This window comes from Arthrobacter sp. 01T428 (assembly GCF_056398685.1).
Genome location: NZ_JBFTPW010000033.1, coordinates 1 through 44,797 on the forward strand (window position 1 = coordinate 1; position 44,797 = coordinate 44,797).

Below are 44,797 nucleotides of genomic sequence, written 5' to 3' on the forward strand. Positions count from 1 at the left end.
CAACCAGCAGGTATGAAAGCTTAGATGATGGGGCGGAGGAACGACGCTCGTCACACAGGTCCCTCAGATTCTGGAGCTGTCCTCGGGTCGGCTGAAAGCCCGTCATCACAGGACTCCAGCGACGGCGCAACTATTCCGAGTGTAGATAATCCTGGGCTCGCACCCTTTTCGGGCGTCCACTCCGCAAGCTCCGTGGCCGGCTGTTGGGGGATGACGGTCCGTCGCAGAGCTCCTGCCCGTCATCACCTGTTTGTCTACGACGTTTTCTGGTTGCTGTCCTTCGGATTCTAGGCGTCCGCTCCACCCTGTCTAGCCCCTCCTTCGTCGGGGCCTGCGGCGCAGGAATTTCCCTSCGGCGCTCCTTCGTCGCTTATTTCCTCCGGGAATTTCCCACACCTTGCCCAAGGGTAGGCACGGCTCCGTCGGCCGCCGAGCAAGCAAGCTTGCCAGCAACCAAAAAACAACGGGGGAGAGGGGAAGCTGGCCGGTCACCTGATCCGCCCCGCTCACCCGACTTCTCGGCAAAGAAGGAGCAACACCATGAACACCACGCCTACGCTCGAAATGATCGACCCCGCCACGCTGACCGTCGAGGTCAACGTCCGCAAGGACGCCGCCCTGACCGCTGACTTCATCGCCAGCATCAAGGAACACGGTGTGATGGAACCGGTGATCGCCCACCGCAAGGACGACGGCACCGTTCACGTGCTGATGGGCCAGCGCCGTACCCGCGCCGCTGTAGAAGCCGGACGGGACAGCATTCCGGTCATGATCATCGACAGTCCCGAGGAAGCCGAACGCATCGTCACGCAGGTGGTCGAGAACATCCAGCGTACGGAGCTCTCCGACGCTGACGAGGCCGACGCGTACCACCAGCTCTCCCTCATCGGCGTGTCCGCGGCCGCGATCGCCAAGAAAACAGGCCGGACCAAGACCACCGTCGAGGGAGCGTTGAAGGCCAAGGCATCCGAGGCCGGAGCCACCGCCCTGGGCAAGGGATGCACCATCGAGGAAGCTTTGATCCTCGCCGAGTTTGAGTCGGATGAGGAAGCCATCGCTGAGTTGGAGTCGGTCATCATGGATGAACCCGAGCAGTTGTTCCACGTAGCCCAGCAGTTGCGCGACGACCGCGAGCGGGCCGCCGCCCTCGCGGCGCTGATCGCGGGACTGGAAGCCCAAGGCAAGACCATTGTGGAGGACGCCGGGAACTACGCCGACGAGGAGAACCTTTACGTCTCAGCGGCAAACCGGGCAGATGGAGAACCGGCCACCGGGGAGGACGCCAACGCCTACGTGGTCAGCACCGACTACCGGGGCCAGCACAACGCGAAGCCCGTCATCACCGGCTGGAAGGAACTGGGCTTCACTCCGAAGTACGAACGCTACGACGGCGGCACTCAGGCCCAGAAAGGCCCGATGACCGATGAGCAGAAGGCCGAGCGGAAAACCCTGATTGCCAACAACAAGGCCATGGAATCGGCAACGACTGTGCGCCGCGACTGGGTCAAGACCCTGATCGCCCGCAAGACCGCGCCGAAGGGATGGCAGTACTTCACCGTCCACGCGATCACCCACCACCCCGAAACCGCCAGCGGCTACGACGGCAAGGTGGCCGCCGAAATGATCGGAGCCAAGTTCGAAGACAGCGACCGCTGGGCGTGGAACCCGCTCCGGGACCACGTCGCCCAGTCGACAACGCGGCCCGAGTTCTCTCTGATCGCGCTGGTCTGTGCAGGGTACGAGAAGACGATCGCCAAGGACTCGTGGCGGTCCCCGTCCCAGACACACCGTGACTACCTGAACCAGCTGATCACTTGGGGATACACGCCGTCGGAAGTTGAGCAGATCATCCTCGACAGCGCCCAGCCCACCGAGGAAGAAACGGCGGAGTAAGACCGGCTGTGCCGGGCGGAACCCCCACCGCCCGGCACGGCCCCGCCCACTCACCGCGGGGGGACAGGGAACCTCCCAAACTTCGGGCGGTCCGCCGCCCAGGGCGAACCACAGCAGCCACTCACCAGCGGCGGACCGCCATTCAACACGGCCACCCGATCCAGCACCCCCAGCCGCGCAACCAGGAACAACGATGCTCACCGATGAGTTGCGCCCCGCCACCGATCGTCAGCTAAGCTAACCGTAGATTTTCCTTTTGCCGAGGAACAGAAAAGGCCGGCTCAACTGGCGGGTTCTAGCGGTCGTTGCAACACCCAGATTTTTTGGGAGTTGCAACGACCGTGTCGTCTTTAACGGAGAAAACAGGCGGGCGCAGGAAATACACGCCGGAACAGAAGGCTCAGTTCTTTTCGGTGTTGGACCGCTTTGGGAGTGTGAGCGCGGCCGCGGGGGAACTCGGATTCAATCTGATGACGTGCTACCAGTGGGTCCACAAATCCCGGCTCCCTGAGCGGGTCCCACGGGAGCGGCTGCCTGGGCAGAGGAAATACACGCCTGCGCAGAAAGAAGAGTTCTTCCTCGTGTTCGACCGCCTCAAGAGCACGAGGCAGGCTGCAAGAGAACTCGGGCTGAGCCCCGACACGTGCGCCGGCTGGGTGCGCAAAGCCGGACTGAAAAGCCACGGCAAATCGGGGACAGGCCCTCACCCGGGCCGGGACGAGTACTTCCGGCTGCGCAAAACCGGGGCGAGTCGGCGGACAGCTGCCGCAGCGGTCGGGATCCATCTCCGGACCGCCGAAGAGTGGGACCACGGAATCCGGAAATCCAACGGGCGACGCATTTACCCCGACGGCCGGATCGTCGACTACAAACGTGGGGTGACCACCCTGACCCCTCCCGTCGGCACGACCGGAACGATCCGGGTTCCCGTACCGGTATCGGCGCTGGAGAAACCCATCGATCCGCGGTTCCTGACCGTCCAGGAACGGGAGCTGATCCGGGACCTGCACGCGGCGGGTTCCTCAATCAGGGCCATCGCCCATGCGCTTGGCCGTTCGCCCTCGACGATCAGCCGCGAGCTGGACCGCAATTCCGATCCCCGGCTGGGATACCTGCCGCACGGGGCGCACCGGATGGCTGCCGCCCGGCGGGCACGGCCCAAGACGGCCAAGCTCGCTGAAGATGGTCCGTTGCGGCGCTATGTGAAGGACAAACTGCTCCTACGCTGGTCTCCGGAGCAGATCAGCCACACGCTGGTCGAAGAGTTCCCCCACGACCCGGAGATGCGCGTGAGCCCAGAGACGATCTACCAAGCCCTCTACGTTCAAGCCCGCGGTGGACTTAAACGCGAGATACAGGCGGCGCTGCGCACCGGCAGGACCCGCCGCAAGCCGCACCGCACCGGCGAGCAGCGCACCCCGCGGTTCGTGGACCCGATGGTCATGATCTCCGAGCGCCCACCCGAGATCGAGGACCGCGCCGTGCCCGGCCATTGGGAAGGGGATCTCATCACCGGCGCCTACAACCAGTCAGCGATCGGGACCCTGGTCGAACGCACCACCCGTTACGTGATGCTCGTCCATCTCCCTAACGATCACACCGCAGAAACTGTCCGCGACGGCCTCGTCAAGACGATGGCCACCTTGCCGGCGCATCTGCGCGGCTCGCTGACCTGGGACCAGGGCGCTGAAATGGCCGCCCACCGCTCCTTCAGCATGGCCACGGACATGCCTGTCTATTTCTGCGACCCGGCAAGTCCCTGGCAGCGCGGATCGAATGAGAACACCAACGGGCTGCTACGCCAGTACTTCCCCAAAGGCACCGATCTGTCAGTCTTCGGACCTGAAGACCTCGAGCACGTCGCCCAGGAACTCAACGGCCGACCACGCAAAACGCTCGGCTGGAATACTCCAGCCGAGCGTTTACGTGATCTACTACTAACCACCTAACCAACAGGTGTTGCAACGACCCCTAGAAACCAAGACTGAGCCGGCCCTTTCTGTTTAAGCACCATGCGTCCAAAATGGGACGGTGACGGCTAGCTACGCGGCCTCCACGTCACCCGGCTCTGTAACCTCCGGTCCCTGCACCCCGTCCGGTTCCGCAGGTTCCGGACGCTCCGTGACCAGGTCAATCATCCGCTTCACTTCGGCACCGCTCAGGCCAAGCCGGGCCGCGACGGCGGACCTGGCTTCCCCCGCATCCAGCATCGCCTTGACTGTTCCAGCTGCGGCGTGAACGGCGCTCTGCGCGTCAGCTTCAGCCTTCGCCAGGATGGCTTCTGCTTTCATCTTTGCCTCCGTACGCAACAGCTCGGCTTGCTCCTGCTGCTCGAAGAACTCCGCGGCCATCTCAATCAGCCGCTCGTGACGTTCCGTCAGCTCCTTGGCCCTGGCGCGAGCCTTCTCGCGGGCCGCCAACTGCTGTGCAGACTTCCGTGGTGCTGCCATCGGTATGGGTCCCTTCCCCTTGGGTTAGCCGCGCCCCAGACCTAACGGCTAGCGCCGGGTCAGAGTCACGGCCGGCGGCGTGCGCCGCTTCGGTCCTCGCTTACGCTCGGGCTGGTAGTGCCCGTGTTTTCCCCAGGTGGACGGCTCCGAGATAACACACGTCTCTCCGCTGCCCACCTGGGGATAACACGGGCGGGGCGGTTCTACACAATCGAACGGACCGTGGATAACGGAAAAGCGTGTTACCCACCGCCCATTCTCATGTGCAGAACCGCATCAAAAACTTGATGGCCCGATCCTACCGTTTTTCACCCTGTTCCATTGAGCTGCCTCATTCTTCGTCGCGCCACTTCCACAGACCAAAAAACGCCACAATCTGTCACACCTCATGCATCATCGATGAGAGAGGCACCCTGGCGGGTATGCTGGGGCCCGTGATGACCGTGCACAAACTCAGTGCCGGCGACGGATACACGTACTACACACGTGAAGTCGCCTCCGCCGATGAGCTGCGCACGGCAGACCGCCAGCTGGGCGATTACTACACGGTCGACGGCAACCCTCCGGGTCAGTGGGGCGGGGGAGGGGCCGCCCATCTGGGCGTTTCCGGAGAGGTCAACGAAGCGCAGATGGCCGCACTGTACGGCGAAGGAATCCACCCGAACGCCGAAGCAATGCTCGACGCCGACCCGAAAACCGACGTCCGTCTTGGTGCCCGCTACAAACAGTTCTCCCAGAAAGACCACGAACTGCAGGGGCGCATCAACGTCGCGATGGGCGACTACAAGCGCATGAACCATGCCGATCCTGACGCGGACACGCGGCGGAAGATCCGGATGAAGGAAGGCGCCCGGTACTTCCGTGAACTCAACGGCCGCAACGCCAAGGACAAGGAAGAACTGGGCCGGTTCGTCACCGCCCAGACCACGCCCGGCTCCCAGGCAGTGGCCGGTTTCGACCTCGTGTTCGCGCCCGCGAAATCCGCTTCCGTGCTGTGGGCAACAGGGGGTGAGGAAGCCCGCAAAGAGATCGAAGCGGCCCACAACGAGGCCATCGCCGAGACCATGACCTTCCTCGAAAAGGACGCGACGTTCACACGCCGAGGACGCAACGGCGTCCGCCAGGAAGACGTCGACGGAGGACTGATCTACACGAAGTTCCGGCACTACGACTCCCGCACCGGGGATCCACAGCTCCACGATCACATCGTGGTCTCCAACAAGGTCCTGGGGGTGGACGGCAAATGGTCCAGCCTGGACGCCCGTCACCTGTACCAGTTCAACGTCGCCGCATCCGAGAAGTACAACCGGCTGGTCATGGAGAAGATCTGCGCACGCCTGGGCCTCGGCCTGACCGAACGCAAAGTTGCCGGGGACCGGCCGGTGATCGAGATCGCAGGCGTCGACGTCGCCGCCATCGAAGCAACCTCTACCCGCCGCGAAGGCATCAAACCGGTGCTGGATGAACTCAGCCGAGAGTTCATCGACAAGCACGGCTACGCGCCAAACAAGAAGCAGCTGATCGCCCTCGCCCAGCAGGCCACCCTGGACACCAGGCCGTCCAAAAAGGAAGCCCGACAGCTCTCCGTCCTGGTCGAGGAATGGTTACAGGACCTTGGATCCATCCCCGGCGTGAAGGTCGGCCCCCAAGCGCTGGAACACGCCCGCGCGCACCGTCACGACGCCCGCGATGCAGCCGAGCAGGACAAGCCAGCCTGGCTTGTCTCGCACGCTGATGAACTCAACCCGGCCGTGGAAGCGGCCGCGATCATCGAACGCCTGGAACGCGACAGGGGAGTGTGGGGAGAACACCACATCGAGGCCGAGGCGCTGCGCCGGCTCGGTTCCCGCCTGGGCGAATTGCCCATCCCTGATGCCCTGCTGGAGCAGGTCAAGGCCCGTGCGATCGACCAGTACTCGCTGCGCATCACCCCCGAAACCCCGGTCCCGGAACTGAAGGAGCTGCGCCTGGCCAACGGCGCATCCAAGTACGGGCGGGTCAACTCCACGCTCTACACCTCGGCCGGGATCCTGCACAGCGAAGACCGCCTTCTGACCGCCGCGCAGCGCGTCGTCATCCCCGCGGCCACCGTCGAATCCTTCGACGCTGCGCTGGCCAGGCAGGACAAGAAGTTCGATGCCGGCCAGCTGCGCATGGCCCAAGAGTTCGCCACCAGCGACCGGCTGTTGATGGTCGGTGTCGGCCCTGCCGGTGCCGGCAAGACCACCGCGCTCAAGCTCGCAGCGGACACCGTCCGCGCCGCCGGTGGCAGGGTGTTCGGTCTCGCACCGACAGCCGTCGCAGCCGCCGTGATGGGTGTCGAACTGGGCGCGACGGCGACGACGATTGACTCCTTCGTGCTCGCCCACAGCAGTGGACGGGCCGATGAGAAGACCACCCCGAAACCCGGGGACGTGATCATCATTGACGAGGCCGGCATGGTCGGCACTCAGCTGTTCGCGGCGGCAGTGACGATCGCGGACCAGCATGGTGCCGTGGTCCGTGCCCTGGGCGATGACCAGCAGCTTTCGGCCGTCGCATCCGGTGGTGCGCTGCGCCTTTTGAAGAACACCGTCGGCGCCGTGTACCTGGAAGACCTGCACCGCTTCCGCAACGCGGACGGGTCCGCGAACGATGCCGAAGCAGCTGCGACCCTGGCGTTGCGCGAACCCCCGGCAACCGGTGTGGATGACCCGTGGGCGTTCTATCGGGAGAACCGCCGCGTCGTCGGCGGTGACGCCGACACCATGACCACCCTGGTGTTCGAGGCGTGGCAGAAAGACACGAACGCGGACAAGCACTCGATCATGATGGCGTTCGACAATGCCACCGTCACCGAGCTGAACGCCCGCGCCCAGGCCTACAAGATCGCCACCGGTGAACTGGACGCGAAGGAGCCGGCCGCGATGCTGCGCGACGGCCTCACCGCCCGCGCCGGGGACATTGTGGTCACCCGGGAGAACAACCGCCGGCTCTCCACCAACCGGGGCAAAGACTTCGTGAAGAACAACGACGTCTGGGACGTCGTGAAGGCCCACAAGGACGGTTCGCTGACGGTCAAACACCACGGCCACCAGGGCACGCTCACCCTCCCGGCCGGGTATGTGCGCGTCCACACCATGCTCGGGTACGCCGCGACGATCCACCGCACCCAGGGCGTCACGTGCGACACCACGCACGCCCTCATTAGCTCCGGCCTGTCCCGGTCCCTGGCCTACGTCGCCGCGTCCCGGGGACGGGAGTCCAACAAGCTCTACGGTGTCGTGGCCGACGGCGAAACCCTCGAGGACGTCCTCACCAATGTGGCCGCGAACCACGATTCCAACCTGACCGCGCACGAACAGATGGACGCCGCCCGCGCCCAGGCCCGCTCCCTGCCGGACATGTCCGCCGCGTACCGGGACATCGACGACCAGGCCAACGAGCGGCGCATGGCCAACCTCGCCGCCCGCGTCCTGGGCGAAGGCGCCGCGGGCCCGTTCACCCAGTCCACCGCCTGGGGGGCCGTGGCCACGCACCTGCGCCAGGCAGAGAACGACGGCTTCAACATCGCCAACCTGCTCACGGACAGCGTCAACGAAGGCGACTTCGACGCCTCCGACGATCCCGGAGCGGTGCTGGCCTGGCGCGTCGAAGACCGCCTCACCCGGTGGCGGCAGCGCGCCCAGGACCCGGGCCGCCGGCCCCTGGAATCCATGAGCGACGAAGCACTGGAACGCCTCGAGCAGCGCGCCGTCCGCGAGTTCATGCGCGCCAAAGCCGAAGCATCCCGGACCCCGGACATGGAACAGCCCGACCGGAAGACGTTGCTGCGCGGCTGGCTGGCCGAACGCAAGGAAACGCCGTGGCAGCGGCGCCTGCACGGGCACCTCAGCGACGAGGACCTAGCAGCCCGGATCAGCGACGCGGCTCAGCAGCTGCGCACCGATACGACGATCAACGACCCGGCCGCCGCGCGCAAGGCCCGCTGGCTTGCCTCCTCCCTGCAGAAGGAACAGGCACTGCGCGATCTGATGAACCCTGAGGTCCGGGCCGATGAAGCCTACGAACGCGGCCCGATCTCCAACCACCGCAGGCAGGAAAACACGCCCCGGGTCCGGGTGGCGGGGCTTGTGCATCGCCGGATCCGCGCCGAAATCGAACTCCGTCGAAATCTCCCACAAGCTGTGGGACATTTGACCCCCGCCGACGGACTGCCGAGCTGGATGGCGCCTGCCGATGTCCTGGACCACCAGGACACCCCGGCACTGTGGCGGAAGGAACTCGCCGCACGGCGTGAGCTCATGGCCCATGAAGCCACCCGACTGGGCGCCCAGCTCGCGGCCGAACCCCCGGCCTGGGCAGCAGCGCTTGGACCGGTACCGTCGGACCCGGACCGGCAGGAACAGTGGCGCCAGCTCGCCGTGGAAATCTCCACTTACCGGGACACCTATCGTGTCCCGGCCAGTGAGACACTGCCTGTCCCGGCCGGCCATCAGGAGAAGGGGACCGGGGCCGAGCTGACCGTCCGGGTCACGGCCATGCACAAATACAGTGCACAGACCGCAAAGGAGCCCCTCGCCTCCGCGGACGCTGCGCTGATAGCCGAAGCCGCCCAGGTCGAAGCCCTGGTGAAGGAAACCCCCACGCCGGCCGAGCATGTCGTGGATCACCTGCAGGCGACACGGGGTGCCGAGGCGCAGCTGAGCCCCGCCCAGGAACGCGCAGAGCGCATCGCCGCCCTGGCGCGCAAGGTCCGCGAGAACCAGGCGAAGGCCGGCCACGGCGCAGGGGAGAGGCCCGAATCGGTCAATGAAGCCCTGGAGGACATCGCGGCCCGACGACGCAGCGAGGAAGCAGACAAGGCCCCGGCCCAGCAGCCGGAAAACTTTGCCGAACGTCTCGCCGCCTCGCGCGCTGCCGGAGCCGGCACGGACAGTTCCTCCGCGGTTGAACGGCTCCGCCGGCAACGCGCCGAGCAGGCCAAGGCGGAAAAGGAACAGCGTCGCCGGGATCAGGACGGTCCCACGGCCGGTGGACCGGACGCCGGACGCCGCGGTCCGCGCCTGTAGGCTGAACTGACCGGCCTGATGGCCAGACAAGGGCCAGCAGGGCAGGGAGAGCATGGGGAATCTTCGCGGTCGGGCAGCACAGGAACGGCTGCAAACCCTTTACGCCCGCACACCCGGTCCCGTCGTGTTCGTCGACGAAAGCCTCCGCCCTCCCGGGAACAGCTATGGTGAGCGGCCCTTCTACACCATGAGCGGCGTCACGATCCCCAAAGACTCCCTGGACATCGTCCGCAAAGAACTCGAACGCATCGTCGGCGCGGACTACTGGCACACCACCGAGGCCTACAACGGCAAACTCGGTCCGGTGGAAGAGCTACGGCCCCGGATCCTGGAACTGAACGAATACCTCGCCCGGGTCGTGGACTTCAGCATTGTCACCGTGCAGACGGAAATCAGTACCGGGGACCACGCCCTGCAGACGGCCCGTGAGGAATGCATCACAACCCTGGCGCGGGCTGCCACCAGCTCCCGCAGGGATGACCCTCCCCGTCTGATGGTGTTCGAACAGCTCAAGGAAGACGCCTATCCCGGCGGCAACGCCAAGGACCATGCAGTATTTTCCCGGCTGAGGAACGCCGGGCTTCTGCACCGCTCGGTCGTCATCGAATCAATCTCGCCCTGGGATGAGAAGCTGCTGTGGGCAGCGGACCTGTCGTCCTGGAGTTTCTACCACCAGCTGGCCAGATCCGAACGGATCTGGTTCAAACCTCTGGAACCGGTGACTACGGTGCTCCATGCCCGGACCGGAATGGCCGTTAAAGGAAGCAACCCCCATCTGCCGCAGCAAGGTCCGGGGGTTCAGCCAACTGTCGGCGCTCAAAGAGGCGGAGGGCCGGCTGTTGCTTCTCAAACAAGACTAGTGCACCAGGGCAAGGAGAGCCAAGCACTCAAAGCCATCCGGGCCGAAGCCGACGGCCAGCGGCCGGCCCTGGACCACTCCGTCGGCCTGGGCGTGGGCACCAACTCGCCCAAGACCATCGACGCGATCAAGGAACGCTTTGACTGGTACCTCAAAGCCCAACGCAGCCAACGCGCCGACCCGGCCGCTTCGGAACCCATCCGGCAACTCCTCCAGCAAGCAGAACAGTCCCTGAAAAAACGCGGGCGCCCACCGGAAACCCCGGGCCAGCGCCCCGGCTTCACCGGCCCTCAACTGTAGCCGCAGGTGAGAGAACGGCGGGCAATTCTTCGGGGAGACCCCACCTTCCCTACGCCGGCGTTCGCTGCTCTAGAACCGCAACTAGCGCCGTGCGAGCCGCGGTTTCGCGGCTGCCGCCGACCGGGACCGGCCTCGGTGTATTTGGCCCGTCGGGTGTACCGGGGATGATCGCGGATGGTCAGGATCGGCGGGTTGGATCGGGATGCGGCGGCACCGGTCCGGGGTCAGGGACCGGCAGTGGACCGGGCGCTGGATTCGGATCAGGGGGCGGAGGAGCCGGGAACGGTGCAGCCGGGTCCGGCGGTGTAGGGGCCGGCCCTGGTTCGGGCGGGAAAGGCTCAGGCTCGTGTTGCGGTGGAAGGGTCATCGGATGCTCCCTTGCGATCGACATGGTGAGGCTGGAGACTTCAGGCTACGCTCTTGGAACTTCGGAAGGCCACGGTCTGGTGTGCTGCCGTTGCGGATCTGAGCCCGGGTTTTCGCTGCTGCATAGGATTGGCCGGAGGCAATTGTGCAAAGCGGATGTGCACAATTGCCCTGGGACACATCATCGAGCTCATTAAGCTCAAACTACACCTACGTCGACCAGCTGACCTGGCCCTTGGGCGAGCTCATCCAGCAACTCCGCAACCGCTCCGCGGCAATACAAATCACCACGGAGGACATCGACCGGCTCACCGAGGACACAAGGGTCATCTATACGATCGACGACGACACCAACGCTGTACCGCCTCCAATGGACCGACTCATCGTCGGCAGAAGCTGAGGACCGGAACGCTTAGGGCCAATTGTCCAAAGAACTTTGGACAATTGAGACAGGGCCCCTCCGAGGATGGTCCGTCCCGTCGGACGTCGACGCTCATACACCCATATGTAGCGCTCAGATCGGAAGCGTCAGGTTAGGGTCAAAGACCTTCTTGAGCCACTGTTCATGAAAAGGACTTCAGACCCTAACCTGACAAGGTTCAGCTGACGATCTGACGTCAGGTTGGGGTGTAGTTCAGCCTGACCGGGAGTAGGCGCGCTTTGAGCAGATCGTGCAGGTAAGGCAAGAAGCGGGGCCGTGAATACGCATGTGGACGTCGAGGGCGCGTCAGAAGTGGCCGCGTTGCACCAGGTTTGCCGGGGCTTCACCTTTTGCCAGAGCCTGCAGCTGCGCTTTTGAGGAGTTCTACGATTCTGGGTTCGAAGGCGGCTGCGTTGCCCCCGATGTGGGGGGTGATGAGGGCATTAGGGCTGTCCATAGTGGGTGGTCCTCGGGGAGCGGTTCGGGGTCCTTAACATCCCGTCCAGGGCACATTGAAGGCGCCCGGAGAGTACTTCTTTGGTCAGCGCAGCAGTGTCGACTACGCCTCTGCCTACGTTGACGATAAGCGCGCCGTTGGGCAAGGCGGCGAGGACTTCTTCACCCAGGAGGTGGTGTGTGTGCTCGTTCAGTGGCAAGACGGCGATGAGGACGTCATGTATCGGTGCCAGCTTAGGCGCGGCCGACGCGTATATTTTTCCGTGCTCATCAGTTCGTTCGCTGCTGCCAACGCGGGTGATGTGGACTTCGAAGGGTTCAAGCCGCCGGGCAATCTCCTGGCCGATGCCGCCGACGCCCACGAGCAATATTCTGCGGTCAGCGAGCGACTTGCGGCGCGCGGGGCGCCAGCGTTTTGTCAATCGGTCCTTGGCGGCTTGGTCGATTCCCCGCAGTTTCGCCAGTACCAGACCAACGGCAAGTTCCGCTGTTGCTGGCAGCACGCACTCCTGATGCCGTTGCGACGGCAACCGCGGGTCCGGCAGCGCTGATGACTCCGTCGTAGCCGGTGGACTGTGTCTGGACGAACTTCAGATTCTCGGCCTGACTGAGGGCGCCCATAACATCAGGGGCGTTCAAGTAGGGAGCACGACGGAATCTATTTGGGACAGGTCGGCTCCGACCGGTTCAGATTCCAGGTCCCAGATAACTGCCCGAAGGCCATCGGGGATCGGTGAGAGGGATTCGAGTAGATCAGTATCGGGGAGGCTGATCGTATGAATTGTTTGCATGAGTTTTCCATCGCTGGTTACAAATGGGGCGGATCAGGATGGTGTGCTTGGCCAATGGGAACGGCCGGCAGGTCCCTGGGCACGGCCGGGCCAGCCCGTGTAGGCCTCGGCCAGGTAGGCCATGCCGTGGCGGGAGGAGACGACCGAATTCAGTTCGCCGAGCTGGCGTGCGCGGGAGAAATCGTCCGCATCGGCAGCGGTGTGCAGCATGGTGGTCATCCAGTAGGAGAACTGCTGCGCCTTCCACACCCGGTCCAGGGCACGGCTGCTGTAGGTCTCCAGCAACAGGTCCGATCCGGAGTTGTAGTGGCTGTCCAGTCCCTCGAAGAGGACCTTGACGTCATTGATGGCCAGGTTGAGGCCTTTGGCGCCCGTGGGCGGCACGGTGTGGGCGGCGTCGCCGGCAAGGAAGAGGTTGCCGTGGCGCATGGGGGTGTGGACGAAGCTCCGGAACGGCAGCACCATCTTCTCGATGACCGGGCCTTCCTTGAGCTCAAAGCCGTTGCCGTTCACCCGGTTGCGGAACTCGGCCCAGATCCTGTCATCGTCCCACTCGGCCACGTTTTCCTTGGGGTCGCACTGGAAGTACATCCGCTGGACCGTCTCGGTGCGCTGGCTGATGAGGGCGAAGCCGTTGGCAGAGTTGGCGTAGATCAGCTCATCCGAACTGCGCGGGGCTTCGGCCAGGATGCCGAACCAGGCGAAGGGGTACTCGTGGAAGTACCACTTGCGGTGGGCCTCGGGGATCTGGAACCGGCAGTGGCTTCGGGAGCCGTCGGCACCCACCAGGAAGTCGGCCTGGATCTCGAACTCCACGCCGTCGGCATCGGTGAACCAGACCTTCGGCTTGCCCTCAAGATCATGGACCGACGTGTCCGTGACACTGTAGCGGACGTCGCCGCCGTCGTCCTTCCTGCGTGCGGCGAGGTCCAGGAACACGTCCGTCTGCGGGTAGAGCCAGACGGATTCCCCCACGAGGTCCTTGAAGTCGATGCGGTGGCTTTCACCGTTGAAGCGCAGTTCGATGCCGTCATGGCGGTCCCCGTCACGCAGCACCCGGTCCGAGACTCCGCTGTCCACCAGCAGGTTGACGGTCCCGTGTTCCAGGATCCCGGCGCGCACCGTGTGCGAGATTTCCTCGTGGCTGCGGACCTCCACCACCGTGGACTCGATGCCTGCCTTTGCCAGCAGGTGGGAGAGCATCAGGCCTCCCGGGCCGGCGCCCATGATGGCTACTTGAGTGGAAATAATTTTGCGTGCCATGACGGTCTCGCTTCGTTGCGGGGCCAATAAAAGGCCGGAGTGGTCTGGTTTTCAGTGTTCGCTAGGGAGAGTGATCGCCCTTATATGTATTCCGTTGAACGGAATTACCGCGAGCGGAAGCTGGTCGTGGAGTTGTTCATGGTTTGACGTTGTGCCGGGAGTTGGCCTCCTGCAAGTCGGTATGAGTTGAGCAGGAGTTTCCTAAGCTCCCGTTCATCAATCTGGTCCAGCCGTACCAGCACCAGTTGCTGTGATGCGCGCGATTTCCCTCTGTTGGTGTGGTTCAGCCGTTCCATCTGTTCCACTGCCGGGACTCCGACAGGTGACCTTCTTTGAGCAGGAACCCAGGGTTGGGGCTTTTGCAGGGCGGTGCGCTATGCGGAGAACTGCTGGCGCAGGTCCCTCTTCCTAATTTTGCCGCTTGCGGTCCGGGGCATGTCATCGACGAAGACGACTGCCTTGGGGATCTTGTAGCGTGCGAGCTTGCCTTCAAGGTGGGAACGCAGTTCTTCCTGGGTCAGGGTCGAGCCTGCGTGGAGGGTGATGATCGCTTTAGGCACTTCACCCCATTTTTCATCTGGAACGCCTATCACAGCCACCGAGGCTACGGTGTCCAGTTCCAGGATCGCCGCTTCAACTTCGGCAGGGTAGATGTTTTCACCGCCGGAGATGATCATGTCTTTGAGACGGTCGGATACGAAGAGAAACCCCTCGTCATCGGTGTAGCCCATGTCACCTGTTCGGAACCAGCCGCCCTCGGCATAGGAGTCTCGTGTTTCCTGTGCCCGGTTCCAGTACTGGCTAATGACGTTGGGACCGGCGATCTGGATTTCACCGACTTCCCCCGGAGCCATGGGTGCGCCGAGAGGGTCGGCGATGCGCATGTCGGTGAAGAAGTGCGGCAGGCCGGCAGAGCCGATCTTCTCGCTCGAACGTTCGACGGGCAGCATGGTGACTCCGGGGGAGGCTTCGGTCATGCCGTAGCAGCTTGTGAAGCCGATGCCCTTGGCCTCGTAGGCCTCGATGACCCGGGTGGGAATGGCTGAGCCGCCACAAGTCAATTTTTCGAGTGAGCTGATATCGCTGCTGGCCCAGGCCGGGTGTTCACAGAGCATCTGGAACGTCGTGGGCACCCCGTTGAGAGTGGTGACCTTATGTTCCTGGATCAGAGTCAGTGCGCGCCCCGGATCGAATTTGGCTTCGAGCACCACGGTTCCGCCTTTCAGGAGCATGGGCAGAAGACCCATGTCCAGGGAGGCGGCATGGAAGAGCGGGGAGATCATTAGGGCGACGTCGTTGCGGTTCAAGTCCACATCGACCAGGGTGTTCATGCAGTTCCAGGTGACGTTGCCGTGAGTGAGCAGCGCACCCTTGGGAAATCCTGTCGTTCCGGAGGTGTAGAGGATCATGGCCGGATCCGACAGGTTAATGCTTTCGTCGATGAAGTTGGAGGGCGACTGCTTCAATACCATGTCGTATTCCTCGACGCCGGCTGCCTCCGCTCCCGAATCGCCGCCGATGACGATCCGCCGGTTCACGGCAGCGCCTGTGGCGGCCGCCGCTGCAAGGGTCTCCAACTCGCTGGCATTGACCAAGACACGTGCGCCGCTGTCTTCAAGTTGGAATTTGAGTTCCGGGGCGGCGAGCCGGGTGTTGAGTGGGACGAAGATAGCACCGAGCAGGCCGCAGGCAAAGAACGTTTCTATGAACGAGGGGTCGTTTTCACCGAGGTAGGCGACGCGGTCGCTGCGCCGGACACCCCGCAGCCGGAGCGCATTAGCGAGCTTGTCTGCGCGCCCAGTCAATTCGGCATAGGAGACGTTACGGTCACCGGCGATCAGGGCCGGTTTGGTACCGCTCTTTAGCATGCGCCGGTGCAGCCATGAGCCGACTCCGAAGTTATGCAAGGTTCCTCCTTGTACCTTTCTGCAATGAAGGTACCGTCCTTTGGTGCAAAGGGGTGATGACAGGTCAGCGGCCGGCGCGCAAGGGCCCTCGGCTGCCTGTGATTACTTGTAGAAGCGGGCGAGGAATTCGGCCACGACGGCGGGCCGTTCCTGGCCTTCAATCTCGATGGTGGCGTTGACCTTGATCTGTGCGCCGCCCTTAACCTCGGTGACCTCCGCGATCTCGCCCTTCATGCGGACCTTGGAGCCGACCTTAACCGGGGAGGTGAAGCGGACCTTATCCAGCCCGTAGTTGACCTTGGTGGTCACTCCGTCGACGTCGAACAGCTCGCCCCAGAACGGGATGATCAGGGAGAGGGTGAGGAAGCCGTGGGCAATGGGTGCACCGAAGGGCCCGTCCTTGGCCCGTTCAGGATCCACGTGGATCCACTGGTGGTCATCGGTCGCGTCAGCGAACAGGTTGACCTGCTGCTGGGTGATTTCGCGGTAATCGGTGACGCCGAGATCTCGACCGGAGAGTGTCAGCAGGGTGTCGAAGTCTACAACTGTGGATGGCATGGGTTTCCTTGACTTGGATTGTGAGCTGGGGATGGCTGAGGGTGCCCGGACGGTTTTAGAAGCGGAGCAGGACTTTCCCGGAAATTTTGGCGTCTTTGGCGACGGTGAACGCTTCCACGGCTTGTTCGAACGGGTACTCGTGGGTGATAGCGGGTTCGACGTGTAGGCTGCCGTCGGCAAGGGCTGCGATGACCTCGTCAATTTCATTGTTGAAACGGAACGAGCCAACAAGTTCGAGTTCGCGCGTAATGGCCAGGGAGATGGGAACCGGCTGGTCCCCGGACGGGAGCAGGCCAAGCATGATGACCCGGCCGCCGCGCACTGTGCCGCGCAACGCTGAGGCCAGCCCTTTGGGGCTTCCGGAGGATTCGATGGTCACGTCGGCTTCCACGGCCGCTACGGCTTCCGCGTCCCGGGCGTTGATCGTGTGGGTGGCTCCGAGTTGCCGGGCTATGTCCAGAGGCTTTTCGTGAAGGTCCACGGCAATGATTTCGGCTGCGCCGGCCCGTTTCAGGACGGCGATGGTGAGAGCGCCGATGGGGCCGCTGCCGATGACCAGAGCCTTGGCACCCTTGATGTCGCCTGCCCGGCTGACCGCGTGCCAGGCGACGCTTGCCGGCTCGATGAGCGCGGCGGTACGCAGGGGCATCGTCGCGGGAAGCGCCCGGAGCATCCGGGTCGGCAGTACTGCGTATTCGGTGAAGGCGCCGTCCTGGTGCGGCCGGGTGGCTGCGCTTCCGAGGTAGGTGCAGGCTGGGGAGAGGTTGGGCCGGTCAGCCGGAAACCGTGCACCGTTTCCGCCTGGAGTGGCAGGATGCACGGCGATGGCTGTGCCGGGTTCAGGGCCGCTGCCGTCAGGGGCGGCGACGGCGACGGTCCCGACGACTTCATGGCCCAGGACCATGGGGTCGCGAAGAATTGATTCGCCGGCTGCCCCGTGGGTCCAGTAGTGCAGGTCGGAGCCGCAGATGCCGCCGTAGGCGATCCGGATGATTGCCTCGTCGGGGCGTGGCTGGTCCACGGGGCGCTGTTCGACACGGAGGTCTCCGGCGGAGTGGGCGACGACGGCGCGGGTGCCACCGGGGATTGGGGTCACGAGGGGGTGTCCTTCGGGTTGGTTAGACGACGACGGACATTCCGCCGTCGATGAAGACGGTTTGGCCGTTGACGTAGTTGGAAGCGTCGGAGGCCAGCCATACGGCGGGGCCGATGAGGTCGTCAGGGGTTCCCCAGCGGGCTGAGGGGGTCCGGCCGAGCACCCATGAGTTAAAGGCTTCGTCATCGACCAGAGGCTGGGTCATCTGGGTGTGGATGTAGCCCGGGGCGATCGCGTTGATCTGGATTCCGCTGGCGGCCCATTCGGCGGTCATGGCACGGGTGAGATTCCGCAGGCCACCCTTGGACGCGGTGTAGGCACCGATCGTGGGGCGCGCAAGTTCGGATTGGATCGAGCAGATGTTGATGATTTTGCCCTGCCCGCGGGCGGTCATGTACCGGGCGGCCTCCCTGCCGACCAGGAAGGCGCTGGTGAGGTTGGTCGCCAGCACCAGGTCCCAGTCCTCCGGGGCGAGGTCCAACAGCGGCACACGCCGCTGGATCCCGGCATTGTTCACCAGGATCGACACCGGTCCGTGGTTGGACTCGATATCCTGGATCGCCGCTTCGACCTGGGCGGCGTCGGTGACGTCAAAGGCGGATGCCAGCACCTTTCCCGGGCACAACTCCTGCTCCAGTGTTTCCCTGGCGGCTTCCAGCCGGGCCTTGTCGATGCCGTTGAGGATGACGGTCGCCCCGGCGCGGCCGAGGCCGGCGGCGATGGCGTTGCCGATGCCCCGGCTGCTGCCGGTGATGAGCGCAATCCGCCCGGTCAGATCAAAGAGCGTCACGTCGCTGCCCTGGTTCTAGTGGCCCGGTGCGACCGGAACGGCTTCGCCGGATGCTTCCAGTTCCGTGCGCCTGCGGGCGGCGGTTTCAGGATCCAGCCAGCAGATGTACTCGATGAAGTAGCCGTCAGGGTCGGCGACGTAGATCTGCTCGACGTCGTCGGCGCGGATGCGGGGGCCACCGACGGGCGTCACGCTGTGGCGGCGCAGGTTTTCCCGCACGTCATCGAGTGAGTCGACTTTCAGTGCGAAGTGAACGCTGTATCCGGTGCGGACTTCCTCGGCGGACCAGTCCGGGGACAGCGCCGCGGTCCGGCCGTGTTCGGTTTCGACCACGACATGGACTTCGGCGGTGCCGAGCCGGAAGTACGCTCCGGGGAACACGAAGTCGGCCGGGCGGGGAACTTCCTCCATGCCGATGACCTCGGTGTAGAACTTCCGGGTTTTTTCGAGGTCGCTGACGTAAAGGGCGACGTGGTGCAGTGAAACAGCTGTGCCGGTCGGGGATGTCATGCGGTGGATCTCCATCGATCGTTGGATGGTTGGACGTTGTGAACTTTGAAATAAGGTTTGCACCGTTGTTGACGGGCAGCGGGCGAGCTGTGCGCCTTCTCTTACGGGTTATCCCCGCCTGAGGGTGAAGCCGCGGTCAATGACCAGGAGGTTGCCGTGGACGTAACTGGAGGGTGTTTCCCATTCACTGCTCTCAACTTCCTGGTCGACATGGTGGGGGCGCGGATGCCGGGCCAGACACGGGAGGGCCTTCATCAGACTCATCTGCACAAAAGTCCGCGGTGATTAGCGCGTACGGACCGCCGGCCAGTTCAAACACCAGCAAGCGCTGCCCGCTTCCAGGGCCGTCCGCTCCGGCAGGTCGTGGAATGACGACAGGCGCACAGGAATTGACCACGGCTTGCATCAACTGCCGAACCCGCAGCCGTTTTCCCGGACTTCCCTGTCCCCTGTAATTCACAACTCCATGAGAGAACAAATTGTTTAGATTGTCAATGGGTTTCTAATGAGGAAGCTAATGGTTGACTTTTTCAATGATCTGCCCTCTCATGGAGGGTGGTTACAGAACCAATCCATGGAGAAAGCAAGGGAGCGGGCCATGAGCTTGAACGGGAAAGTAGCAATCGTCACCGGCAGCGGACAGGGCCTTGGCCTTGCCTATGCGCGGGAGCTCGCGCGCCAGGGAGCGTCGGTCGTAGTCAACGATGTGAACGCCGAAACCGCCGCAGCGGCTGTCAGTCAGATCCGGGAAGACGGCGGACAGGCCGTCGCCGTCGTGGCACCGGTGGGTACCACAGAGGCAGCGAAAGCCCTGGTGGCCGGCGCAGTGGAGGCGTTTGGACGGCTCGACATCCTGGTAACCAACGCGGGCATTCTGCGGGACAAGAGCCTGCTGAAGATGACAGACGAAGACTTCGACGTTGTCATCAACGTTCACCTCAAGGGCACGTTTACATGCGTCCGCGAGGCATTCTCGTACTTCAAAGAAAACAACATCCCCGGCAGGATCATCACCATCGGTTCGCCCACCGGGCAGCGTGGAACCTTTGGACAAACCAACTATGCCGCGGCCAAGGCAGGCATCGTAGGTATGGTCCGCACGTGGGCGCTGGAGATGAAAAAAGCCGGTGTCACCGTCAACACCGTCGTCCCTGTCGCCGCGACCGCGATGACAAAAACCGTTCCGTACTTCCAGAAAGCGGTAGAGGCCGAGGAGCGGGGCGAGGTTATGCCGGCATTCTTCCGCCACGACCTCGGATTTGGCACGGCCGACGACGTTGCCGGGATCATCGCCTACCTCGCCTCAGACGAATCCGCGTCCATCACTGGACAGGTCATCGGGGTCGGTGGGGACCGGCTGCAGGTCTGGACGCACCCTGAACCGGCGGTTACCGAATACCGCGAGGGCGGCTGGAGCTACGAGGCGCTACGGGAACGTGGAGCCGAGGCCATCGGCGCCCACCAGCAAAGCATCGGCGAAAAGTTCCTTCCCCTGCCGCTGGAGCTGCAGCCCACCGAGACCGCGGGAGCGCGCTGAGGTGTCCCGCTACGAACCCGGCATCGACGTTGAGGCCATCAGCGCGATCGACATGCATGTCCACCTAGAGGTGGACAGCTGCGGCCACGGCTCCCTCCCGGACGCCCTCACCGAGGCCTCCGCGAAGTATTTCAAGGCCGAAGACCGCACCCCGTCCCTGGACCGCATCGCCGAGGTGTACCGCGAACTGAACATGGCCGCCGTCGTCTTCACCGTGGACGCCCGCACCCAGCTCAAGCACGAACCCAACAGCATCCCCGAGCTGATCGCCGGCGCCGCCCGAAACAACGACGTCCTGATCCCCTTCGGCAGCGTGGACCCGCGCACCGGCGAGGACGCCATCGCCGGAGCCAAGCACCAGGCCATCGAGCTCGGCGCCCGGGGCTTCAAATTCCACCCGTCCCTGCAGGGCTTCGACCCCTCCAACGAACAGTTCTACCCGCTCTGGGAAACACTGCAGGAACTGCGCCTCCCCGCGATCTTCCACACCGGCCAGAACGGCATGGGCGCCGGCCTGCCCGGCGGCTACGGCATCAAGCTGGCCTACTCCAACCCGCTGCTCCTGGACGCCGTCGCCGCAGACTTCCCCGGGCTGCAGATCATCATGGCCCACCCCTCGGTGCCGTGGCAGGACGAGGCGAACTCGATCGCCACGCACAAGGCCAACGTCTTCATCGACCTCTCCGGCTGGTCGCCCAAGTACTTCCCCGAGTCCCTGGTCAAGGCCTCCAACTCGTACCTGCAGGACAAGGTCCTTTTCGGCACCGACTTCCCGCTGATCACCCCGCAGAAGTGGCTGGGCGCCTTCGCTGACCTGCACTTGAAGGACGAAGTCCGTCCGAAAATCCTCAAAGGCAACGCCGTCCAGCTGCTCGGACTCAACGGCTGACCAGCCTCAGCCGACGCCCTGTTAACCCACCAGAAAGGTGAACATCGTGGTTTGCCCACCAAGCCCAGACAACGCCCCTTCCCTCACAACACCAGCCCGCCGCCCGGCACAGACGCACCCCGTGGACCGGGCTGCGTTCGATGAGCTGTTCACCACCCTCTCTAACTGGGGCAAGTGGACGGATGCAGGCCGGGGCGCGTACAACAGGGTTCTGCCCGAACACGTCGCCGCGGCGTGCTCCCTGGTGGCCTCCGGCCGGACCGTTGCTACTGCGTTGCCCTGGAACACGGTGCCTGGCCCTGACAACCACAAGCCGGCACTGCACCACATGACCGACCTTGGGGACAAGGAAGCGCCCGAACCGTCGACAAACAAGGACTTCATCGCCGTGGATTACCACGGAAAGGCCGTCAGCCACCTGGACGCCTTGAGCCACATCGCCTACCGCGGTGAACTGTTCAACGGCAATGACGCCTCTCACGTCGTTAACACCAGCGGAGCGCACTTCGGTACGGTCGCCGATCTTGGCCCCTTCATCGGCCGCGGCGTGTTGCTGGACATGCCGGTCGTCAAGGACGTGGATTGGCTGGAACCGGGCGAACCGATCTACCGGGAAGACCTGTTACGTGCCGAAGAAATGCTGGGCGTGAAGATTTCCACCGCCGACGCCGTGCTGGTCCGCACCGGGCACATGAAGCGGCGCGAGGCGCTGGGAGCCTGGGATTCCTCGGATGCCAGCGCCGGCCTGCACACCGAAGCCATGCCCCTTCTCGCCGAGCGCGGCATCAGCCTGCTCGGGTCCGACGGTGACAGCGACGTCAGGCCTTCCCCCACGCCGGGAATCCACTCGCCGATCCACATCCTTGCTATCACCGCCATGGGCGTGCCGTTGCTGGACAACCTGCACCTCGAAGCGCTGTCGGAAGCCTGCCGTGAAGAAGGCCGATACGAATTCCTCTTCACCGTCAACCCGTTGAATATCCCCACAGGCACCGGGTCACCGGTCAACCCGGCCGCCATTTTCTAGGAGAAGCCACCATGCACAGACCAGTTGGAGTGTCCCGCGATTTCCTTGATGCCGATGGCAACAACGTGTGGGGGGACATCGGACTCGATGCCCTCGACGCCGCCGGGATCGAATGGGAATACCTGGAGGAGAACACCGCCGAACTGACGCCGGGACAAATCGAGGGCCGGCCCGGGGTCATCTTCGCAGCCCCTGCCGTCACCAAAAGCACCTTCGCAGGCGTCACCGAGCCGCCCTTGGTGCTGGCACGCTTCGGAGTCGGCTACGACGCCGTGGACCTTCCTGCCTGCACCGCCAACTCGGTCGCGGTCACCATCACCCCCGACGGTGCCCGCCGCCCCGTCGCCACCGCGGCGCTGACCATGATTCTGGCCAGCCTGCACAACCTCAGTGCCAAGGACCGGCTGCTGCGCCGCGGCGAATGGAACCGGCGCACTGAGTGGATGGGCCGCGGATTGACCGGAACCACCGTTGGGCTGATCGGCCTGGGAAACACCTCCACAGACCTCGTCGAACTCCTCAAACCTTTCGGGACCGAGATCCTTGCTTATGACCCCTACTGCCCGCCGGAAAGGGCCGAAGCCATAGGTGTGCAGCTGGCCGGACTCTCGGACGTCGCGGCGGCCTCGGACGTCGTCGTCGTCATGGCGGTCCTCACCGACGAAACCTTTCACCTGATCAACGGTGATTTCCTGGCACAGATGAAGCCGGTCGCGCGTCTGGTGAACGTCTCACGCGGCCCCATCGTCGACGAAGCAGCGCTCATCGAAGCACTCAAGAACAACACCATCGCCGGAGCAGCGCTGGACGTCTTCGAATCCGAACCGCTCAACATGGACAGCGCATTGATCGATATGGACAACGTGATCCTCACGCCACACTCAATTGCCTGGACCGATGAAATGTCCCTGGGTAACGGCGGCAGCGCCGTCCGCGCAATCATCGACGCCCTTGGCTCCAAGGCGCCGCAGTTCATCGTTAACCGCGATGTCCTCACCAAGCCCGAGTTCCAGTCACGGCTGGCGCGCCAGCAGACTAACGTCCGGTCATGACGGCCGATCAAACCGGCAGGGCAAGCCCAATTGGCCTCACTGGCCATGTCGGCGTCATCGGCGTGGGCATCATGGGCGGCCCCATGGCCCGGAATCTCCTGAAGGTAGGCGCGGCAGTGACTGTCCATCACCGGTCCGAGGAACGGGTCCGGGGTCTGTTGAATCAGGGAGCCACATGGGCCGGTTCGCCCCGCGAACTCGCGTCGGAGTGCGAGATCATCGTTCTCATGCTTGGCGACGCCCCGCAGATCCTTGAGGTCCTCAATGGACCCGACGGCATCGCTGCCGGTATCAGCACACCGGCCACGCTGGTCATCTGCTCCTCCATCTCTGCCGGGGACGCACGCCGGATTGCCGCCCGGGCTGAGGAACTGACCGGCGGCCTCCTGCGCACCATCGACGCGCCGGTCAGCGGCGGGGAGGAAGGTGCGATCGCCGGTAACCTGTCCATCATGGTCGGTGGGGATCCGGAGGACTACGCCCGGGCCGCACCCGTTCTGCAGGCCTGCGGCAGGCCCATACTGCTGGGTCCCCTGGGTGCAGGATCGGTAGCCAAAGCCTGCAATCAGCTGATAGTGGCCGCTACAGTGATGGCCATTGGGGAAGCCTCCGTCATTGCGCACCGTTCCGGCATCGACGTCGCCAAGCTCCTGGAGCTGCTCTCAGGAGGTTACGCAGGGAGCCGGATCCTGGAAACCCGGGCCCGGCGCTTCGCGGAGGAGGACTACACACCCTCAGGCATGGCCAAGTTCATGGTGAAGGATCTTGCCGCCGCCCAGGACGCAGCGTCCAGCGCTGCCGTGGACGCCGGACAGCTGCGCTACCTCCAGCAGGCCTTTACGCAGCTCGTCGAGGCCGGTCACGGCGATGAGGATATTTCCGTGACCCGCGCCTATGTCAGCGAGAAGTCCATTGCATGAGAGAATTAAGCATTAAGAATCCGAACGGAATGGACCCTGACGCCGTCGGGGCTTATGGAGGACGTAGATGAGCACCGGTCCCGATAATGCTCCAGCTGCCCGTGAAGCTACGAGACTGTTGAATTCTGATCTCGCCGCAAATGTTGAGTTTCTGGCAGCTCGTGCACGGGCCATGGGATCCGCCAAGGCAAACGCAGCGCTTGCGGAGTTCGGCCTGCGAGTGCGCACCTACTCTGTCCTGTCGCTGGCCTGCCAGGGACTGGAACCCACGCAACGGGAACTGGCGGACTTCCTCAGCCTTGACCCCAGCCAAATTGTTCCGCTCATTGACGAGCTGGAGAACCAAAAGCTCGTGCGGCGCCGGCCAGATCCTCGCGATCGCCGCTTGAAGGTCCTCGTCGCTACGGCCAAGGGAGAAAAGCTCAATGCCGCCGCCGCGTCCGCTGTGGCCAGTGCAACGGCGGAAGCCCTTGACAGCCTGACTGCAGAAGAAAGTGAGACGCTTCGCTCACTGCTTTGGAAGGTGGCTTTCACCAAGGAAGAGCGGGACTCTGCCCGCCAGATCCTGGAAGCCGTGTCCTAAATTTTCCTCGCCCGGTGCTGGCCTTAATAACATTAGTGCCGCCTGCTGACCGAGCAGCAGGCGGCACTAATGTTATTCGCTCTCTCCAGCGCACCATCAGGTGCTTTGTCCACTCAATCAATAAGTGCCAGCGGATTAACCGGGGAGCCTGTACCGCCTCTGATCCGTAGCGGCGCAAGGACGAACGTGAAGGTGTAGATGCGGCGCCGGGCCAGTTCCCGAAGGTCCAGCATCTCCATGATCTGTATGCCGTTTCGGACGATCAGTTCGGCATGGACGGCGAGGGGAACAACAGCGGGGGCGGCTTCAAAGGCCATGGTGTCCGAACCGACGACACTCGCCCTCAGCTTGCCAAGGAATTTTGCCGCTTCGATTTCGGGACCAGGGAAGGGTGGGCGGAGAAACCGTTCGGGCTGTGCGTACAGTTCGTCCCATCCCGTCCTCAGCAGCACAGCGTCGCCGTCCTGAAGCTCGACTCCCTGCGCGGAAGCGCATTCCTGCAAGTCGTCAGGAGCCAGACGCGTATCTGCTGCGAGGGCAGCCCCGTGCAGGGCCGGAAAGTCCAGTAGCACTCCCCGCGCGACGATGGGCTGCAGTTCCGGGCTTTTGGCCAGCACGCCAGCCTGATCGCTTTGGACTCCGGCTTCACGGATGTTGGTACCGTCCCAGAGCAGCCCTCCCTCAGCCACATGGGACAGGGAGTCCACATGGGTGCCCGTATGGTCGCCCATGCCGATAGCATCGGATGCGGATGTGAGTGTTCCCTCGGTGAGCGAGGCTTCCGGGTCGAACGGCGTGTGAGGGTGCGGGAGGCTGTGGCGGAAGGGAGCCGACACGGGGCCGTTTACAGTTTTATGGTCCAGGATATGGCTGAGTTGGATGATTTCCGTGGGCATATTTCCCCTCTCTGGGAAGGTTCGAGTCATTGAATCCGGTCGGGGCCGGGTTAGCTCCGCTGAAGGCCCTGATCGGCGGATCCAGTCGTGCAGTCGACGACTTTCCGTATCGAGTCGCGGTCACCCCTCGATCACAGAACCACGGACACCCGCGATCCTGCCCTCCTCTATGGAACGGCGCTCGGGGTCGTGTGGAAAGATGCAGCCCCTAGGTGTCGTTCATGCGGCTTTTCTCGGTTATCTGGCTGGGGCCGGCTTGCGCGACGGTGGCTGCCTGCTGAGGAGTGGTCGCCCAACCAAATCCGTTGTGAGTGTCATAGGCGGGCGGGCAAGGTGGCACCGGTTCCTGGACCGACTCCGGGGTGTATGGGTTGTGATAGGTGACAGGCCTGACGTTAGCGCTGTCACTGATCGGACCCGTATGGGTCATCGACAGGTCCTTGACCCAGCCCTCGGCAAATGAAGACTTGATCGTCCTGAACCACTGCAGGTGATGGATCTTCCATTCGCCTCCGATGTGGACGAAGTCTGCAGCATAGGCGCCGAATGACCATAGTGCTACGGGTTGGCCTCCGTCTGCGGGCCGTACTGCTTCAACGCCCGGTGACCGCCATACCCCGCGTGCGCTCTTTCCGTCCGACGCCACCTGGATCATGGGCGTGGCTAGATAATGAACCAGAAGGTTACCTACGGGTTCCATGGGAAACCTGCCGACAAAAAGTTCTCGCAGTCCCGCCTCACCTACAAAGACTCCCCGATCACCAATTTCTGCCGAAACGTCGGGGAGTTCAAGTGCAAAGAAGTTGATGGCCTGGTGGATTGTTGCAGGGGCGTGATTCACGGTGTAACGGCCCATGAGGTTCTGGATGTTGTTGATGGCCTGGACGCGAAACAGTTCGAGTTCCAACTTGTCCAGTCGTTCCTCGGCATTCATAGAGCATCCTTTCGGTTTGTGAGTGATTATGACTCAGACACGCAAAACCAGCTGAGTGACGCCAGCCGTGGCATATCCACGGCCGACAAATCACTCCGGCCGCTGCAACACTTGGTGCAGCGGCCCGAGTGCCCCCAGCCGAGGCTCCTGTTGGGAGCCTGCAGCTGTGCTGATCTCCGGGTGCGGATCAACGACAGTCTCCTCACGCCTTGAACCGAGGGGTGGTCAGTCGGTGAAAGGTTTCTCTGGCAGTTGCATCAATGCCGCCTTCCGAAGCAACTGTCAGCCCCGCTTCATCAGGTTCCAGAGGTTCCAGCGTCTCAAGCTGGGAGTCCAGCAGTGAAGCCGGCATAAAGTGCCCCGGGCGCTGCGTAAGGCGCTCCCGTAGCATCGTGCCATCAGCTTCCAACAGGATGAACAGCGTTGCCGGTTCTTGTCGACGAATTTCGTCCCGATACGCCCTCCGCAACGCCGAGCAAGCTACCACAATGCCCTCCGGTGAGCCTGATGCCAGCGTCCTGCCCACGACCCTCAGCCACGGCCACCGGTCCTCGTCGGTCAGAGGAATGCCACCAGCCGTCTTTTGCACGTTTGCTGACGGATGAAGGCTGTCTGCATCCACGAACCTAGCCTTAAGCAGGTCAGCCAGCACAGATCCCACACTGGATTTTCCAACTCCAGACACGCCCATCACGACGATGGGCTTTGACATGGGGCCATGTTCGGGCGATGCATCGGTACTCATGGAAAGGATTTCCTTTGGCCAGATACTAGCTTTAGGTGAATTACTCAGGTGGCTGGTGCGGCAGACGGCGCGCCAAAAGGGCAGACTCACCTGCGCAAAATGAACGGGCCCAGCTTTCGACGGCGTCGCTCCCGTCTGCCATCTAGGTGACTGAAACCGGCACCGGGGGCCATTGGACCGGCTCGGCTGGTAAAGCCCTTGACCGTGCCACGTTGCCGTACCAATAGGCACTCGGCTTAGGTTTCCGTTCAAAAGTGGCCCTGTCTACGGCGACTAGACCGAACTTGGGCTCAAATCCCCCCGACCACTCGAAGTTATCGAGCAGAGTCCAGTACATGTAGCCACGGATGTCGAACCCTTCCGCAAGGCATTCGTGAACGGTGCGCAGGGCATGGTCGATAAAAGCGACGCGCTTTTCGTCTTCCATGGTCGCGATTCCGTTTTCTGTTAGCAGGATTGGTTTGCCGCCGCTGAGTTTTGCAGTTCGCCGGATGGTGCCGGCCAGAGCTTGCGGGTAGAACTCCCAGCCCACCATGGTGGTCATCGGCGTCTCAACGAGGCCGTTCTTCTGGTCCGACTTCAGACCGGGGCCACGCTCTCCTTCCGGCCCGAACCTGAGGCGCGTGTAGGTCTGAAGCCCGACGAATTCATCATCTGCCGATGCTTCGAGGAACTTTTCGCTGACTCGTGCGTTGTCCTCCCACGGCGTATGCCCAGGGACGGCTCCATCTTCGTACTGCATGTCTTGGAAGGCTAACGTGACGCCAACGGGCGCGTCAGTGTGCCGCCGGATCGCGGCTGCACCTCGCTTATGTGCGTCCAAGACATTGTTTACCACTCGCCACATGGAGTCGTGGTCGCCTTTAATTCCTGGCGGGTGAATACCAACTACCCATCCGGCATCACCGGCTCCTTCCGGCTCGTTTATGGTGCAGGCCCAGCCGATGAGATCCCCCAAGGCCCGGGCCGCGCGGTCACAATAGCGCTCAAATAGTTCCGCGAACCTGGGGGAGAGGAATCCGCCCTGCTGATCAAGCCAGCGGGGAAGGGTGAAGTGATGGAATGTCACGACCGGAGTCAGCCCTCGGGCCCTGCAGGCTTCGAGCATTCGGCGGTAATGTGCAAGTTCAGCGTTGGAAAAGCGGCCCTCCGACGGTTCGATCCGAGCCCACTCAATGCTGAAGCGGTAAGCATTCAAACCAAAATCCGCCACCAGGCTTACGTCTTCGGGGTAACGGTGGTAGGAATCGCAGGCGTCACCGGAAGGTTCAAAAACGGGTGTTCCCTCCGCCAGTTCAAAGTCCCACCAGTCCGAGTTCACGTTGTTGCCCTCCGTCTGGTGCGCGGAGGTGGAGGCGCCAAAGAGGAAATTGTCGGGGAAAAGCAGGTCTCCCATGGAGGTCCTTTCGTACAGTAATGCTCTAGCGGATGTCTTGAACGGATTTACGGTTTTCCACGTGGAGGCTGTTCTCGGGAGGGCACTGTGGGGCCCCGCGTCCCGAACACCCACTCGGAAAGTAGTTGAATCGCTTCTTGGCCACCTGGTGTGGCGGGCTTGTTCAGTGCTGCATGCTCCACCCCTGTGAGCTTGTCCAGGCGGACGCTCACGCCGCTATTCTTTAGAGCGTCAGCGAATGCCTCTCCCGAGGTTCGAAGGATGTCCAGTTCGCACGTCAGGACCCAGGTCGGGGGAAGCTTCGAAAGGTTGCCATTTGCAGGGAAGGCGTAGGGGTCATTCAAGACTTCAGCAGTGCCGGCATAGTAACGGTGGAGCTCGTCACTGTCCGCCGGGAGTAGATAGGGATCCAGTATCTGCTCCATAACAAGCTCGAGTTCGGCGTTGTCCCAAGCTGGGAGCTCGGGGTGCATAAACGGGTATGCACAGGCCAGCGCTGCAGGTGGTGTTCCAGCCCCGTCAGTCAGTCGTTTTGCTACGCCTGCAGCAAGGTTTGCCCCGGCGCTTGCGCCTCCGATTTGAAGGTTTTCGGGTGAAAGCCCAAACTGGCCGACTTGATGGCAGGCCCAATTCCATCCTGTCAGAACATCATCAGACGCTGCTGGAAAACGTTGTCCCCTGATCATCTTCCGGTAGTCAAGCGAAAAAACGACGGCGCCCCTGGATGCGAGTTCCAGAGAAACCCAGTGCGCTTCGGGCATGTCCAGGTCACCGAACAGGTAACCGCCCCCGTGCACCCAAACGATGGCAGCCTCCGCGCTGCGGGTTGGTTCATTGTAGATGCGGCAAGGAACGCTGGCTGCAGTGCCTGATATCGAAACCTCACGAACTTTCACCCCCCTGAGCCGAGGAAACTCCCGGGGCCAGTCGACGGGATCTGAAACCTGCCCGTCCGGCATTGGTGGAGCAAGTTGTTGAGCTTCCAGATTGGAGACGACCTCGTGAACCGGTGTGCTGACCGGCCCCGCAGGCCGTCTGGAACTCTCAGGCATCTGCGCCCTTTCTCTTGTTTACGAAGACGCTGTTCGTTTTGGAGTCCGGATTGGCCGGTACCACTGAAGTGTTGTCGCGCCCTCGCCATGAGGCCGCTCATGGCTTTATAGGTTTTGCCTGAGGGGTCGTTTCCAGGGGCTGGCCCGCCTGCTCGGCATAAGAGTCTGTTGCTTGCCTCATGCGCTCCATTGCTCATGTTGCTGAATGGACGGCTGACGTGGTGTGACTCGCCAACCTCTAAATAACTAGATCATAATTTAAACGATTGAATTTGTAAACAAATAAGCCGCTGCGAAGGCGCTGCTGCCATCGAGATGCCGTCGGAAGGGAGCAGTGCGGAATGCGCTTCGGGCGGACCCTCACCTCGCGCTTTGGATTCAGTGGCCCATGTCAGTCAACCCAGATCCGCCGGACATACATGTCTGGGAGCTTCTCGACGATTCGCCTCAACGCAGCGCCATCCTGCTTCAGCCAAAGCAAGGCGCCCTCAGGGGCGATGCACTCAACCACCCCCTCGTCAAGCAGCATTCCACGTAGGTAAATCTCAACATGAAGACCCTCCAAAAGGGTCCAGTCGTCAACCGGTAGCCAGCCGACGGCCGGCATGCTGGGGTAGATGATGTGGCGTTCGCGCAACGTTGCACTCCTTCGAAGCTCTTGATCCTTCCGCGGCGATCCTGGCGCCAGTGGTGGCGATACCCGATACCACTCAAAAGAAAGCAGTGGGAGAACTGTTGACTTTTATAACAGTTAATAATCTCATTGAACAGCGGAAACTGATGGAGACCTGCCGGGTATCACAACAGGGCTGCCGCCATCCTGTTCAGGAATGCCGAACTTCGAAGGAGAAGAAACCCATGCCCCTCGACCCACTCTTAGAGCCCCTCGTCGCGGCCGCTCCCCAGCTGCCGGAGGAAATTGAGGACTTTGATGCGTACAGAGCCCAGGAAGAACTGACCAGTACCGGGGTGCTTTTGGATATTCTGGAACCCGCTCCCGAAGGCGCCAGTCGCCGGGAGGTGCAGATCCCCGTTAAAGGTGGCTCCATCACCTTGCACATCTTCACTCCCGCCACTTCGGGCCCCCACCCGGTTCATCTCTACCTGCACGGCGGCGGCTGGATTGGGGGTTCGATTCATTCCAAGTACACCAATGTCGTATGCGCCGAACGTGCTGTCCTCGCCGATTGTGTTGTGGTGACTGCAGGGTACCGAAAAGCGCCGGAATACAAGTTTCCAACGGCAATTGAGGACAGCTACGCCGCGCTGCTGTGGATTGCCGACCATACACATGAGCTCGGGATCCGACCCGATTTCATCACCATTGGCGGTGGGTCCGCGGGTGCCAACCTCGCTGCGGGCGTCGCCCTGAAGTCCCGGGACGAGGCTGGTCCCCGCATCGCACTTCAAATTCTCGAGGTGCCCGCTCTTGACCTCACTCTTAGTGCACCGTCGCACGAACGCGCCGGCACTGGTTACGGCATCACATCGAAATACCTCAAGACGTGTGTGCGCTACTACTTGAGCAAACCGGAAGACGTCCACCACCCCTACGCGTCCCCGCTGCTCGCATCGAACCTCTCCGGGCTCCCACCGGCTTATATTATGCCCGCAGAGTACGACCCGCTTTGCGATGACGGAGAAGCATATGCCCGCCGACTCATGGAGGCAGGTGTGCCCGCGATCAATTCCCTGCAACGTGGTCAATTCCACGGCTCGCCGGCGTTGACGAAGCTGCTACCCGCGGCCCGGGCGTGGCGCCAAGAAGTAATCGAACTCCTTCGCAAGACGCACGCAACAGAAACGGGACAAAGCCTATGGCCTGCAGGTTCTTGACCGCGCTTCGGTTCACATCCGCAATGGCCAGCATCGATACGACACTCCACACTATTGACAAAGAAAACAGTTTAGATTTTCATTGATCTACCACATGCTGGCCAAGTTGGCCCTACCGCTTGAGGGAAAGCTGACTTGATCACTGAACAATGGAGTTCCTAATGACGGCCCACCATGCAGCAGCCGACCGTTTTCCCCTTGCAGACGTCGCCATCGCTGCCGCGCGTTGTCGGTCGGTACTAACTCCAGCAACTCTGAGGACGCTCGACGTGGCTGCGCCTTGCCCAGGGCGCGAAGCGTGGTCTCTATCAAAGCTATCTACTCTTATCCGCTTACCTTTGCGCTCCTTGGCCGGTCAGGATGAACCAGTACAACACGGCCACGGAGACCAACGGTGACGAGGAGGGCACATCCTGCTGTCGGACAACTTTAGTCATTCTCAACCCTTTAACTTGAAGGAAAAACCATGAAAATCATCGCGGCGAATTCTGGGCGGCTCCGTCCCAGGCCTATGAAGCGCGTACTCGCTACAGTTTCCACTGTTGCGGTTTCCAGCCTCCTTATGACTGCATGCGCCGGGGGGAGCGGTAGCGGCAGCCCATCCTCTGGGGGAGGAGTCGCGGTTTACTCTTTGACCGCCCTGCCCGGCAGCCTTCAGCCGGAAAATCTTCAGGCGGGCCTCGGAATCAAACCCATCATCACAACCCTTGGTTCCCTGCTTTTTGAGTTCGACAACAATAGTTGCGAAACCGCCCCCGATCCCACCAAGCTCCGCGGTGTACTCGCCGACTCCTGGAAGGTCAGCGAAGACCGGAAGAGTTTGGCGGTCACTTTGAAGGACACCAAGAGCGCTGCCGGCAACCCGCTCACCTCTGAGGACATCAAATGGAGCTTGCAGCGGAACCTTGCTGTTAGTCCCATCGTGAAGTTTCTGTCGTCTGGCGCCATGCACCTTGCCGCTGACAATCCGATCACTGTAGTGGATAAGAAGAACTTCACTCTGAATTTCTCAACGCCCTCGACCCTGGATACCGTCATGTGGACTGTTCCGAGCTTTCTCGTGTACGACTCCGTTGAGGTCAAGAAGCACGTAACCGCCGAAGATCCCTGGGCTGCAAAATGGCTGGAAACAAACATGGCCACCTTTGGTCCCTACGCCGAGGACACCTTCGAAAAGGGCAATCAGATAACCCTTAAGAAGAACCCGGGATGGACCGGGGCTTCTGGTGGCGTGGATCGCGTTATCTTCAAGCAGGTTGCCGGCGCGGCCGAACAGGGGAACCTCCTCAATAGCGGAAGCGTCAATTACGCCTCGGGCCTGAGCTGGTCCCAGTACAAAGACCTGCAAAAGAACTCCAAGATTAAAGTCTGGAACTGCGCATCCTTGAGTAGGGAGGTCATGGCACTACAGCACGCAGACCCGAAGTTTGCCGATGTGCGTGTCCGGCAGGCAATCAGCATGGGCCTGAACAGGCAGGCGCTCATCGACGGAGCCCGCGCAGGTTTTGGTACCCCTGCCACGACTGGATTCCTGCCTGGACTGCTCCCCAAGAGCAATGACCTCAAGACGTGGACCGAGGACAAAGAGGCCGCGCGGAAGCTGCTGGCAGACGCCGGTCAGTCCAACCTGAGCTTCACCTTGGGCTATGTGGGTGGCAACGAACTACCCATCCTTATCCAGAGTCAGCTCAAGGAGATCGGGGTGACTGTGAATCTCCAAGCTTATGCAAGTGGCAATGACTTCAGCCAAGCCCAGCGCGGAGGAAAATATGAGGCCCTCGTCTACAACAATCAGGGAGTTGTGCCTGAACTGGTGTTCGAAGCGGGACTGATCCAGCCAGGAGCGCCGGCGATGACTTTCGGCTACAAAAGCGATGAATTCGTCAAAACCATCAACGCCCTCAGCGCCGCCGCCCCGGGTTCGGACGAATACAACAAGCTGGCCGTTGAGTTGAACAACATCACGATCAATGACGTGCCCACGGTGGCACTGATCAACGTGCCGAACGTCTTTGCGATGAGCTCGAGCATCAAGGGCGCTGAAAAGGGCTTCGGAACAATTACGACGGCGCCCAACCCGGCCTACTTCGACGCAATGAAGTAAAGACCGGACCAAGGCGGGGCAGAGGCAAGGAAAACAAGGCAATGGCCACACCCATAGTTATAGAAGAAGCGGCAACACCCGCCGCACGAAGCCGGCGGCACAGCCGCTTCACGGACTACGTAGGAGTAGCCGCAGGAATGGCGCCCATAGTGCTGCTGTTGCTCGCAAGCCTTTTCCTGCCTCTGCCCTATTCGCCGACGCAACCGGACCCTGCGGCGGTGACTCTCCCTCCGGGTCCGCAGCATTGGTTCGGGACGGACGGCAGCGGCTTCGACGTGCTCTCACGCACCATCGCCTCGGCGCATGTAGACCTTCCAGTCGCCTTCGGCGGGGCTCTGCTCTCCTTGATAATCGGAGTCCCCTTGGGACTGCTTGCATCCTCGGACCGCTGGTTCGCGCATCTCATCATGCGCGCCACGGACGTCCTGCAGTCGCTTCCGCTGCTTATCGTAACGGTCGCCGTAGTCAGCCTCGCCGGTAACTCCATTGGCAACGTCATCTTCGGCATCGTCCTGGTGGGAGCACCCGGCTTCATCCGCCTGGTTCGAAGTGGAGCAATCGTCGTGCGCAGCAGCCGATATGTTGATGCCGCGATCGCCATGGGCTGCTCGCCCCTGCGAGTTCTCCGTGTGCATGTGTTCCCCAACATTTTTAGCATCGCCCTTGTTCAGTTCACCCTTGCCACCAGCACCGCGATCATCGTGATTGCTGGCCTTAACTTCCTCGGAATTGGCACGGCAGCACCAACCCCCAGTTGGGGAGTCATGATCCGCTCAGGCGCTGACGTTATCGGGCAGGGTTACTGGTGGGTGGCGACCTTCCCGTCGCTGGCAGTGGTCCTTGTGGTGGTTTCGTTGAACTTCGTCAGCCGTTCCCTCGACGATTTGGTGGCCGGACGATGAACCCTGTTCTTTCCGTCAAGGATCTCGGCATCGAATACCTCGCGAAAGAGGGCGCGAAGCCAATCGTCAGTGACATCTCCTTCGACGTCGAAGCTGGCGATATGGTGAGCCTGGTGGGCGAAAGTGGCTCCGGCAAGAGCGCGCTCGTGCATGTAATTGCCGCTTTGCCGCGTTCAGTCCAATCCCGTGTCAAGGGTTCGGTGGACCTGCTGGGCTACGACATGATTAATACGCCGGCAAAGCAGTTGCGGGAAATGCGCGGGACTCGCCTTGGTTTTGTCGGCCAGAATCCGTTCGGGCTGCTCCACCCGATACTGCCGCTGGAGCGGCAGTTCCACCACGTGCTTAGCGCCCACAAGAAGACCAAATCCAAGGCCGACAGCGCGAAGCTGGCGGAAGCGACCCTGGAGTCAGTGGGCATACGTGACCCGCGATCGGTACTCAAGGGCTATGCCAACCAACTCAGCGGTGGCATGGCACAACGTGTCGTGATCGGCATGGCAACGATCATGGAACCTGAAATCCTGATTGCGGACGAGCCGACGACCGCGCTGGACCCCACCGTTCAAGTCCAGATACTTGATCTCATCGCTTCACTGAACAGGGAGCGGGGGATGACGGTCTTGATTGTCACCCACGACCTCGGGGTGGTGGCCAATTATTGCGACAAAGCCCTGGTCTTGATGCGAGGCGAACTTGTCGAAGAGGGCAGCGTTTCGGCCCTGTTCACTGACCCCAAGCACCCATATACGCGAGAGCTCTTTCTCTCAACGACAGAACGAGTAGAGTCATGACCCAAACAACACCGGTCATTGAATTACGCAATCTCACTAAATCATTCAAGAGGCACGGCATCAGCTTCCGTGCTGTGGATGACATTTCCCTGAGCATCAACGCGGGCGAGACGCTGGCATTGATCGGGGAGAGCGGTTCTGGAAAATCAACCACTGGACGCCTCATCCTTGGGCTGGATAAACCCGACTCGGGGGATGTTCTCTTTCACGGCGAGTCGCTGCAGACAAAGTCGGCCAAGGAGGTTCGTCGCCTTCGCTCCCATCTTACTGTTGTGTTCCAGGAACCCTTCGAGTCCCTCAACCCCCGCCTCCGGATCGGAACGATCGTGGAAGAACCGTTAGTTGTTCAGGGTGTGAGTTCGCCCGAAGAACGCCGGGAAAGGGCTGCCGGCGCGTTGGAAAGGGTTGGTCTAACCGCATCAATGATGGACCGCTTTCCCCGAGAACTCAGTGGTGGACAGCAGCAGCGCATAGGAATCGCCCGGGCCATCATCGGCAGACCGCAGATGATTGTGCTGGACGAACCGACGGCCTCATTGGACAGAACAATTCGGCGTCAGATCGGCGACGTACTGGATGAGCTGAAACGGGATCTCAACCTCGCTTACCTGCTCATCACCCACGATATTGGCACCGTGCGTCAGGTCAGTAACAGATCAGCCGTAATGCTGCAAGGAAAAATCGTGGAAATCGGCCCAACCGCGGAAATTACCAAAGATCCCCAGCACCCCTACACCCAGCGTCTGATCGGCGCCGAGTTGCCCGTTTCCATTGCCAAGCCGCGACGGACGCGAATCGAGACCAAGGAGGCCGCCCTGTGAACAGGTTGCGCTTCGCCGCCTGGCGGCTGTTTTTCATGCTGGTCTCGCTATGGGCGATCGCCAGTCTTACGTTCCTGCTGGTAGCAATACTCCCATCGAACCCGGCGGTCGCGATCGCCGGTCCGTACGCTACCCCTGAGCAGGTGGCCCAGGTCGAGAACGACCTCGGTCTGCACGCCCCCCTCGCCCAGCGGTATTTCGAGTTCCTGGGCCGGACTGTCCGCGGTGACCTTGGAACGTCCGTCTACGACGGTACTTCCATCAACCACGAGATTGCCCAACTAATCCCGTCCACCTTTGAACTCATCATTGCCAGCCTGATCATCGCAGTACCACTAGGAATTGGCCTCGGGGCAATCGGCGCCTACTTCCACCGAAGATTTGCTGATCGCGCTTCTTCCCTCGTAGTCGGCGTCCTTCAGTCCATCCCGGATTTCGTGCTCGCTGTCGTACTTATCTATGTCTTCTCCGCTGTCCTTGGGATTGCCCCTGGCCCCGAGGGGCAGTTGAGCATTATTTCGGTCCCACCGCCCCGGGTGACGGGCATGATCGCCGTCGACGCCGTCCTCACCGGCAATCCCGCGCTGATCTCAGACGCCTTGGCGCACTTGGCCCTTCCGGCCCTGACTCTGGGACTTGTAATAGCTGCGGTTTTCGCAAGAATCAGCCGCGCGTCACTGCGCGAAGCACTGGAGTCGGACCAAACTAAATTCGCCCGCGCAAGCGGCTTGCCGGAATGGCGCGTGGTCCAGTACGCCTTCCTAACATCGCGTACTCCTGTGCTGACCTACGGGGCAATAATCTTTGGCGCACTTTTTGGCGGCACTGCCATCGTTGAAACTATTTTCAACTGGAACGGGCTGTCCCAATGGTCCGTCACGTCAATGCTCCGGACAGATTACCCGGCCATCCAAGGCTTCGTGCTGGTTGCCGGCGCCATCACACTTGTGGTCTTTGCCCTTCTCGATGTTTTGGCCGGCTTCCTGGACCCCCGGGTCCGCGCCCAATAGCCCAGAAGACGACGTGGGACCTTGTTGACCAACGGCGCAGGCGGCTGATCAGAAGAACGCGCCTGTCTGGGCAGATTGCGAGCGGCTCGCGTTGCCACCGGAATTGGCGAAAACTACGGTTCTGGTAGCGTTTTGGTCTGCGTCGCCGAGGCCGAGCGGCGAACGGTCCAATGCACCCCATGGGCGGGTCTCGTGACCGATCTGTACCGGAGATTCGCCAACTCGCTGGCAGGATTCGCCAGATCGTTTGGCAATTCGCCAAAAAGCCTGGCAATCCACAGCCACAAAATGAGTACGAATAACATTCGCAGGCGCTCCCCGCCTGTTTTCCAAGGCCGATAAATAAAGATTTCGTCAACCAGGGGGAGTGGACCTCGGACCAGAGTTGTTCAAACCAACTGCCAGCTGGTGGGCGATGCTCGGGATCCTCAGCGTTTCTTGTAAATGTCCCTGCGGTTTCCGACGGACACGACGAGGACGGTTAGAACGGTTTCGTGGATTTCGTAGATGATCCGGTAATCACCGGTCCGTACGCGCCATTCACGATCGCCTCCGACAAGTTTCTTCGCCCCCGGCGGCCGAGGATTCTCGGACAGCAGTTCGATGGCCGCACTGACCCGCTGCCGGGCCTGGGGATCGAGCTTGCGCAACTGCCGCAGTGCCGCCTGGTCAACCCGGACCGCGTAACTCACAGCAGGCCCAGATCCGCCTTGACCTCATCCCAAGGTATTGGCTCTGCGCCGGCCGCGCGTTCTTCGCGTGCGGCCTGGACCGCGCGGAGATCCTCCAGATCTTCGGCCGCCTGCAACAGCCGGTCCAAGTCTTCGGCGTCGATTACCGCCGCAAGCCGCCTGCCATGCTTGGTCAGCCACACAGGATCGTGCTGCATTCTTGCTGCATCGACGGCCTCGGCAAGGTGCGTGCGCGCGGAAGTCAGGGTCATCTCGCTCATTGACCCAATGTATACAAAAATGAGCAAACTGTATAGACCGTCCATTTTGTACGTTTTGCCGATAATGGACCTTATGTCAAGTAGAATCGTGATTATTGCATCTGATTCCCAGATTGAGGTTGAGGCCGGGCGGCACGCCGTCCCCGCCCCTAGCCGGCGGAAATATTCAACACCGGCAGATATGTTGCATGGATCACATTTCGTCTATGGTTGTCCGGGGCGCCACAGCGTCGTGGCACCCAACTGAGAGCGGAGAAATTTTCGTGACGACAGACAAGCTTCGAGTGCCGGTCCGCGTGGACCTCGACTGCGCAAAGGCCCAGGTTGCCACCCAGGGCCGCGTGACGTCCAAAAGCGTCCACGGCCTCTATGACGTGATGAAGCGTGCCAACTCGCTCACCGCCGGCATGACGCTGGAGCTCGATATGACCCGGGCCTGGATCGAGCCCGACGCACTGGAAGAACTCCGGACTTGCTCGCGGTCCCACCATCTGCCTGCCCACGTCGATCCGCTCCAGTCCGAATACGGTTGAGCATCCTAGCCCCCGATTACGCTGCGCTCCTGGGACCATTAGCTACACAGGCGGCCTGACCCCAACGGCAATCCCCTCCCGTATTTTCCGGGGATTCCGTCAACGCCGATTGTAGCGACGTCCCCATTCAGCGTTGCTTGAGAGTATGGACTCCATGGATAAGTTTGCAGCCAGGAACATAGATGGATCGGACGCTGTCCTGGGGGTTCGTGTGGAGCTCGTCGGCAGCGTTCCTATGATTTGGCGTCAGTTTGAGGTCCGGGGCTCCATGGCTCTGAACAGGTACACAAGGTCCTGCAGGCAGTCTTTGGCTGGGAGGACGCGCACCTGCACAGGTTCACAACAAATGATCCCTTCGCCCCGCTGGGCCGGTAGACGGCGAGATTCCGGAAGTCCTGCAGTGGCTACCAAGGCAGGAATGCGAAGAACCAGGAGACAGGCCTGAAGAGGAGTGCTCCCTGGACCAGCTGCTCGACCTGGATTCAGGCGCAGCCTTCTACGAATACGACTTCGGCGACAGCTGGCTGCACCGGATCGAACTGATGTCCCGCCGGCCGGCAAACGACGACACTCCACCAGCTCTGCTGATTGACGGCGGCCGGCGCGGCCCGCTGGAAGACTCCGGAGGATTTCCCGGCTATGAGGAGATCATGAACACCCTCGCCGACCCGTCCCATCCCGGCCACGCCGAACATTCCGCCTGGGTGGCCGACATGACCGGCTCCGATCAGCCTTTCGACCCTGCATTCCTGGACATCGCGGCGGTGAATCTGGCGCTGGTCGAGGAGTTCTAACCCCCGGATTTTGGGGTGAAAAAGGCCTGGTCCTTAACGCCAGACACAGCGCCTTCCACACGCGCTCCCCCAACCGTTTCCCGCCGCATGAATGGACGTTACATAAAGTAAGTAAACTGATAGTTGCGCAATCAACTAATTTTTAGTATCTCATCCCCTCGGGCACCAGCGTCTCGTAGCCAGCAAAGGAAGCTGCTGGATCGCATGTACGGTTTCATGCACGCCGTCCCCCCACACCGACCTCCTGGCGCCGAATATCAATTAGCGCGGGCATGAAGGATGGGCTCCCGCCGGGTCCAGGCCTGGAGATCTCCAGAACCAGTTTCCCCGCGAGGATTGATGGTGCGATCAGTTTGGTCCAACCTGTGGGCCGAGCATCAGTTGTTACCGTCACGTTCCGACAAACAGCGTTAGGCATACGGCACGAAATGTATGATCTTCGGACGTAGCTAGATCACGGAGGCATTTATGCGAGTAGGGCTAAGTTTCGGCGCGTGGACCTTCGGCACTGCTTTTTTTCTTTTGGTTCTTGTGGGAAATCAAATCGATGGCGATTCTGGAACGCGGATAGTCACGGTTATCACCGTAGGCCTACTTTCCGGAACTTTTACTTTGCTCCGAGTGCTAGGTGGTGAGCGTTTCAGGCAGTTTCATTCGATCGGATTGAATCGCGATCGCACGAAAGTCCTCGCAAGTACACATAGCGAGTGGCCGAAGGAAAGCCAAACAGTTGATGAATTTCGAACATATATAACAACTAGCGAGAAGCTACATCGGGAGCGTTGGCGGGATGAACTACTTCACGAGTTCACCGGGGAGGTGGCAGCTAACCAGTCAAACTACATCACTCGAATACACAGGCACGTCGTATTTGAGCAGGGCTTTCAGAAAGTTTCCGTAAACATCGGCTACGCAATTCCAAGCGCTTATGCAACAATTCTTCCAGTTCTCCTTGTCAGAAAAGGTGAGATGCTCGATTCACTTGAAGTTAAGGTGAATGGCAACAACACGAGCGCGATAGGTTATCGAGAAGCTGCAGGAATTACTTCTTTGATTTTAAGGAAACTGTTTCTGGAGTGTTTTCATAAGGATTCACAATCCGAACGGGTATTTGAGACAATCTCGTACGCAACCGATCCGAACACCTCATCAGAGAAAAGCAACATTCATAGCATTAGTGGACGACTGATCGCCTTGAGAAACTGCCAGGTAGCAAGATATACCCAGCCGAAAGAAGGTGATATCAACCAGCTTATAAATCTAATTTCGCAGCTGACCTCCGGATATTTTCTCTTCGTTCCACTTAAGGGTGAATCAGACTCAACGAGTGGCGCGCACCCGAGGACTGCACGTCCAACGGTCACCTGCTCATACCTCACTCGAGTCCCTATGACCTCCAAGGAGAGGGGGTGGCTTTACTCGATCCGATCCACCATTCGGGGCGTTCTCGTCATGACGAAGAGGTGGCACGAAATTGAACTCCCAGAAGTTGAATGGACTCGGAGTTTTCACTTAACTCTTGACGCCCCGGAGGAGATGTATGTTCATTTCGCAAGAGTCGTTACGGTGGGCAAAAAACCAGAACACCTGCTTAACGCTTGTGAAACCGATACGCGACCGCGAATTAATATTAGTGACACGCTGGGACTCCAGCACGTGCACGCATATTTGAGGGACTGTCACAGGCCATTCGTATCGACGAACGGGACCCTATTTCCTTGGAAGTCACTTAGACTATTTGTTGAATTCCGCGATCGGCCACCTGGAATTGTTCTTTCGATACTCTTAGCCTCGACCACCATGACCGTCCTCCTTGGAGCAGTTTGTATAAACATTGACAGCCTAGGCCCGGCTTCATTGAGCAGCGGAGCTTCCGCCGTACTCCTAACACCGATTCTGGGGATCCCTGTTGTTTTGGCTGGATGGATAATGACAAGAATAGATGCAGGCAATCTTCGGCGAATGTCTTTTCCGTCTCTTTTTTCCGTTGCGGGCTTTCTAAGCATCTGCGCTTGCTTTATTTTGGTTGGGGCGGTCCCGCTGCTTCGATACAGTGAGACGCGGCAAGATATTATTGGATTTGACATTCATCTCCTTATACCAGGACCGGGGGCTGTGTGGGTGATTCTTCTAGCGGCTTCCATTGCTCATTTACTTCACTGCTTCTTCATCTGGTCTGCTCGCACTTTGAGGTATAGCGACCGACTGCACCAAAACGGCAATAACAAGACAATGCTTCTCTGACTTGGCAGTTGGCCGATTTCTCCGATACCAGACTTAGCCGCAGTCAATGAAGCCCTAGGCGAGACCGCAAACCTACAGGGTCCGCAGTCGCGACGGCCAAGTGCAGGCCCTGGTCAGCCATATCCGCCGGATTTTCGGCGAGTACTACGCCGCCCCCAAGGAGCATCGTGGGCACCGCAAAAGCTACTTCGTTACGGTGATTTCCCCTTACACCTGACGTTCCTATAGCTGCCAAGCCTAAGGTGCTATTTCGAAGTTACTACCTCTGCAACTGAGCATGACGGACCCGGGAAACCGGGGCCAGCATCCGTTCCGCTGGCCATAAGCGGTGGACAACCCTGACGGGTTATCCACCGCTACCGCTGCAGGTACCCCATTTCCGACGCCAGTCGAGCAAAACCCGGGTTGACCCATCTTGGGACAGCCTAAGTCACCTGATCTTGGGCCGCCTCTTGAATTGGCTCGCCTCCGTCTTTGGACCATGGGCAACTGAAAGCGACAGGCCGGGCCCCGCGACTGCGTGGAGCGTCGCCAGTCGCGCTCCCCGTCCTCGAAGATGCCCCTGCGGCCCATATGTTGCCGAATTCCGTATTGCAAGTGCTCGCGCGCAAAGATAAGTAGCGCACTCTTATCGGCTCCGATCACCGTTCATAGGCTTCGGACAGCCCATCGGCGACAAGCGATGGGACTGATCGCCGTCCGTTGCTGCACCGTCCACAGTGATCACCTGCCGGCATCACGCGACGGAAGGCTCCCAGGATGAAAACGCTAGCCGCAATGGCAGCCTGAGGACCCGATCCCCGGCCAAATGAGCCTGCTGGATGAACTGGAGGAACCAAACTCATGGACCGTTACCTCAAAGCCGCCGAACACGCGCTCCGTACCGGGCAACCGAACCTCGCCGTCCTCTATATGCGCCGCGGCCTTTCCGAAAACCCCGAAGGGCTGACGTGGCTGATCTGGCACGACTTCCGTCGCGCCGTCGGCTACGCAGCCAATGCACTCCACGAAGCCGCATGGTGATGAAAAGCGTCGGCGACACCGATGGCAACGCATCGTGGAGCTGCTGGCCCAGGATTTGAAAATGAAGGTCCCCACAAAGGTCTGCCCGGGATCCAGGGATTGAGCACACCTGCACCGCAAAGCGTTGATTCTTCACTCGTCCAGAACGCGCACAGCAAGCCGGCAATCTGGGGAAGCGTCAGCGTTGGTTTGGTCGCCGCGCTTCTGGGACCGGGTGCGGCGCCCTACGTGCGTAGGGTGCAAGGCACCCCGCGCACGGTCGCACCTTGTCCTCCGGGAGGAGGTGCGGCAATGACTTCGAAAGCTCCGCGGGAGAAGCAAGGATCTCGTTGTGCAGGGCGCGTCGTTCCTGGCGCAGCTGCTGCCGCTTGACGTTGAACCATTCCGGATCGTCGGGAGTCACGCTCTACAGCGTAGTCACGGCACGTCGGGAGCGTCTTCGGCCGCGTCCAGGATGATGTCGTAGGCGTCGCCGTCGATCAGGCCCTTGTCGAAGGCCTCCCCCACTTCTTCGAATGTTCCGGGAGGGTTGGGGGGAAGGATCGCTTTCCATTCCATGGCCAGTTGTTCCGTGTTGTCGGGGGCTTTTACATAGGGCCATGCGGAGAGCTGGCGGATCATCTCGTTGCGGTCGATGTCGCCAGCGGCGTAGCGCTCGGCGATTTCGTAGGGGCTGGCTCCGCTGAACCCTTCGGGGATCGCCTTGACGCCCCTGGATTCAGCTTTCGTCAGCGCCTGGCTGATGGCGGACTGGGTGATGTGCAGGGCGCGGCCGATGTCGCGCTGCGGCAGTCCCTGCTGCACGGCTTCCCGCAAGGCCCTCAAATAGTCCAGGCGGCCCAGGTCCTCTCGGGCCAAAGCGCGGCGAGCCAGATCAATTGGGTGGTCGGGGCTGGTGATCGTCATATCCGAACCTCCTATATTAGTAAGCTTATCAGCTGGCGAGGAGCCCCGCTTAGGCCTACCTCGCCTCCCGCCGCGACCCCCCATGGCCGTGGGCAAGCGGCCACAGTAAGGTCATACCCGCCACGCGTTACTGTGCCGGTGACGGGCTTCTTCTCCTTTGGAACGCCGCCCGGTGCGGGCGCCTCCCTGGGGCAGCGGTTCCCAGGGTTTTGCCAATGTTGTATTTGCGCTGGAGCCGGCGGACTTCCTTGAGCGTTGCTGTTTCGATCAGTTCAGAGATGGATGCGTATCCCTCGAGGTGGCCGGCGCCCGCGAAAGCCGCCCGGACCTGAGGCCATGGTCTACTTCGATGCCAGGCTCTCGAAAGACAATCCGACCGTGGAGATCAGGGCGGCCGACATCTGCCCGTACCCCAGGGATGCCGCCGTCCTCGCCGCGGTGATCCGGGCCCTGGTTGAAACCTCCCCCGGGAATGGCGGCTCGGGACCGTTCCCCCTGCCGTGGACACCGGCACGCTCCGGCTTTCGAACTGGCAGGCGAGCCGTTTCGGGGTCAACGGAGCGCTGGTCGGACCCCTGGACGGACGGCCCTGCCCCGCAGCCAGGGCCGTGGATGAACTGACCAGCCATGTCCGCCACGCCCTGGAGCAGTCCGGAGACCTCATGCTGGCCAGTGCCGGTCTGGCCGCCATGGTGTCGCGAGGAACAGGCGAGCGGGTACAGCGCCACGCCTTCGGACGGCGGATCACCGCCGATGTTGTCGCGGCCATGCCGAGGCGGATCAACAGGACAGGCGCGGGCCTTGCCCTTGTCCGCAGAGGCGTTCCTTCCCTGGCACGTGGCGCAGTAAACCGCTTAGACGCGGGATTCCGCGGCCTTCCGTCTGCGCAAGCGACGTGGCCGTCTCTACCGGGCCGGACGTCGGCACACGAGGTCTCCGTCGCCGGTTCACGGTGAAGCGCCCTCCGCGTCAAGGCGCACACCCGCTGCTGCCGGTCATACCGGCGGCGGCATGACCGGCCGGATCCGCACCAAGTCACCGCCGGCCAAGGCGCGAACATCCCAGCCCGGACGACGTCGGTCAGCGCCCCGGCGTATTCTTGCCCCCACGACCGGTCGGTGCTGCGGGAAGACCAA

Annotated in this window: 41 protein-coding genes and 1 pseudogene; 24 read left to right on the top strand and 18 right to left on the bottom strand. The window is 61.6% G+C overall.

The genetic code is table 11. The features are described 5' to 3' along the window. The first annotated feature begins 540 nt into the window (after positions 1 to 540). Together AC1DJB_RS22765 and AC1DJB_RS22770 are read left to right on the top strand one after the other, a co-directional pair. Positions 541 to 1,893, top strand: coding sequence for a ParB/RepB/Spo0J family partition protein (locus AC1DJB_RS22765; RefSeq protein WP_476910880.1), 1,353 nt, complete (start codon positions 541 to 543; stop codon positions 1,891 to 1,893). Positions 1,894 to 2,624: 731 nt separating this feature from the next. Continuing rightward, the gene (locus AC1DJB_RS22770; protein ID WP_476910913.1) at positions 2,625 to 3,842 is read left to right on the top strand and encodes an IS30 family transposase; all 1,218 of its coding nucleotides are present in this window, start codon (positions 2,625 to 2,627) and stop codon (positions 3,840 to 3,842) included. Between the two features lie 93 nt (positions 3,843 to 3,935). Here the strand turns inward: AC1DJB_RS22770 and AC1DJB_RS22775 are convergent, their stop codons facing one another. After that, entirely contained in the window at positions 3,936 to 4,343 is a 408-nt protein-coding gene (locus AC1DJB_RS22775; protein WP_476910881.1) for a hypothetical protein, read from the bottom strand. A 437-nt stretch (positions 4,344 to 4,780) separates the two neighbouring features. Here AC1DJB_RS22775 and mobF point away from each other — a divergent pair, with 437 nt between their 5' ends. The 3 genes from mobF to AC1DJB_RS22790 all read left to right on the top strand — a co-directional run bounded on the left by mobF (position 4,781) and on the right by AC1DJB_RS22790 (position 11,319). After that, positions 4,781 to 9,394 carry a MobF family relaxase gene (gene mobF / locus AC1DJB_RS22780; RefSeq protein WP_476910914.1) on the top strand — a complete coding sequence of 1,538 codons (4,614 nt, stop codon included), beginning with the start codon at positions 4,781 to 4,783 and terminating at the stop codon, positions 9,392 to 9,394. Between the two features lie 52 nt (positions 9,395 to 9,446). Then, entirely contained in the window at positions 9,447 to 10,553 is a 1,107-nt protein-coding gene (locus tag AC1DJB_RS22785) for a hypothetical protein (RefSeq protein ID WP_476910882.1), read from the top strand. A 532-nt stretch (positions 10,554 to 11,085) separates the two neighbouring features. Further along, positions 11,086 to 11,319: a hypothetical protein gene (locus tag AC1DJB_RS22790; protein ID WP_476910883.1), complete on the top strand. Its 234-nt coding sequence runs from the start codon at positions 11,086 to 11,088 to the stop codon at positions 11,317 to 11,319. Between the two features lie 464 nt (positions 11,320 to 11,783). Here the strand turns inward: AC1DJB_RS22790 and AC1DJB_RS22795 are convergent, their stop codons facing one another. From AC1DJB_RS22795 to AC1DJB_RS22825, 7 genes are all read right to left on the bottom strand, one after another. Beyond that, complete coding sequence (locus tag AC1DJB_RS22795) at positions 11,784 to 12,299, bottom strand: NAD(P)-dependent oxidoreductase (protein WP_476910884.1); 516 nt, start codon at positions 12,297 to 12,299, stop codon at positions 11,784 to 11,786. 321 nt (positions 12,300 to 12,620) lie between these two features. Next, the gene (locus AC1DJB_RS22800; protein ID WP_476910885.1) at positions 12,621 to 13,850 is read right to left on the bottom strand and encodes a 4-hydroxybenzoate 3-monooxygenase; all 1,230 of its coding nucleotides are present in this window, start codon (positions 13,848 to 13,850) and stop codon (positions 12,621 to 12,623) included. A 374-nt stretch (positions 13,851 to 14,224) separates the two neighbouring features. After that, entirely contained in the window at positions 14,225 to 15,757 is a 1,533-nt protein-coding gene (gene menE / locus AC1DJB_RS22805; protein WP_476910886.1) for an o-succinylbenzoate--CoA ligase, read from the bottom strand. 102 nt (positions 15,758 to 15,859) lie between these two features. Then, positions 15,860 to 16,315: a MaoC family dehydratase gene (locus AC1DJB_RS22810; protein WP_476910887.1), complete on the bottom strand. Its 456-nt coding sequence runs from the start codon at positions 16,313 to 16,315 to the stop codon at positions 15,860 to 15,862. A 55-nt stretch (positions 16,316 to 16,370) separates the two neighbouring features. Next, on the bottom strand, positions 16,371 to 17,411 hold the full coding sequence (locus AC1DJB_RS22815; RefSeq protein WP_476910888.1) for an L-idonate 5-dehydrogenase: 1,041 nt from the start codon (positions 17,409 to 17,411) through the stop codon (positions 16,371 to 16,373). 22 nt (positions 17,412 to 17,433) lie between these two features. After that, positions 17,434 to 18,201 (bottom strand): SDR family oxidoreductase, encoded by a 768-nt coding sequence (locus AC1DJB_RS22820; protein ID WP_476910889.1) that lies wholly within the window; start codon positions 18,199 to 18,201, stop codon positions 17,434 to 17,436. 15 nt (positions 18,202 to 18,216) lie between these two features. Continuing rightward, positions 18,217 to 18,711, bottom strand: coding sequence for a VOC family protein (locus AC1DJB_RS22825; RefSeq protein WP_476910890.1), 495 nt, complete (start codon positions 18,709 to 18,711; stop codon positions 18,217 to 18,219). Positions 18,712 to 19,309: 598 nt separating this feature from the next. Between AC1DJB_RS22825 and AC1DJB_RS22830 the strand changes: the two genes are divergently transcribed. From AC1DJB_RS22830 to AC1DJB_RS22855, 6 genes are all read left to right on the top strand, one after another. Beyond that, positions 19,310 to 20,248, top strand: a complete 939-nt coding sequence (locus tag AC1DJB_RS22830; RefSeq protein WP_476910891.1) for an SDR family NAD(P)-dependent oxidoreductase — start codon at positions 19,310 to 19,312, stop codon at positions 20,246 to 20,248. A gap of 52 nt (positions 20,249 to 20,300) precedes the next feature. Continuing rightward, positions 20,301 to 21,137 (top strand): amidohydrolase family protein, encoded by an 837-nt coding sequence (locus AC1DJB_RS22835; protein ID WP_476910915.1) that lies wholly within the window; start codon positions 20,301 to 20,303, stop codon positions 21,135 to 21,137. A 121-nt stretch (positions 21,138 to 21,258) separates the two neighbouring features. Then, complete coding sequence (locus AC1DJB_RS22840) at positions 21,259 to 22,164, top strand: cyclase family protein (protein WP_476910892.1); 906 nt, start codon at positions 21,259 to 21,261, stop codon at positions 22,162 to 22,164. Between the two features lie 11 nt (positions 22,165 to 22,175). Next, positions 22,176 to 23,216 carry an NAD(P)-dependent oxidoreductase gene (locus AC1DJB_RS22845; RefSeq protein ID WP_476910893.1) on the top strand — a complete coding sequence of 347 codons (1,041 nt, stop codon included), beginning with the start codon at positions 22,176 to 22,178 and terminating at the stop codon, positions 23,214 to 23,216. Next, the gene (locus AC1DJB_RS22850; RefSeq protein ID WP_476910894.1) at positions 23,213 to 24,136 is read left to right on the top strand and encodes an NAD(P)-dependent oxidoreductase; all 924 of its coding nucleotides are present in this window, start codon (positions 23,213 to 23,215) and stop codon (positions 24,134 to 24,136) included. The genes AC1DJB_RS22845 and AC1DJB_RS22850 overlap by 4 nt, the downstream gene beginning before the upstream one ends. Positions 24,137 to 24,203: 67 nt before the next feature. Next, positions 24,204 to 24,719, top strand: a complete 516-nt coding sequence (locus tag AC1DJB_RS22855; RefSeq protein ID WP_476910895.1) for a MarR family winged helix-turn-helix transcriptional regulator — start codon at positions 24,204 to 24,206, stop codon at positions 24,717 to 24,719. A 113-nt stretch (positions 24,720 to 24,832) separates the two neighbouring features. Here the strand turns inward: AC1DJB_RS22855 and AC1DJB_RS22860 are convergent, their stop codons facing one another. The 6 genes from AC1DJB_RS22860 to AC1DJB_RS22885 all read right to left on the bottom strand — a co-directional run bounded on the left by AC1DJB_RS22860 (position 24,833) and on the right by AC1DJB_RS22885 (position 30,379). After that, entirely contained in the window at positions 24,833 to 25,615 is a 783-nt protein-coding gene (locus AC1DJB_RS22860; RefSeq protein WP_476910896.1) for a cyclase family protein, read from the bottom strand. Positions 25,616 to 25,823: 208 nt separating this feature from the next. Next, on the bottom strand, positions 25,824 to 26,549 hold the full coding sequence (locus AC1DJB_RS22865) for a nuclear transport factor 2 family protein (protein ID WP_476910897.1): 726 nt from the start codon (positions 26,547 to 26,549) through the stop codon (positions 25,824 to 25,826). A 202-nt stretch (positions 26,550 to 26,751) separates the two neighbouring features. Beyond that, positions 26,752 to 27,294 (bottom strand): gluconokinase, encoded by a 543-nt coding sequence (locus AC1DJB_RS22870; protein WP_476910898.1) that lies wholly within the window; start codon positions 27,292 to 27,294, stop codon positions 26,752 to 26,754. 142 nt (positions 27,295 to 27,436) lie between these two features. Beyond that, positions 27,437 to 28,690, bottom strand: a complete 1,254-nt coding sequence (locus AC1DJB_RS22875) for a glycoside hydrolase family 1 protein (protein ID WP_476910899.1) — start codon at positions 28,688 to 28,690, stop codon at positions 27,437 to 27,439. 47 nt (positions 28,691 to 28,737) lie between these two features. Continuing rightward, positions 28,738 to 29,742, bottom strand: a complete 1,005-nt coding sequence (locus AC1DJB_RS22880; RefSeq protein ID WP_476910900.1) for an alpha/beta hydrolase — start codon at positions 29,740 to 29,742, stop codon at positions 28,738 to 28,740. 391 nt (positions 29,743 to 30,133) lie between these two features. After that, entirely contained in the window at positions 30,134 to 30,379 is a 246-nt protein-coding gene (locus AC1DJB_RS22885; RefSeq protein ID WP_476910901.1) for a hypothetical protein, read from the bottom strand. A 2-nt stretch (positions 30,380 to 30,381) separates the two neighbouring features. On the opposite strand from AC1DJB_RS22885, the gene AC1DJB_RS22890 reads away from it, so the two are divergent. From AC1DJB_RS22890 to AC1DJB_RS22915, 6 genes are all read left to right on the top strand, one after another. Beyond that, positions 30,382 to 31,578 carry an alpha/beta hydrolase gene (locus AC1DJB_RS22890; protein WP_476910902.1) on the top strand — a complete coding sequence of 399 codons (1,197 nt, stop codon included), beginning with the start codon at positions 30,382 to 30,384 and terminating at the stop codon, positions 31,576 to 31,578. A 631-nt stretch (positions 31,579 to 32,209) separates the two neighbouring features. After that, entirely contained in the window at positions 32,210 to 33,682 is a 1,473-nt protein-coding gene (locus AC1DJB_RS22895) for an ABC transporter substrate-binding protein (RefSeq protein WP_476910903.1), read from the top strand. A gap of 41 nt (positions 33,683 to 33,723) precedes the next feature. Next, positions 33,724 to 34,584 (top strand): ABC transporter permease, encoded by an 861-nt coding sequence (locus tag AC1DJB_RS22900; protein ID WP_476910904.1) that lies wholly within the window; start codon positions 33,724 to 33,726, stop codon positions 34,582 to 34,584. After that, positions 34,581 to 35,378 carry an ABC transporter ATP-binding protein gene (locus tag AC1DJB_RS22905; RefSeq protein WP_476910905.1) on the top strand — a complete coding sequence of 266 codons (798 nt, stop codon included), beginning with the start codon at positions 34,581 to 34,583 and terminating at the stop codon, positions 35,376 to 35,378. Before AC1DJB_RS22900 ends, AC1DJB_RS22905 begins: the two co-directional genes overlap by 4 nt. Continuing rightward, positions 35,375 to 36,199, top strand: coding sequence for an ATP-binding cassette domain-containing protein (locus AC1DJB_RS22910; protein WP_476910906.1), 825 nt, complete (start codon positions 35,375 to 35,377; stop codon positions 36,197 to 36,199). Before AC1DJB_RS22905 ends, AC1DJB_RS22910 begins: the two co-directional genes overlap by 4 nt. Next, complete coding sequence (locus tag AC1DJB_RS22915) at positions 36,196 to 37,209, top strand: ABC transporter permease (RefSeq protein WP_476910907.1); 1,014 nt, start codon at positions 36,196 to 36,198, stop codon at positions 37,207 to 37,209. Before AC1DJB_RS22910 ends, AC1DJB_RS22915 begins: the two co-directional genes overlap by 4 nt. A gap of 428 nt (positions 37,210 to 37,637) precedes the next feature. Here AC1DJB_RS22915 and AC1DJB_RS22920 read toward each other — a convergent pair whose 3' ends face one another. Both AC1DJB_RS22920 and AC1DJB_RS22925 read right to left on the bottom strand, forming a co-directional pair. Next, entirely contained in the window at positions 37,638 to 37,901 is a 264-nt protein-coding gene (locus AC1DJB_RS22920; RefSeq protein WP_476910908.1) for a type II toxin-antitoxin system RelE family toxin, read from the bottom strand. Continuing rightward, positions 37,898 to 38,161 carry a type II toxin-antitoxin system Phd/YefM family antitoxin gene (locus AC1DJB_RS22925; RefSeq protein ID WP_241710893.1) on the bottom strand — a complete coding sequence of 88 codons (264 nt, stop codon included), beginning with the start codon at positions 38,159 to 38,161 and terminating at the stop codon, positions 37,898 to 37,900. Before AC1DJB_RS22925 ends, AC1DJB_RS22920 begins: the two co-directional genes overlap by 4 nt. Positions 38,162 to 38,424: 263 nt before the next feature. Between AC1DJB_RS22925 and AC1DJB_RS22930 the strand changes: the two genes are divergently transcribed. From AC1DJB_RS22930 to AC1DJB_RS22950, 5 genes are all read left to right on the top strand, one after another. After that, positions 38,425 to 38,694 (top strand): hypothetical protein, encoded by a 270-nt coding sequence (locus AC1DJB_RS22930; RefSeq protein WP_476910909.1) that lies wholly within the window; start codon positions 38,425 to 38,427, stop codon positions 38,692 to 38,694. Positions 38,695 to 38,988: 294 nt separating this feature from the next. Further along, positions 38,989 to 39,069 carry a hypothetical protein gene (locus tag AC1DJB_RS22935; RefSeq protein WP_476910916.1) on the top strand — a complete coding sequence of 27 codons (81 nt, stop codon included), beginning with the start codon at positions 38,989 to 38,991 and terminating at the stop codon, positions 39,067 to 39,069. A gap of 101 nt (positions 39,070 to 39,170) precedes the next feature. Beyond that, on the top strand, positions 39,171 to 39,488 hold the full coding sequence (locus AC1DJB_RS22940; protein WP_476910917.1) for an IS1096 element passenger TnpR family protein: 318 nt from the start codon (positions 39,171 to 39,173) through the stop codon (positions 39,486 to 39,488). 819 nt (positions 39,489 to 40,307) lie between these two features. Continuing rightward, a complete protein-coding gene (locus AC1DJB_RS22945) occupies positions 40,308 to 41,732 on the top strand; it encodes a hypothetical protein (protein ID WP_476910910.1) in 1,425 nt (474 codons plus the stop codon). Between the two features lie 843 nt (positions 41,733 to 42,575). Continuing rightward, positions 42,576 to 42,755, top strand: a complete 180-nt coding sequence (locus AC1DJB_RS22950; protein WP_476910911.1) for a hypothetical protein — start codon at positions 42,576 to 42,578, stop codon at positions 42,753 to 42,755. A 417-nt stretch (positions 42,756 to 43,172) separates the two neighbouring features. On the opposite strand, the gene AC1DJB_RS22955 is transcribed toward AC1DJB_RS22950, so the two are convergent. Together AC1DJB_RS22955 and AC1DJB_RS22960 are read right to left on the bottom strand one after the other, a co-directional pair. Next, the gene (locus AC1DJB_RS22955) at positions 43,173 to 43,661 is read right to left on the bottom strand and encodes a hypothetical protein (RefSeq protein WP_476910912.1); all 489 of its coding nucleotides are present in this window, start codon (positions 43,659 to 43,661) and stop codon (positions 43,173 to 43,175) included. Positions 43,662 to 43,788: 127 nt separating this feature from the next. After that, positions 43,789 to 43,941: a hypothetical protein gene (locus AC1DJB_RS22960; RefSeq protein ID WP_476910918.1), complete on the bottom strand. Its 153-nt coding sequence runs from the start codon at positions 43,939 to 43,941 to the stop codon at positions 43,789 to 43,791. Between the two features lie 56 nt (positions 43,942 to 43,997). Between AC1DJB_RS22960 and AC1DJB_RS22965 the strand changes: the two are divergent. Next, positions 43,998 to 44,069, top strand: a pseudogene (locus tag AC1DJB_RS22965) (hypothetical protein); the annotation flags it as partial. Between the two features lie 92 nt (positions 44,070 to 44,161). Then, entirely contained in the window at positions 44,162 to 44,617 is a 456-nt protein-coding gene (locus AC1DJB_RS22970) for a hypothetical protein (protein ID WP_476910919.1), read from the top strand. Positions 44,618 to 44,797: the final 180 nt, after the last annotated feature.

Excerpts from the sequence above, each read along its gene's own strand:
- AC1DJB_RS22785 (WP_476910882.1), top strand. The coding sequence starts at position 9,447 with ATGGGGAATCTTCGCGGTCGGGCAGCACAGGAACGGCTGCAAACCCTT.
- AC1DJB_RS22830 (WP_476910891.1), top strand. The coding sequence starts at position 19,310 with ATGAGCTTGAACGGGAAAGTAGCAATCGTCACCGGCAGCGGACAGGGC.
- AC1DJB_RS22950 (WP_476910911.1), top strand. The coding sequence starts at position 42,576 with ATGGACCGTTACCTCAAAGCCGCCGAACACGCGCTCCGTACCGGGCAA.
- AC1DJB_RS22925 (WP_241710893.1), bottom strand. The coding sequence starts at position 38,161 with ATGAGCGAGATGACCCTGACTTCCGCGCGCACGCACCTTGCCGAGGCC.
- AC1DJB_RS22860 (WP_476910896.1), bottom strand. The coding sequence starts at position 25,615 with ATGCCCACGGAAATCATCCAACTCAGCCATATCCTGGACCATAAAACT.
- AC1DJB_RS22910 (WP_476910906.1), top strand. The coding sequence starts at position 35,375 with ATGACCCAAACAACACCGGTCATTGAATTACGCAATCTCACTAAATCA.
- AC1DJB_RS22810 (WP_476910887.1), bottom strand. The coding sequence starts at position 16,315 with ATGCCATCCACAGTTGTAGACTTCGACACCCTGCTGACACTCTCCGGT.
- AC1DJB_RS22875 (WP_476910899.1), bottom strand. The coding sequence starts at position 28,690 with ATGGGAGACCTGCTTTTCCCCGACAATTTCCTCTTTGGCGCCTCCACC.
- AC1DJB_RS22955 (WP_476910912.1), bottom strand. The coding sequence starts at position 43,661 with ATGACGATCACCAGCCCCGACCACCCAATTGATCTGGCTCGCCGCGCT.
- AC1DJB_RS22870 (WP_476910898.1), bottom strand. The coding sequence starts at position 27,294 with ATGAGTACCGATGCATCGCCCGAACATGGCCCCATGTCAAAGCCCATC.
- AC1DJB_RS22825 (WP_476910890.1), bottom strand. The coding sequence starts at position 18,711 with ATGACATCCCCGACCGGCACAGCTGTTTCACTGCACCACGTCGCCCTT.
- AC1DJB_RS22855 (WP_476910895.1), top strand. The coding sequence starts at position 24,204 with ATGAGCACCGGTCCCGATAATGCTCCAGCTGCCCGTGAAGCTACGAGA.
- AC1DJB_RS22845 (WP_476910893.1), top strand. The coding sequence starts at position 22,176 with ATGCACAGACCAGTTGGAGTGTCCCGCGATTTCCTTGATGCCGATGGC.
- AC1DJB_RS22880 (WP_476910900.1), bottom strand. The coding sequence starts at position 29,742 with ATGCCTGAGAGTTCCAGACGGCCTGCGGGGCCGGTCAGCACACCGGTT.
- AC1DJB_RS22900 (WP_476910904.1), top strand. The coding sequence starts at position 33,724 with ATGGCCACACCCATAGTTATAGAAGAAGCGGCAACACCCGCCGCACGA.
- AC1DJB_RS22765 (WP_476910880.1), top strand. The coding sequence starts at position 541 with ATGAACACCACGCCTACGCTCGAAATGATCGACCCCGCCACGCTGACC.
- mobF (WP_476910914.1), top strand. The coding sequence starts at position 4,781 with ATGACCGTGCACAAACTCAGTGCCGGCGACGGATACACGTACTACACA.
- AC1DJB_RS22865 (WP_476910897.1), bottom strand. The coding sequence starts at position 26,549 with ATGAATGCCGAGGAACGACTGGACAAGTTGGAACTCGAACTGTTTCGC.
- AC1DJB_RS22835 (WP_476910915.1), top strand. The coding sequence starts at position 20,301 with ATGCATGTCCACCTAGAGGTGGACAGCTGCGGCCACGGCTCCCTCCCG.
- AC1DJB_RS22800 (WP_476910885.1), bottom strand. The coding sequence starts at position 13,850 with ATGGCACGCAAAATTATTTCCACTCAAGTAGCCATCATGGGCGCCGGC.
- AC1DJB_RS22850 (WP_476910894.1), top strand. The coding sequence starts at position 23,213 with ATGACGGCCGATCAAACCGGCAGGGCAAGCCCAATTGGCCTCACTGGC.
- AC1DJB_RS22905 (WP_476910905.1), top strand. The coding sequence starts at position 34,581 with ATGAACCCTGTTCTTTCCGTCAAGGATCTCGGCATCGAATACCTCGCG.
- AC1DJB_RS22775 (WP_476910881.1), bottom strand. The coding sequence starts at position 4,343 with ATGGCAGCACCACGGAAGTCTGCACAGCAGTTGGCGGCCCGCGAGAAG.